Origin of the sequence: Vreelandella maris (assembly GCF_013371085.1) — a bacterium.
GTDB classification, from domain to species: domain Bacteria; phylum Pseudomonadota; class Gammaproteobacteria; order Pseudomonadales; family Halomonadaceae; genus Vreelandella; species Vreelandella maris.
In genome coordinates this window covers 57,527-115,197 of record NZ_JABWCV010000001.1, presented here as the reverse complement: position 1 = coordinate 115,197, position 57,671 = coordinate 57,527, and the positions used below count along the sequence as shown (strand labels likewise).

Genomic DNA, 57,671 nt, shown 5'->3' with positions numbered 1-57,671 from the left:
GTCGCCAAAGCTATCGTTCTGGGTAAAAAAGGCAATTTCCTCGGGCAGAACACCCGCTTCCAGCAGCCCATCCACCATCGCGGCGGTTTCCTGCACATAGCTGGCCCGATAATTGATCACATAGCGGTCGGGCGGTGTTTTGCGCAATACGCCAGCGCCTGTAAACGCGCCATAAAGCAGCGTTTCATACTCGTTATAGATGGGAATAGTAACGGTAGCCGTTGGTGTACCGACATTGCCGATTGCCGCCAACACGTCATCTTCTTGGATCAGCTGGCGAGTGTTGCTGGCGGCTTTAAGCGGTTGATATTGATCATCGCGTGCAATCAAGGATAGCGTTTGACCATTCACCCCGCCTGCTGCATTAACCTCTGCAAAATAGGTCTCAATACCTTTTTGCATACCTAGCCCTAAAGGCGCAGCGCTACCGCTGGAAGGGGCGACAATCCCAAACGTAAGCTCTGCCTGAGCCAGTGGTGAAACCAGTAGCCCAGCGAATAACGTCAGCTTCAACAGCCTCATATTAATCAGTTGTTTTTTAAAACATTTTTTTAATAACAATAGCGTTCCCAATCGTCGCATTGATCTGCTCCTTGCTAGCTAGATCACTTCTTTACCCTATAAATGGCAAGTTGAAAAACAGACAATGGGAACCATCGCATGCCTCCTACATTACCGATCTGTTACCCCTTACTATCGGCAGAAGAATATACGACTAAAGGTTAATTATCGTTAATCGCTGAGTAATTATTATTGTCTATCGTGTAACTGAATTGAAATACTGAATGTATGTATAAAATACACTTACTAATCAAATATTTATAAGGATTAAGCGGCTGCTAATCAGGACGTTCTATCGCAAAACGATCGCTAATGCGGATGTAATCACTGCCCGCTAGGCGACCTACAGGTTTGAGAAGGTCCATATCCACATGGCGACCGTCCCATAGCGCGTCATCAATATGAATGGAAACCACTTGCGCCAGTACTAACGTACCTGCCAAGGGTTGGTCACCGAACCGAATCATATCGAACAATTTGCAGCCAAACGCCACAGGCGCATTAGCAATCCGCGGAACGCTCACGCCCGGCATAGCAGCCTTTTCAAGCCCGGCCAGGGTAAACTCATCCTCTCCTGGCGGCAGACTGGCACTAGTAGTATTGAGCGCTTCAATTAATGCTTCGCTACCCACATGCACAACGCATTCTGCAACATCATTTAAATTACGCACCGTATCTTTAAGCTCACCGCTGCCATTGAGCAGTGGCGAAAACGCCAGCACCGGCGGGTTGACACTAGCGACATTGAAGAAGGAGAACGGTGCTAAATTAGTATTTCCCTGCTTATCCTGGGTAGACACCCAGGCAATGGGCCTTGGGCAAACAACGCCAGATAACAAGCGGTAAATAACACCGGGGCTTAGGGGGGAATCATCTAACAGATAGTTACTCATTTTTGGCTCGCTCTTAAGTCGCTGAAAGAGCGGCAAGCCTCTAGATGTTGCCGCTTATTCATAATAGTCGAGTTTATACCTGACGCGCTTTAAGGTGATTGATCACGCCACCTACCCGCAACAATTCACGCTGACGCTCACTCACTCCATGATGTAAACGAAGTGTTCCTTTGCCTGCTACTTCCGCTTCCAATGTAGGGCTAGTTGCCACTTGGGCATGAAGGTTTTCTATAATAATAGTGTCGCCTTGAGCAAACTTATCCGCATCGCTGTCCTCTATAAACGTTAGTGGTAAAGCGCCAAAGCAGATTAAGTTTTGCCAATGGATTCGCGCAAAGCTTTTTGCTATCACCACCTGCAACCCCAGGTAACGGGGCACCAGGGCGGCGTTTTCACGGCTAGAACCTTGGCCGTAGTTATGACCACCTACAATAATATGCCCTCCTAAATTACGCGAGGCATCAGCACGACGTGCATATTCAGCATCAACGGCTTCAAAGGTGAAAGGAGCGGAAGCGTATATGCTGCTCCAGTAGGGCATCACACGCTGACCCGCAGGCATAATGTCATCGGTGGAGATATTATCTCCCGTGATTAATAATACAGGTATCTCCAAACGATTAGGCAGCGGCCTTAGTGTCGGCAACGCAGGCGTATTATCCGTTTTCTGCAGGGGCTTTAACCGCGCTTGATCAATCGGTAGCGGTGCTGCAAAGACATCCCGATTAACCACTATGGCCTCAGGTTCATTAATACGCGGGTAGTCCATTTGCATGCTACGTGGATCACTAATAACTCCAGCCAAAGCCGAAGCTGCGGCCGTTTCAGGACTGCATAGGAATACGCTGTCTTCTCGCGTGCCAGACCGGCCAGGAAAGTTACGTGGAACAGTACGTAAACTGTTTCGTCCTACGGCAGGCGCCTGCCCCATTCCAATACAGCCGTTGCAGCCCGCTTGGTGTAAGCGTGCACCACTAGCCACTAACTCACCTAAATAACCTTCTTGAATCAATGTAGAAAGCACTTGGCGCGACGAGGGGTTAATATCCAGCGATATACCATCTGCCACTGAGCGCCCTTTTACCATGCTCGACACGATGGCAAAGTCACGATAACCAGGATTACCCGACGAACCAATATAGGCTTGGTGCAACGGCTGCCCGACGACTTCACTCACAGGCACGACCTTATCGGGGCTAGAAGGCAGGGCGATAAGCGGCACCAGCATTGATAAATCAATCACTTCTTCCACATCGTAATGGCAACCAGGATCTGCTGCTAACGGCTGCCAATCGCCTTCGCGTCCCCGGGCTGACATAAAGCGTCGCGTACTTTCATCACTAGGGAAAACACTTGTCGTGGCACCCATTTCGGTACCCATATTAGCGATCACTAGTCGATCCATTGCCGAAAGCTCATCAAGCCCCGGGCCATAGAATTCAAGAATGCTATTTTTGCCACCCGACACGCCATGACGACGAAGTAGCTCCAAAACCACATCTTTAGCCGACACCCAGTCCGGCAAACGCCCTTCTAGGCGAACACCCCAAATCCGCGGCATGGTGATATAAAGAGGCTCTCCGGCCATTGCCATAGCGACTTCAATACCGCCTGCGCCGATGGCCAGCATTCCCAACGCACCCGCCGAGGTAGTATGGCTGTCGCAACCTACCAGCGACTGACCAGGCACACCAAAATTTTCCATATGCACGGGGTGGCTAATGCCATTACCAGGGCCTGAGTACCAAACACCAAAACGTTCACAGGCACTCTTTAGAAATAGATAGGTCTCGGCATTGAGGTTATCGGCTTGAACAAGACCGTGATCGATATATTGAACGCTCGGCTGAGTATGCACCCTGTCAATGCCCATGGCTTCAAGCTCAAGCATCACTAAAGTGCCAAGCACGTCCTGCAACAACGCTTGGTCGATGCGCAGGGCAATTTCACTACCAGGAAGCATGTCACCACTGACCAGATGATCACTGATCAACTTTTGAGCTAAGTTAAGGGGTGTTACAGGGGAGGCTTGAGAAGTCATAGATGAAGTCCTAATGTTTTTTATTATCATTAAAGAGAAAGGCGGCTAACCGCATTGTTTTTAAAAGTTATTTTTAATTATTAACATTACTAAATATTTAAGAATTCCTTACTACACTGATGCTCTACTTCAGCTTTAGTGAGGGGCTGTTTTTGGCGCATTTGTGCGGTTCGTGCCGCTAATATATGCGCACGCATAATGGCAGCCGCCCATTCACCATCGCGGTGTTGCAAGGCACGAATAATTTCTCGATGGTGCTGCATACTGCCCAGCAGCTCCTCACGGGTGTAATGGTGAAAACTGCGCCGAGAGACCGGCACTTGCACAATCGTTTCTAATAACCGTTGGAGGCGGGGGCTATCCGCTGCCGCCACCAGTTCAGCGTGAAACTGATTATTAAGCACGGCGATTTCATCCACTGCACGCTCATCATCCTGCTGGCACAGTAATTCCATTTGCTCGGAGAAACGGCTCAATGCGGAAAGTTGGGCTTCACCAATACGTTTAGCGGCCCGTCTCACCACCTGGGGCTCTAGCAAGACTCTCAATTCAAACACTTCTTCCACGTCGTGCTGTGTCCAGCCCACCACACGAGCGCCATGGTGGGGTATGGCTTCCACCCAGCCATCGGATACCAAGCGGCGCAATGCTTCGCGAATGGGCGTCCGGCTGTAATCAAGCTCCTCACTAATAGCCGCTTCACGAACATAGCTACCCGCCGCATAGCCACCATTTAGGATGCGTTGTTTGATGATGTGGTAAACACGGTCGGCTGCGGTCATAACAACACTCCAGAACGTTTCAGCGACTTCTTTTAAATCCGTTATTTTGCGCGCTTAAATTTATATTCACGACTAAGGTCGCAGATCTAATTGTGTGCAATTTATTGCATCAAAGACCAATATAAGCCTACATTTATCAAAAATCGAGCATAGTTGCATACAACTTTTTCATAAAGCTTTTTGCTAATAGTAGTCATGTCATACAAATGGAGTCCAAAATGAAACTCGACCCCACGTCTTTGCGGCTGTTTGTGCGGGTAGCAGAAATGGGCACCATCACCGGTGCGGCTGATGCTGAGTTCATTGCAACTTCTGCGGTTAGCAAGCGCTTAAGTGAGCTTGAAGCGCATTTCAGTACGCCGCTGTTACACCGCAATAACCGAGGCGTAGAGCTAACACCCGCAGGTAACGCGTTGCTGCACTTGTCCCGAGGGGTGCTACATAACCTGGAAGACTTGGATCTACAGATGCGCGATTACACTAGCGGTGAGCGCGGCATTATTCGCATTATTGCCAATATGTCCGCCATCACTCAGTACTTGCCCGGTGAGACACAAGCTTTTTTCGAAAAACATCCCGATATTGGTGTGCAGCTCGAAGAAAAAGTTAGCCCAGTGATTACCCGGGAAATTATGGCGAACGGTGCGGATATTGGTATATGCGCCAAGCTCCCCCATGGCTATGACTTAGCTGAGCTGCCTTATCACACCGATGAGCTGGTGCTTGTCACGCCGTTAAACCACCCTCTTGCCAACCGCGATGCCATCGATTTTCGCGACAGCCTAGAACACGCCTATGTCGGGCTACACTCTTCAAGCGCTATCAATCTTCAGCTCTTAAAGGCCGCCAGCTTAGCCAACAGACCATTAAGGCTGCGCATTCAAGTCACTAGCTACGACGCGCTGTGCTTGATGGTGCAAGCAGGATTAGGGATCGGGGTGGTTCCGAGAGGCGCCATCCGCCAATACGTGGGGGGATTACAAGTGCGTGTACTGCCTATTCGAGATGACTGGGCAAAACGACCGCTATGTATTTACGTCAACAACATAGACCGAATTTCGATGGCAGCCAGGCTATTTGTAGATCATCTCATTGAATCTTCAAATAATTCGAAACAACAGTTAGCGATAGAAAAGAGTGAAAAAGCTTTTAAATCTTCATTGATGTAGCGTTGATTTCATACCTGCCTTCTCGATTCACGAAAGCAGGCTCATCAATCACTAATACCCAAAAGCGGAGACAACGGGTATTTATAGTCTGGAGGTGGGTATGTAATACACCGCTTGTTCACAAAAACAAACCGTCCATGACAATCATGACAATAAAAGCATTCCAATGCTTGAGGTAATAATAATGAAATCCTTTGCTCAAAAATCACGTCTGCTTATTCCTGCTTCCATCCTGGCATTCGGTACGCTTACCAGCGCCGTTGTGCATGCCCAGGAAGATGCTTTGAATATTGGCGCCGTACCGACAGGTACTGGTTGGTTCTTTGGTATTTCAGAAGGTGCGCGGGTTATTAGCGCTAACACACCTTACGAAATTACCGTACGCGAGACTGGTGGCACCCGTGAAAATGCTATTCGTTTAGGTCGCGACGAACTGGATCTTGCCTTCACTGAAGCTCTAGTGGGCTATGAGCAATACAACGGTATAGGCCGCTTTGAAGACACGCCTAACGAAAACGTACGCTTAGTGTACTGGATTGCGCCTTCCACAATGCACTGGGCAGTACGTCAAGATGCTGAGATCAGTAACTTTGAAGAACTAGCTGGTGAGCGCTTTAATCCCAGCAGCATTGGCGGCGGCGGTGAGTACATCACCGAACTAGTGTTTGATATTCTGGGGGTTGAGCCCGACTTTCAGCGCATGCGCATCGATGATGCGGCAGAAGGTGTGATCGACGGTCGTTTAGTCGGCTTCAGCTATAATGGCATACCGCCTATTCCTGCGTTCACTGAAGTCCACTCTTCTCGCCCTCTACAGCTTCTGTCACTTTCAGAAGAGCAGATTGAGACTGTCACCGCAGAGCTTCCCTTCTTATCACCATCCATCATCCCCGCGGACACTTACCGCGGCATGGATGAAGCAACGTCATTAGGTATCTATATGGGCGTGTCAGCCAATAGCACGCTAGATAACGATATTGTTTATGACATCACCCAAGCCTATTGGGAAAATCATGATCAGGTCTCGGCTTCTTTTGCGCCTGCTAAAGGCATGACCCCACAAGACGTCATTGATAATGCCACCTTCCCGATCCACGCGGGTGCGTTGCGCTATTACCAAGAGCTGGGTCTTGAGATTCCTGAAGACGTTATTCCTCCCGAAGCACGCTAATACCTGCTTGCACCCGCAGACGCTTAAGCGTCTGCGGGTGTTTCACTGCATGCCTCTTTAACACCTCTTTTTAGACGCGCCTGTAATTGTTGCTAACAGCAAAATGGCGTGGGAGCCATCCGATGGACACCCCAGAAAGCAATAAAATTGTTGAAAAATATTCAGAAGACTCGGGTAAGCGTCAGCTTACGGGTTTCTGGTTTTTAGTGATGCGGCTAATCGCGGTAGCGATGGCGGTGTTCCATCTTTACGCCGCTATCACAGGGGCAGTAAATACCCAAAACGCCATTCACCTGCTGTTTGCTCTTCCCTTGATTTTCTTGGGCTACTCCTGCCGGGCAAAAGACAACCAGCGCTTACCCTGGTTTGATGTCATTCCAGTGGTGTTAGCAGTTGCGGTGAGTGGCTACTACATCATGCAGTTTGACCGCATCATTTATGGGCTTGGTTATCTAATGCCAACCACCTATGACCTGGTATTTGGCTTATTGGCAATTCTGCTTCTCCTTGAAGCCTGCCGCCGCGCCATTGGTCTAGCGTTCCCTATTTTGGTACTTATCGCCCTCTCCTACGCCTATTTTGGTAATCACCTGCCTGGTGTTTGGGGTCATGGGGGATTTGGCTGGGCAGACCTGGTGGCCACATTCTATATGAGTCCGACAGGTATCTACGGCAGCTTGATGCGTACCTCCTCGACGGTGATTGTGGTGTTCATTATGTTTGGCGCGCTACTGGTAACCACGGGCGGTGGCGATACGTTTATGCGCTTATCTAATTCTGTGACGGGCGGTATGGCGGGTGGTCCTGCTAAAGCCGCCACACTATGTAGCGCGCTTTTTGGCAGCATCAGCGGCAGTACCGCTGCCAATGTGGCCACGACGGGCGTGTTCACCATTCCATTGATGAAAAAAAGCGGCTATAGCCCTCGCTTTGCGGCAGCCACGGAAGCCTCAGCTTCGACCGGTGGACAAATTTTGCCGCCTATTATGGGCGCAGCCGCGTTTGTGATGGCCGACGTTATTTCCGTGAGCTATCTGGAAATCATTGGTGCTGCCCTTATTCCCGCGCTGCTTTTCTATCTCGCCATCTGGATGAGCGTTCACTTTGAAGCGAAGCGTCTGGGGCTCAACCCGATACCTAAAGATCAGCGCCCAACGTTACGCGAGGGCCTGTTCAATATTGAAACGCTGCTGCTACCAATTATCGTACTTATCACCATGCTGGTGCTGCGTTACACACCAACCACTGCTGCCGTGGCCGCTTATTTCACCGCGCTGCTGATCTATCTCTTCTCCTGGCGTAGCCCAGGTAGCTTTATGGATCGTTTGAAGTCGATTCCTGCTGCCTTAGAAGCAGGTGCCATGACCGCAGCAATGATCGCCGTTATCATCGGTAGCGTTGCGATTATTGCCTCGGTCATTAGCCTCACCGGTTTAGGCCTGAAAGTCTCATCGGTGATTCTTGTCGTCAGTGGCGGTGATGTACTGGTTACCCTCCTGCTGGCCATGGTCGTCGCGATTATTCTAGGCATGGGCCTGCCGACAGTAGCGGCCTATATGCTAGCGGCGTCTGTGGTGGCCGCTGCGTTTATTGAAGCCGGATTACCTAGCCTTTCAGCGCACTTGTTTATTCTCTACTTTGCGATTCTTTCAGGGGTGACACCACCCGTTGCGTTAGCAGCTTATATCGGTGGTGCCATTGCTGGCTCGCACTGGTTCAAAACCGCCCTTACGGCGACGAAAATCTCTCTTGGCGGGTTCTTGATCCCCTTTATGTTTATCTACCACCCTCCGCTGTTAGGCAATGGCACTCCGCTTGAAATTGCGCTTGCCGTGGCCTCTGGTGTGGTAGGCATAGTGGCACTGGCGGCATCGACAATCGGCTTCTTCTTACGTCCGTGCAGTTGGCTGGAGCGTGGACTGTTACTTGCGGCAGCGCTGATGTTGATTAACGGCATGGTGATAACCGATGTAGTAGGCATTGCTCTTATCGCGGGACTGTTTGCATGGCAATATCGCTTGAATCGTACTACTGATTCAGGCGCCTCTCTGCCTAGCAAGGAACCGACTCCATGAAGATTGTTATCCCCGATGACTACCAGGACTGCGTGCGCAGTTTAGATGCCTTCAAGCAGCTAGAAGGCCACGATGTAACGATCTATCACGACACCCTTACCAACCTGGACGCGCTAAGTGCGCGTTTTCAGGACGCCGAGGCGTTAGTGCTGATTCGTGAACGCACGCCTATCACGGCTGCCCTACTGGAGCGCTTACCCAACCTGAAAGTCATTTGCCAAACGGGTGGTGGTGCAGCGCATGTGGATATGGCGGCCTGTCGCCGCCATGGCGTCACTGTCATGGCGGGCACTGGATCGCCTTATGCAGCGGCAGAATTAAACTGGGGTTTAGTGCTTGCCGCCATGCGTCATATACCGGCAGAAGTTGAGAACCTGAAAGCGGGCCGCTGGCAGCGCACGTTAGGTACCGGCCTTAAAGGACGCACGCTAGGCATTTTTGGCTACGGAAAAATCGGCAGTTTAGTGGCACGCTATGGTCAGGCGTTTGAAATGAACGTGTTGGTGTGGGGTCGGGAAGGCACCCGCCAACGCGCCGCAGAAGCCGGGTTAGAAGTGGCCGAAAGCCAAGCTGCGTTGTTTCAGCGCTCAGATGTGCTGAGCCTGCACCTTCGCTTGAACGACGAAACCCGCGGTATCGTCACTGCTGAATCACTCGCCCAGATGAAACCTACATCTCTGCTGGTAAATACCAGTCGTTCACAGTTAGTGGTGCCCGGCGCGCTTGAGCAGGCGCTTATAGCTGGGCGCCCTGGTCAGGCAGCGGTGGATGTCTTCGATGCGGAACCGGTCATTGAAAACTCGTTGCTGGCATTGCCTAATCTAGTTGCCACGCCTCACCTTGGCTATGTAGAAAAAGATAGCTATGAGCTCTATTTTGGCGATGCCTTTAGCAACCTGCTGGCTTACATGGATGGTCAACCGATTAACAATTTAGCGGACTAACAGTGCGCGCTAAGTAGGCTAGCCATCCCCGTCTCTGTGCCAATTGTGCTAGCCTTATGGGTTCACAAGTAACACAGGGGCCATTAATGCTCACCATTTCTAATAACGTTACCCTGGCTGATTGGGAGATTGATATCAGCCAAATTCGCGCCCAAGGTGCTGGCGGCCAGAACGTCAATAAAGTCGCTTCAGCAGTACATCTACGCTTTGATATTCTGAGCTCTACGCTGCCGCCTCTGTATAAAGAGCGCTTAATGGCGTTATCGGATCAGCGCATTAGCAAAGAGGGCGTGGTAATTATTAAAGCCCAGAGCCATCGAAAGCTTGAACTCAATAAAGAAGATGCGCTGGCACGTTTAAAAGAGCTGATTCAGAGTGCCACCAAGCAGCAAAAAGTACGCCGCCCCACCAAGCCCACCAAAGGCTCGCAGCGCCGTCGTGTTGATCACAAAACCCGTAAGGGGAAAATTAAGTCATTGCGCGGTAAAGTGTCGGCGTCATAATGCGCCAGTCAGTTCTTCAGAGCCTATCTTAATGAGCACATCTTCTACCGTCCGCCCACTCTCGCCGTGCGTGCAGATCTGCCAGATCGAGCCATCCACTTCATTGTGCAATGGCTGCGGCCGTACGCTAGATGAAATTGCTGTCTGGGGCGCCATGACCGAGGCCGAAAAAGCCCCGGTATGGGAACGCTTGGAAAGCGAAGGCTATGTCTCTGATGACCATGTTTCTAAAGACCACGTTTCCAAAGACTAAGTTTTCACAGACTACGACTCTAAAGACAATGCCGCAGGCTGATGACGGTCACTCAAGATATGGTGCAACTCACCGCACGCCACCATCGGGTCGTCACAGTTGATCACAATATCCGAGCGCGACAACACGTAACTGCGGCCGGTAATGGTATTTTCCACTACTTGGTAAGCGCCTTCCTGATGAGTGCCAATGAAGGTGCCGATAAACCCCGTTTCACGCAGTGAAACCGTCTCCAGTTTATCGCCTATACTCAATCTTCCTTCATAGTTCATCAATGCCAGGCGTGCCGAGGTACCAGTACCCGTTGTACTACGGCAAATAACGCCAGGATGAACATAGGTGGTTGAGCGTGAACGTATATAACCTTCCGTTACCTTCTCTTCAGGCCCCATAAAGTGCAAAAACGGCAGTGGCCCTACGTCACCCAGCGTGTAGTGGGAAAAGCCTCGCTGCGCTTTAATCGCTTCGACGATTTTATAGGCACACTCGGATAGCGCACGCTCTTCATCACGCGTCAGCTTAAAGCCCAATTCAGTGGCATCCACTAACGCATAAAAGCCACCGCTGTAGGCGATGGAGTATGTGACATCACCAATACCCGGCACATCAATCGTATCGCGATAGGTGTCGATATAGCTGGGCAAGCCGCCACAGGTAACTGATTCCACCACGCCGTTATGCACTTTGGCTTCGATTTGCACCAAGCCTGCCGGCGCTTCCAGCTTAAAGCGCTGTATCCCTTCCTGCTTGGGCACAATACCGCTTTCTAGCACAGCTGTCGCGGTACACAAGGTGTTAGAGCCAGAGTAAATGGGATAGCCCATTACTTCCATAATGATATAGCCCGCGACCGCTTCCGGGTGGCTGGGAGGCACTAACAAATCGACTGACATTTCTGGAATGCCGTAGGGCTCTTCAAGCAGCAAGCGACGTAAACCGTCGGCGTCATCGCGCAGGTACTCCATCTGCTCGCGCACAGTGGCGCCTGGCAAAATATCGATGCCACCGGTGACAATACGGCTAACATCGCCACCGGCGTGAGTGTCCATTAACTGGATGGTATGGAGATTAGGCACTAGTGGCGCTCCTGAGCGTCAGAAGAAGAATTTTCGAGGGCGAACGGAGCACCATGAGAGGCCCACTGGGCGTCGGGAACAAGTACAATTTTACCCAGATAGTTGCTGTCTCGATTAACAAAATAGCGCTCGGCCGCATGCAGGTCGGAAAGCTTAAATGCCGCATGAAGCACGGGCTTTAATTCACCGCTGCGTATCCATGCCACAAGCTGTTCGGCCTCTTCACGGGTGCCGTGGGAAACGCCAAAAATCTGCACTTGATACAGATAAACGCGCGTCCACATCATTTCGCTCAGATTGCCACCGCTGGCACCCGCAATGGAAAGGCGCGGGTAACTCTTACGCCCCTGCATATCGACAATCATGGTATCGATAAATAGATTGGTCATTTCACCGCCGACCAGATCCATCACCGCATCGATCGGTTTACCGCTGGTCTTTTCCAGCACGCGATCCACAAATGTCGGCAAGTCGCCACGGTCAATCACCGCTTCTGCGCCTAGTGCTTTGAGTGCGTCAGCTTTGTCTAGCTGGCTTACCGCATAGGGAATAGCGCCCACAACACGGCAGAGCTGAATCAATGCGGTCCCCACGCCGCCGCTGGCACCACTGACCAACACGCGCTCACCAGCACTTACCTTGGCGGCGGTCATCATGTGGTAAGCAGTTTGATACGAACACATGCCCATTGAGGCAAGTTCTGCATCGTGCAGCTCAGGGTTGGGCACGTGATAGAACTGATCAGCAGGGACAGCGATATACTCAGCAAAACCGCCGTTGGCGCCATGGCCGTAGTAATCAGGAGTGAGGTTAATATCACGGCGCTCGTCGGCGTAGATATTAAAATCGAGCAGCCCTCGCTGACCAATGCGCTCGGCGTCGACACCCTCTCCGACCGCCACGATACGGCCTGCCACATCGGCCCCTTGAATACGCGGGAAGGTAAGCGTCGGGGTGCCGCCCATGGCAAAGGAAGTTACATCACCTTTATCTTTGGTGGGGTAAAGGCCTTCACGCGCTTTTCGGTCAGTATTGTTCTTTGCCGTAGCAGTCACCTGTACCAGCACTTCCCCCGACTTGGGCTGAGGTGTAGCGACATCCTGATGGTATTCCAATTTGTCGATATCGCCATGTCCAATCAATAGCATGGCAGCCATCGTCGGCGGCACCGTGTGTTCAGTTTCGGCCATGAGCTGACTCCTTAATATGGGTGTATTGGCGCTCAAACGACAATAACAAACTCTTGCCGAGACTCAAAAGCCATATAAGCGGCAATGGCGGCAACGCGTGGTTGCGAGGCCGCCAGAAGAACAAAGCACTACTATTAATATTAGTCAATTCAAATCTTAATTAAACATAAGCATTAGCTAAAGACAGGGACACCAATCAACACAGTGTGCAAGTAAAAAGCAAAGACAACATACGCCACCAGCCCGATGAGTACGGTAGCAATGGTAGCCATTTTCGTAGCTTTAACTGGCGCAGCTGGCGTCAAACGACCACGCTTTTTGGCAGCTTTAAACGCCAGGATGGCCCAGATAAGAAAGGCTGCAAAAAAGATAATATCGCCTAAGCGGCCGTTGGCTAACAGGTGAGCAAACGCCCATATTTTCACTGACAGCATCATCGGGTGGCCAAGCTTGGCCTTAATAGCATTATGGGGAACATACGCCGCCACTAGCATAATAAAGGCAGGCAGCATGAGCAGCGCGACCGCATGGCGCATTCCCATGGGTGGTTGCCACACATAAATAGGGTCAAGGCGCATCTGGCCAAACCCATAAATGGCAACCGCCAAGCCGATCACGGACACTGCCGAGTAGGCTATTTTCCACGTGGTTTCGCCGAATTTGGCAATTTGCTGCTGACGCCAATTTTCAGCGAAGATACGTACAGAGTGGCTGCCTAAAAAAATCAGCAGCCCGATGATCATTATGGTCATGAAAAATGCTCCCAGTGAAAACGCTAGTCGACGGCTTGATGCCTTATAGTCTTGGTCGCTGCAGAGAATGCCACACTCACCCCTCAACCACCTATGCATGCGTCAACTTTTCGTTTCCTGGCGAATCGTTCACTGACGAGCTTAGAACCAGTGTTTGCGTTTAAATAACCAAATCAATATGCCGCCGATGCCCAGCATTGCTCCCAAGACAAAAAAGTAGCCGTACTCATAGCGCAGCTCGGGCATATTTTCGAAGTTCATGCCGTAAATTCCAGCAATAAATGTCAGGGGTACAAAAATTGCGGTAATAACGGTGAGAACACGCATGGTGATATTTAGCTGATGAGAAGAAATAGAGATATAGCCATCGACTAAGTCACCACAAATGTCATAGTACATCTGGGTCAAGGTGTAGAGGCGTTCAAAGCGGTCCGCCACATCGTTAATAGCGTGCAGGGTTTCGCTCTCTTCTCGGGGCAGATGCTCGTAGTCATAAGCCGTCAGTTCTTGAGTAATGCCTTTGTGGTAACTAAAAATGCGGCGCATTTTGACCAATCGAGAGCGATAAGTAATGATTTTGCGCATCAAGACATCGTTGCCGTCTTCTAACAGTTCATCCTCTAGATCGCTTAATTCAGTTTCAAACTCAAGCAGGCTATCGATATAAAATCCGGCTGAGATATACATAACGCGCAGCGCGACCTGCTCCGGCGAATGCGCCAAAAGTGCTCTTCCGTGCTCGTTAAATAGCCGCTCAATGCTTAACGCTTCACCAGGATGGAGCGTAACCAAAAACCGTTCGCCCACAAAAAAACAGACCTGTTGAGGCAAATAGTTCAGCTCGGCATCGAAGGAGGAAATGCCGCGATAAATAATCAGCGTATGGTTATCAAACTCTTCTATTTTAGGCGGATGACGCTCTTTATGGGCATCTTGAATCGCCATCGGGTGAAATTCGAATGCCTCTAAAATCGACCGTTCGCTCTGCTGGGTCTCCCCCTGCATGTCAATCCAAATATGGCTTCCCGGCGTAGCCCGCCACACAGCTATCAGGCTTTCACCGCCCTCTTGGGTCTCGCCTTCAGGCGTGGTCAGAATAGTTCGAATCATGATCGTCCTTGAATATTTCCGGCCTTTCTTAAGAAACACTACCCAAAGGCTGCACTATGCGAACTTGGGCTTTTCCCAAACGCTTGGCATCATACATGGCAACATCGGCTCGCCTTAATAGCTCGTTGCCCGTTTCAGCACTAGTCGGCATATACATGGCAATACCTATGCTTGCACTGATATTCAGCACTGCCTTGCCAGCAGCAAACGGCTCTTCAATCACCTGTATTAATTTATTAGCCAACGGCTCAATTGCTATAGACTCACTGCCTTCTAATAGCAAGACAAACTCATCTCCGGCCCACCGCGCTATATAGTCGGTTTCACGGACGGTCTCCACCAATCGTTTAGCCATCACTCGCAGCAACTCATCCCCCATAGCATGACCATGAGTGTCATTAATCGCTTTAAAACCGTCCAGGTCCATGAATAAAACTGCTAAGGGCTTTTGAGTACGCCGAGCGCGGGCCATCGCGTCAGGCAAGCGTTCATCTAGGGCGCGCCTGTTAGGCAGTTTGGTTAATACGTCTTCACGGGCCTGTTGATCGCGCAAGCGCTCTAGCTGCTGTCGTTCGGTAATATCATGGATAAAAAGACTGCGTCGCTCGCGACCATCAATGAACAACTTCTTGATGCGTACCTCGACGGGCAGTTCCCTGCCATCATGGCACTGCGCTGTATAGGTGATAGGGGCTTGATCACTCTCAGTTGGCAAGCCATTAGGAAAGAGTAGTTGTGTGATTGGCCTTGCCAGCACCGCCTTACGTGGCCAACCAAACATTAGCTCAGCCGCTCGGTTCCAATCGAGAATGGCGCCCTGTGAATCAACACTGATATAGGCGTCATAGGCGGATTCAATGACCAGATTGAGCTCGTTGGTGCGCCTTTCAATTTGGCACTCCATGCTGTAATGAAGCTCGCTCAACGCTCGCTGAGATTCCTGTGCTTTTTTTCTCTCTCGGATCAGCCGCTCACGCAGGCGAATTTCGTCAGTCACAATCGCCGCTAAATCTTTCAAAGCCGCCAGTTCCTGCTCACTAAGAGTACGAGGTTTAATATCAATCGCGCAGAGGGAGCCCAACGCAAGACCATTGGAGGTGCACAGCGGAATACCCGCATAAAAGCGAATCCCATTCGGGGCAGTCACATGGGGATTTTGCGCAAAGCGAGGGTCCTTTCGTGCATCTTCAACAATTAACGGCTCTGAGGCCGTCACTGTATAAGCGCAAAAAGCCACATCTCGCGTTGTCTCGCGGGTTTCCACGCCCACGCGCGACTTAATCCACTGACGCTCAGCATCAATCAACGTGATCATTGAGATAGGCACATTCAGTAACTGGGTAACCAACCTGGTGACGCGGTCAAACGCCGGTTCATCCGGGGTGTCTAACAGCTCAAGCTCATAAAGAGCGGCTAACCGCGCCTCTTCATTAGATGCTATGGGGTAGCTCATTGTTATGTCACCCATTCAGGGAGGTGTAGGTCTACCAGCATATCGCGACCAGCACTTTCCTGCTTACTGCTTATTATTTTTACTCATACTCGCGAGCAACACACTAACCAGCGTAGAGGCGACTATCGCGCCGACAAACGGCCCCAGCGTAGGAATGCTGCCCGGAAAACTGGCAGCTACCACTCCCGCGATGAGACTGCCCTGACCGAACCACCCTGGAATAATGGCACCCAGCAATCCTGCAACGCCTCCCGCGATAGCCGCGAAAGGGGTCATGCGCTGCCACAGACCTAGCAGCACAGGCACCACAATGGCAGCACACAGTAAGTCAGCAATCAGGAATAGCCGCAGTACCGACAACCCCTGCAAAGCAATCACTACCACCGGTATCATCAATGCAATCGTGACCCAACGGGCAGCGGTAATGGAAACACCCCGCTGTTCGCTGCGCGACACCACCAGGGAAGCGATACCATTTTGTAACGTATCCACACTGGAGGCCACCAAGGTGACTGCCAGCACTAAGGCAGGTAGCGTCAGCCAAGCTGGGGCCTTCGTTAGCAGGGCGAAAAACGGCATCGGCGGCTCGCCAAGGGGAACCCCACTCATTGTCGCCAGCATGCCCAAACCACCAATTAGCATCACGACGACGACGGTCATACCGCCGCCTAGCCAAGCGCCACGGCCCAGGCTTTGATCATCCCTCGCCGCCCAAACGCGCTGCCAATACCCTTGATGGAAAAGGTTCGCTGCGGTGACGGCGATGACCAGCGTTAACGCAACGCTTAGCGCGCTGGTAACGGGGATGGAAGGCAGCGTTGCCTCGCTAGGCATTGTGGGTAGGCGCCATAACGTAACGCTACCCACCGCCAACAGAAGCGCTAGCAACAGCCATGCCTGCCATCGGTCTGTGGCAAGGCTGGCACGCAACCCGCCAACCGCGGTATACACCAGGGTGGTGAGGGCAACGCCAATAATCACCAGCGCGGGCGGCACATCTGACAATAGCGCGGTGATTGCCCCAATGGCGGTGAGCTCCGCTGCTAGAAAGCAAGCCATATAGCCCACCGACACCAACGTTACCCAGCGCCGCACGCCTGGGCCATAGCACGCCTCTGCAAACTCGGCGATACTGCGCCCTTCCGGCAACGCACGGCGAATTTTTGGCCCGTAGAGTCCTAATACAATAAACGGCAGTGCCGACCCGAGCGCATAACCTGCTAATGCGAGGGGGCCAACAAAGGCGCCAATTTCAGGCGGGGCAAAGAGTATCCACGCCCCCATGCCGGAGGCAAGAAAGGAGAGGCCCAGGGTTGAAGCCGTTTGTGAGTTGCGGGCCGTCACATAGTCATCAACGGGACCATCCACCCAGCGAGCCCGTAGGCCTAAAAAAGCAAAGCAGCACAGCGCCGCGCCAAGCACGGCTGACGTCAGATATAGCATGTCGCACTTCCTCCGCCGGTACGAACCGGATCAGGTTCCAGGGTCTGCGCAGCGCGCATTCTCAGCCCTTGCAAGCAGGGCTCCCCTGGCGACAGTGAATGAAGACGGTATCGTCAACCAAAAACGCGCCTTAGTAAAGTTTCGCGTCTTGGTAAGATTTAAGGTGTGTTGACAGTCTCAGCGCGGGGCACTCGCCCCATCAGATAGAACTCCTCATTGGGCGGCGTACCCGCCAGGGTGACCAGTCGATTCGACAAACCAAAAAATGCCGCGATAGCGCCTATATCCCAGCAGTCCTCTTGGCTAAAGCCTTCTTGCCGCAGGCGCGTGCGCCACTCATCGGTCATTTCACCGACATCAATGGCACAGTGCATGGCAAAGTCGAGCATGACGCGGTGGCGCTCACTAATCGGCGCCACGCGATGGTTGATGGCGACCTGATCCGCAAGCAGCGGGTCTTTGCTGTAGATGCGCACCAGTGCCCCATGCGCCACCACGCAATACAAGCAGCGATTCCGCGCACTGGTAGCGACCACAATCATCTCTTTCTCGGCTTTAGTGAGCGAGTCAGATTCACGCTCCATGAGCGCATCGTGGTAGGCAAAGAAAGCACGAAATTCAGCAGGACGATGGGCCAACATTAAAAATACATTAGGCACAAACCCTGCCTTTTCCTGGACGGCCAAAATAGCGTGGCGAATATCGTCGGGCAGATCATCTAACGTTTCTGGTACATTAAAACGGCTTAATGAAGCAGACATAATCACCTCTTTATTGTTAAGTTTAACCATCTCATAAAAACGGCTTAGCCTTTACGTAACAAAACGCTAACTTAAGTGACTTTTAATTAGCGGCCCTGCTCGCCATACTGACGTAACGACCTGCAATAGCTGGCATAAAAGAACCGCGCGCCTAACGCTTAATAATCAGTTCGTTCAAAGGGACACTGACATGAGCCATAACGAAGCAAAAGAACACATCTCCGGTCGTCTAAACGAACTGTTTGCTGACCCCTACCAAGCGTTTGAAAATGATACGGATGAACGCCAGCTACATATTCGGATCATGCTGCATATGTTACTTGCCCGCCCAATGACGCGGGGCCAAATGACCTTGAGAGTCATTCATGGCTGGGAAAATGGTGGGTTTGAGCCCGACGACCTGCAGCATGTCGACTACACCCTCAGTGACGTTTCAGACTTCAAACGAGCAGTGCAGGATTTTGAAGACGCCTCCAAGCACAACACGCCTTTACCTGCTGACCAAACCGCCATTCTTGCTGCCCCGCTAGCCGATGCGATTGCAGAGGCGAAAGCCGAGGGCCAAGACCTCACCAACGGCATTCGTCATACCCCAGCGCGCTGGCCAGCGTTTGAGGGCGGCTTGGCACTCTATACGCTGTTTAAAATGTACCACCGCCTGATTTATGGCGAAGATGACACCTACCGCTGCTCGCAATGCATGACGCCGCTTGGTTTGCGCGAAATACATGAGTTTCACCTCGAAGAAGGTGAGTTCGCGCTGCTGGTGCCGCCTGCCCAGGACTTCATGAACGAACACTCCCTGCTGGTGCTGCATGAAAGCCAACTTGGCCCCATTGAACAACTGTTGGAAGAAAGCTTGCCGTTGTTTGATAACTTTTAAATCCCGATATGTCGGTTCATCGGCTTGGCTTTGGCCTCGCCTGCTATCAATTGACCCCGCTTAATGCGGGGCCAGCAACAGGCATTTAATAGCGCTTCATTTAGCCAAGCGAAATCGTACTATTAATGCCACTAGAAACATTCTCTGGTTCAAACCAACGCGCTGTGACGGTTTTGGTTTGCGTCCAGAAGGCAATCGCCTGTTTGCCGTTAGGCCCTAAATCCCCCAGCTTTGATGCCCGCGAGCCAGTGAAGCTGAAGTAGGCAACCGGTACGGGGATGGGCACGTTAATACCAATCTGACCCACATCGATATCGGTTTCAAAACGGCGAGCAATCCAACCAGAGTTAGTAAAGATAGAAGTGCCATTGCCGTTGGGGTTGGCGTTGATAAATTCGATCGCTTCATCGAGGGTTTCAACACTGACCACACACAGTACAGGCCCAAAAATCTCTTCGCGGTAAATGGTCATATCCGCGGTCACATCCGCAAACAGAGTGGGGCCCACGAAGTTACCGTTGGGGTAGCCGTCCACTTGAACATTGCGACCATCGACCATCAGTTTGGCGCCCTCTTTTTCGCCTGCATCGATTAAACGCAGCACACGATCACGAGCAGCCGGCGATACCAGGGGTCCTAAATCTGCATCTAGCTGGGTACCAGGGCCGACTTTCATTGCCCGCGCCGCCTCAACAATGTCGCTTAGCCATTCGCGTGCTTCACCGACTAGCACCACCACCGAGTTGGCCATGCAGCGCTGGCCAGCCGCACCAAAGGCTGAGCCCAACAGGTTGTTAATCGCCTGACTGCGGTTAGCATCCGGCATCACCACGCAGTGGTTCTTGGCCCCCATCATCGCCTGCATCCGCTTGCCCGCTGCGGCGGCGCGGTTATACAACAGCGAACCCACGTGGGTAGAGCCAATGAACGAGAGCGCTTTGATATCCTGATGATCAGCAATTTGATTAGCCACATCCGGACCACCGTGTACCACATTGAGCACGCCGGGCGGGATACCGGCTTCGTGGGCCAGCTCGACTAAGCGCATAGTGGAGCTAGGATCTTGCTCTGAGGGTTTGAGAACAAAGGTATTGCCGGTGGCAATCGCCAGCGGAAACATAAAGCACGGCAACATAATGGGGAAGTTGAACGCGGTAATCCCTGCGCCCACACCCAATGGCTGATGCATGGTGTAAACATCCACCTCGTTGGCAGCGTTTTCAGCCAGCTCTCCCAGTTGCAGCGAGGTAATCGAGCAAGCGTGCTCCACCACTTCCAGGCCACGGCCTACTTCACCTTCCGCATCCGGCAGGGTTTTGCCGTGCTCTTCGGTAATCAGTGCCGCCAGCTCTGCAGTATTGTCACGAATCAACGCCTGAAGCTTAAGCATGATGCGCATTCGCTTGCCAAGCGGCACTTTTCGCCACTCCTTGAAAGCCTCCTTGGCATTACTGATGGCATGCTCAACTTCGTCAGCGGTGCAAAACGGCACCCGCGCAACGACCTCTTGTGTAGCGGGGTTAACCACATCGCGCCATTCCTGACTTTGCGACGGTACGGGCTGACCATTGATATACATGGGTATTTCGCGAACGGACATAACGTTGCTCCTGTTTATAGTTTTGGTTGTGGTGGCTGTGATGGTTGTGGCTATGGCTGTAATTGTTATGGCTGCGATTGCTGTCATAAAGCAGTGATTGCCTGCGCATCGCGGTAAGCAAGAACACAGGGTATAGCAGCAAGTTGACGTTAACGTCAACCAAGTATCCTACGAGTAAACAAAATCTGCCGTATGGCGTCAATTAGCCTTTCCATTGTTATGCCGTGCTGGCTATGCTTCGGCTAATCAGGGGCGCCGTGGCTTTTCAAACCGTTCACGGCAAACGCTACGCATAACGTGTTTAAGCACAGGGAATTAACGATGCAGACCTTCAGCTGCCGCTGTGGCAATCCACTTTTCTATGAAAACACCCACTGCCTTACCTGCCAGGCAGACGTCGGCTGGTGCCCCGCCTGTAGCAATATTGTCGCGATTGAGCCGCTGGATAGCGGTGGGTATCGCTGCACTCATCCAGGTTGCGATACAGCACTGATGAAATGCCACAACTACGCCGTTGAGAACGTCTGTAACCGTATGGTGGTGATGGCACATGGCCAAGCGGATGCACTCTGCGACTGCTGTCGTTATAACGAGGTAATTCCCGACCTCAATATTGAAGGTCATCGTGAACGCTGGGCGGCGCTTGAAGCAGCGAAGCGGCGGCTATTTCATACCCTCGATCTACTCAAGCTGCCACACGGCACCAAAGACGATGCTATTAACGTGCCGCTAAGCTTTTCATTTATGGCCGACGCCCTCCCCGACCAGGGGTTATGGCGCTCTACCGCGAAGCAAGAGAAGGTTTATACCGGCCATGCCTCGGGCCATATCACTATTAACGTCAAAGAAGCCGATGACGTTGAGCGTGAACGCTTGCGCGTCGATATGAACGAATCACACCGCACGCTCATCGGTCACTTCCGTCATGAAATTGGCCACTATTATTGGGATGTACTGGTAAAGGATCGCGATGAAGAGGCGTGTCGTGCGGTGTTTGGCAACCACCATCGGCCAAGCTATGCCGAAGCGTTAGAGCGCTACTACCAACAGGGCGCCCCCAGCGACTGGCCTGAGCGTTTTATCTCTGCCTACGCCACCATGCACCCCTGGGAGGATTTCGCCGAAACCTTTGCCTATTACTTGGATATGGTGGCTGTGCTGGATACCGCACTGCACATGGGCATTACCCATGTCGAATACGACGGCAGCCTGGACAGCATGCTGATGGCTTTTCATCAGGTCGGCTTGGCGGTGAACGAACTCAACCGGGATATGGGGCTGCTCGACCTTTCGCCAGCGGTGCTCGCCCCCGCCGTGCGCGATAAGCTGGCGTACCTGCATCAACTGATCCAAGCCGCCAGCCCTGTTGAGCGCTAGCCCGTCAATCGTTGTCGTTGTCCCCCGCGTGGCTTTGGCTTTGCGTCTGACTCTGCGTTTGTGCCACTCGGGGAACCGTGTCGTCATTCACAAAGTAGGTCGCACTCAGCGTATCGTGAATGGCGGCAAAACCAATTTGCAGCTCGTCAATAAAAGCATGCAACTTGCTCGGCGAATGGGCGAGCGCTTGGATATCGGCATCGACTACGTCCGCGCGAACCAGCGAAACCGTCGCCGCGGGGCGGTCTTGGCGGGGAAGCAAGGTAAGCTCATGGCCTAGTGTTTCGAGGCTGCAGGCAATCGAACGTGGCAGGTTGGGGTCTTGGAGCAAAAAACGCAGCACATCCGGCCCCCGCACTCGTAAACGCACCTGCTGACGGTACATTTGATACGCAGTGAGTGATTTAAGCACACTCATCCACTGCAGGTTTTCAAACGGCAGTAGCTCCTCAGGGTTTTGCGGCAGCAAGCTGGCAGAGCGCACGTCCACAATGCGCGTCGTCATATCCGCCCGCTCCAACTGGCGCCCTAATTCAATAAACGTACGCGCCGGGCCATGACTCAAGGTGCCCTCAATGAGCCCCGTTAACGCTTGGCAACCACGAATCACGCTTTTGAGAAAGCTATCGCGGCGGCGCGGGCTAACGCCATGTTCAGCATGGTCGACGACGCTCAGATAGAGCTGATTAACCTCCTCCCAAATCTCCCGAGGCACCACATCCCGGGTGGTTCTGAGGTTCTCGCGAGCACTGGCGAGGGCGGAGATAATCGAAATATCATTCTCGGTATCGGCACATAAAAAATGTACGACATTGCGCTCATCGAAGTCTGTATGGCGTGCGGTGAAGGCTTCCAGGCTGCCGGTCATTTCGATAAGTGGGGCCCAACCTAACGGCAAGCGTCCCGGCAAATCCAGCATAAGGTGGCTGTTAACGCTCAATAGGCGCGCGGTATCTTCCGCTCGTTCAATATAACGCGCCATCCAGTAAAGATTCTCAGCAACGCGTGACAGCATGGCGTTAGGCTCCTTTCACCGCGGCCGCTGCCGCCTTATCGTCGGTTTCTACAATCCAGGTATCTTTACTGCCGCCGCCTTGTGAAGAGTTCACCACCAGCGATCCTTCTATCAAAGCCACCCGCGTCAAACCACCGGTCGTGACATGAATTTCAGGCCCTGAGAGTATGAAAGGGCGTAAATCCACATGGCGCGGCTGTGGCAACCCATTCGCTAGCGTAGGCGTAGTAGAAAGCGCCAGGGTGGGCTGGGCCATATAATTGCGTGGATTTGCCTTGATCAACTGCGCAAACTCATCGCGGGTCTCTTTGGTTGAGCGCGGGCCAATCAACATGCCGTAGCCGCCCGACTCATTGGCGGGCTTGACTACCAATTCATCCAGGTGGTCGAGCACATAGCGGCGGTCGTCTTCAAACATGCACAGGTAGCTCGGCACGTTGGGCAACAGCGGCTCTTGATCGAGGTAATAACGAATCAGCGCAGGTACGAAAGCGTAAACCACCTTGTCATCCGCCACCCCAGCGCCCGGCGCGTTGGCCAGCGCGACTTTACCCGCCCGCCAAGCGCGCATCAGGCCCGCAACACCCAGCATTGACTCAGGATTAAACGCTTCCGGGTCTAGAAACTCATCATCAACACGGCGGTAAATAACATCCACGCGGCGCATACCCTCGACGGTGCGCATATACACCACATCATCGTCATCCACTAACAGGTCACTTCCCTGCACCAGTTCTACACCCATTTGCTGGGCAAGATAGGCGTGCTCGAAGTAGGCAGAGTTATAAATCCCTGGGGTCAGCACCACAATTTGCGGGTCATCGCCAGGGCGCGGCGACATCGACGCTAGCATGTCGTAAAGCTGAGCCACGTAATCATCAACAGGCAAAATCTTGCCTGAGGCGAATAACTCCGGCAGCACTCGCTTAGTGACATTGCGATTTTCAAGCATGTAAGAAACGCCGGAAGGAATGCGCAGGTTATCTTCCAGCACATAAAGCGTACCGTCGCCATCGCGCACCAGGTCTGACCCGCAAACATGCGCCCACACGCCGTGAGGGGGATTAATGCCTACACACTGAGGGCGAAAATTAACCGACTGCGCCAATACCTCAGCGGGTAACACTTTGTTCTTAATCACCTTTTGGTCGTGGTAGAGATCATCAATAAATAAGTTTAGCGCCTGCACGCGCTGCTTGAGCCCCGCCTCGGTTTTACGCCACTCATTGGCGGGAATAATGCGCGGCACAATATCAAACGGCCAGGCACGGTCGATCATTGCCCCTTCTGAATAAACGGTGAAAGTAATTCCCATGGTACGGATAGCGATCTCCGCCGCCGTTTTCCGCTCTGCTAACTCTTCTGCGCTAAACCTTGCCAACATGTTGCACAATTCACCCGCTGACTCGCGTGGCTGACCGGGCGCGGCCATCAGCTCATCGTAAAAATCACGACACGCATAGTTATTCCAATTCACTTGGCTCATGGGCGCTCTCCTGGCGCTGGGGTGGAAGCGGCAACTTCCTCAATGCTCAGTGTAGGCCTGCCGCGTGCAAAACAATCAAACAATTGAGAGCAAAATGCGTACCATCTTTTGCGATATTTCAACGTTCGCTTACTTAAACACTACTCAAACATTACTTGGCAGAGCATCAGCGCCCAACAAAACCCTTTTATGCTTTCTTTTGGTGCGGCCAGTTGGCTTCAAGTTGGTGCATAACGCCATTTCCACTTTAGTTAAACGCCTTACTTAATATAGCGGCTGCAAAAAAGTAAAAGTGGAACGATACTTGCGAAACGTTCGGTTATTCCCTAACCCAGCCGACTATCCGGTTGATAACGGTTCTCTTGAGGGTGGCCCATGACCATTCGCGTTGCCTTGTACCATCGTACGACTTACCACTTTGACCGCCCGGTGCGTCTATCACCCCATGTTATTCGGCTACGTCCGGCGCCCCACTGCCGCACCCATATTGAGTCGTACTCGCTCAAGCTCTCCGGCGAAGACCACTTTTTAAATTGGCAACAGGACCCGTTTGGCAACTTCAACGCCCGCGTGGTGTTCCCAGAACCGCGTAAAGAGCTAACCATCGCCGTCGAGCTGATCGCCCCGATGACGGTGATTAATCCGTTCGATTTCTTCCTGGACGACATTGCGCAACAGATTCCCTTCGATTACCCGGAAGCGCTGCGCCAGGAACTGGGCCCTTATCTTGAAATCACCGAGTCCGGGCCGCGCTTGATGGAGTGGCTCAAGGGCGTGCCCCGCGAACCGACCACCACCGTCGATTTCCTGGTCGCACTTAACCAGCGCCTACAAGACGATATCGGTTACCTGGTGCGCTTGGAGCCCGGTGTACAAAGCTGTGAGGAGACCCTGTCCCTGGCCAGTGGCTCGTGCCGCGATAGCGCCTGGTTGCTGGTACAGATTTTTCGCTATCTAGGCCTCGCGGCACGCTTTGTATCGGGCTATTTGATTCAGCTTAAATCCGATGTCAAGGCACTCGATGGCCCCAGCGGTACAGAAGTAGATTTCACCGATTTACACGCCTGGACCGAAGTGTTTCTACCTGGTGCAGGCTGGGTAGGCCTTGACCCCACCTCGGGCCTGTTTGCAGGCGAAGGCCATATCCCGTTGGCCGCAACCCCCACCACGGGTAGCGCGGCGGCCATTACCGGTTTTTCGGATAAGTGCGAAGTCACATTCGATGTGACCATGGAAGTGGAGCGTATCCACGAAGACCCACGGGTCACCAAGCCGTATAGCGATGAGCAGTGGCAGCGTATCTGCAACCTCGGCGACGACGTGGATGCCGAGCTTCTTCAGCAAGATGTGCGCCTGACCATGGGTGGCGAACCTACCTTTGTATCGGTCGATGATATGGAGAGCCCGCAGTGGAATACCGAAGCGCTCGGTGAGCACAAGCGGGAACGTGCCGAAGCACTACTGACGCGCCTTCAGGCCGCCTATGCCCCCAGCAGCGCCATTCAGCAGCAGCAGGGCAAGTGGTACCCCGGCGAACCGCTGCCCCGTTGGGCGCTGGCTTGCTACTGGCGTAAAGATGGAGTGCCGCTATGGCGCGACCCACAGTGGCTGGCCTGCCTGGAGGCTGCCCCGAAAGTGAACGTGGATAACACCATGGCGCAACGCTTTACCAAGGCACTCAGCGAGCGGCTGGGTGTGGCCGAACGTTACTGGATTCCGGCGTTTGAGGATGCCTACTACTACCTTTGGAAAGAGCAGTCGCTGCCAGTTAACGTTGACCCACGCGAAGCCAACCTTAAAGATGATGCCGAGCGCCACCGTTTAGCCCGCCTATTGGAACAAGGCCTGGACGAAGTCGTTGGTTACGCTCTGCCACTGCGCCACTCGATCAGCCAAGCTCACCGCTGGGAAAGCGGCCGCTGGCCGCTCAAGCGCGACCACCTTTTTCTGGTTCCCGGCGATTCCCCCATGGGGCTGCGCTTACCGCTTTCGGCGTTGCCCTGGGCTGACCCGGAAGAGCAGCCCCAGCCCGAATCGCTATTCGCTCCCCGCCCGGCACTGGGCGACATTCACGGCGAAGTCGCCCGCCGCAACGCTGAACAACTGCATATCAGCGATGCCGAACGCCTGGGGCGATCCAGCCACCCCAGCCCATCGCACCCTGAAGGCGAAGATGTCCAGCAGCAGCCACGGGCAGAAAACGACCGCGAGAGTGGCATTATTCACACCAGTCTATGTGTGGAGCCTCGAGAGGGCCGTTTGCATGTTTTCCTGCCGCCGCTCACCAGCTTAGAGCACTACCTTGACCTGCTCAGTACCGTTGAAGAGTGTGCTAAAGAGCTCGCTTGCCCGGTGATGGTAGAGGGCGACTCACCACCCAGAGACCCGCGCCTGGAAAACTTTATGATCACCCCCGACCCAGGCGTGATCGAAGTGAATATTATGCCTGCGGCCAGCTGGCAAACCCTGGTCGCGCAAACCGAACGGCTCTACGCTGAGGCACGAGAAACTCGCCTGGGCACCGAAAAATTCATGCTCGACGGACGCCACACCGGCACCGGCGGTGGCAACCACGTCACGCTAGGCGGCCTGACGCCTGACGATTCGCCGTTTTTACGCCGCCCGGATCTGCTCGCCAGCTTAGTGACTTATTGGCAGCATCACCCTAGCCTCTCTTATCTGTTTTCGGGTCTATTTATTGGCCCGACCAGCCAAGCGCCGCGGGTGGATGAAGCACGTCACGAAGCACTTTACGAGCTGGAAATTGCGTTACAGCAAATGCCCGAAGGTGACGTAGTACAACCCTGGCTGGTCGATCGCTTACTCCGCCACCTGTTAACTGACCTAACCGGCAACACCCACCGCGCCGAGTTCTGTATCGACAAACTCTACTCACCGGATAGCGACAGCGGCCGACTCGGTTTATTGGAGCTACGTGGCTTTGAGATGCCGCCCCATGCGCGCATGAGCCTTATGCAGATGCTGCTGATTCGCGCCCTTGTCGCGCGCTGCTGGAAAACACCCTATCGGGCCAAACCGGTGCGCTGGGGTAGCGCCTTGCAGGATCGCTGGATGCTGCCCCACTACTTGTGGAACGATCTTGACGATGTGCTCAGTGATCTACGCCACCACGGCTTCGATTTTGATCTTGAGTGGTTCGCTCCCTTCCTGGAGTTTCGCTTTCCGCTGCACGGTCGGTTGCATACGCCCATGCTAGATATCGAGCTACGCCAAGCCATCGAGCCCTGGCATGTGCTGGGTGAAGAGGCCGCCGCGGGCGGTACAGCCCGCTACGTGGATTCCTCGGTGGAGCGCCTGGAAGTCAAAGTCAGCGGTATGAGCGGTGACCGCTACCTGGTGACCTGCAACGGGCGCCGGGTGCCGCTTTCAGCCACCGGCAGAAACGGGGAAGCAGTCGCCGGGGTGCGCTACCGCGCCTGGCAGCCGCCCTCGGCACTGCATCCGCAGATTCCTATTCATGCACCGCTGGTGTTTGATGTGATTGATACCTGGAACCAGCGCTCTGTGGCGGGTTGTACCTATTACGTGGTGCATCCGACCGGGCGTAATTTCGATACCTTCCCGGTCAATGCGTTTGAAGCCGAAGCCCGAAGACTGGGGCGTTTTAGTGACAGTGGCCATAGTCATGGCCATCAAGCTCCCAAGCTGGAAACCCCCAGCCTGGAACTGCCACAAACGCTCGATCTGCGCTGGACGCCTAGCTAATGTTTTTAACTAAGGAGCCCCTGATTAACGTAATGAGCGAAGGCCAGACAAGGCAAAAATTAACGAAAAAGCGGAGTTTACTGGGTGTAAATGAGCATTTTGAGGCGATTTTTAACGCCGTATGGCCAAGCGCAATAGTTAATCAGCGGGTTTCTAAGCTAATGCTTTTCTCTTAGTAGCCAGTGCTAGATAATCCGCCCCCTTACCTCTCAGGATTACAAGGATAATGACGGCCCCTGTCTCACCCTCACTTCTCGCGCCCATGGCTAATGGGCTCGTTGAGGATTACTTGAACCAGCTAGGCAAGGGACAGCCCGGCACGTATGACGCCATGCTCGATGGTCAAGGGCAGTTACGCCCGGGCTGGGAAAGCTTACTGGGCTCGCTGGAGAGCATGGGCCCCACGGGGCGTTTGCAGCAGCATGAAGAGATTCAGCGCCTGCTGGCCGAAAACGGCGTCATCTTCAATATGCACGATGAAACCCAAGGGCGTTCTTGGCGGCTCGACCCACTGCCCTGGGTGATTGATGAAGTGCAGTGGCAAGCGCTGGAGGCAGGGCTTACCCAGCGTAGCCGCCTGCTGACCGCCCTTTATAACGACATATACGGGCCCAAAACACTCTTTGACCTAGGCCTGTTGCCGACTCAGGAACTGCTTGCATCACCGCTTCTCTTGCTGCCCTGCCATCGTTCGCTACCCAACGACCGTGCACCGATAGGCTTTCACGGCGTGGATATTATTCAGGACACCCAAGGGCAATGGCGGGTTATGTCCGACCGGCTACAGGCGCCGTCCGGTACGGGCTTTGCGCTTGAAAATCGCATATTGATGGCCCGTGCCCTACCCGGCATGTACCGTAACGCGCCTTTGAAGCGGTTGGCGGGTTTCCTGGATTTGCATCACCGAACGCTCATCGCCATGGCCTATCAGCACCGCGATAATCCCACTCTGATTCTATTAACGCCGGGGCCGGCGAGCCCGCGCTATTTTGAGCACGCCTATCTGGCTAATTACCTCAATATCGCGTTGGTAGAAGGGCAGGACTTGGTGGTGCGTGATACGCAGGTTTGGCTGCGCACCCTGGGCGGCTTGCAGCCGGTCGATGTGATATTACGCCATTGCGACGACGCTTACTGCGACCCGCTGGAGCTGCGCGGCGATTCGCAGCTCGGGGTGCCGGGGCTGTTACAAGCTATGCGTTCAGGCGGTGTAGCGTTATCGAACGCACTGGGGGTAGGCATTTTAGAAGCCCCAGTATTAGCTGACTACCTGCCAGCACTGTGCGAACACTTACTGGGTGAGACACTGTTGCTACCCAACGCCGATGCCTCTACGCAACCGGCCAGCGCACCGATATTTGACAGTCACCTGCAGCGGCTGGAGCCCACTACGTTAAACCTGCGCTGCTTTGTGACCCGCACCCCGACCACCGTCAACCGTAACACGGAGGACGAATACCAGGTGATGCCTGGCGGTTTAGCCTGGGTCGGTGCGCCTGGCTTGCCCTCACTGAGCACCAGCATTGTCAAAGATGTGTGGGTCACCGCAGCCTCACCCCAGCCGCATGTCAGCCAGCTGCGCCAGGCCCGCGGCCCGGTGGTGGCCACGCGGGATGGGACGGATCTACCCAGCCGGGTGGCTGAAAGCCTGTTTTGGCTAGGCCGCTACGGTGAGCGATTAGACACGCGCGCCCGCTTGCTGCGTGAAGCACTGCTAAGGCTGATGGAGTACGACCAGGACGCGATCGCCGACCAGTTGCTGGATGAGCTACTGCTAGCCCTGGATATCACCACGCTCAACAAAGACGACGAGCACCGCTTACAAGCGCCACTGACCGGTTTTGAACAAAAGCGGGCGGCGCTACTGGCGCAGTTCGATGACGTGGAACCCCAAGCGCTGCAGCCACTATTCTCGCAATTAATGCGTAATGCACGCAGCGTGCGCGACCATTTAGGCGACGACTCCTGGAGGGTCGTGCACCAGTTGCGCCAACGCATGGCCACCTTCAACCCCAGCTTGGGAGCCAGCGCGGCGCGGCGCGCTTGTGAAGGGCTATCGGCCCAGCTGGCTGCGTTTTTCGGACTCTGCAACGAGACCATGCCGCACCACTATGGCTGGCGGTTCATGGATATTGGCCGCTTCCTGGATCGCGTGCTGGGCTTGCTCTCGCTACTCAAACTTACCCTTAATGCGCCGCATTCGCCGGGCTTGGCACTGTGGGAAGTCGTGCTTGCCACCACCGATAACTTTACCGCTTATCGACGCCGCTACCGCAGCGAGCTACACCCAGCGGCCATTCTTGACCTACTGCTGTTCGACGAGACTAACCCTCGCTCGGTGGGTTATATGCTCAAGCGCATTGAGCGTCAGATGGATCGCCTGCCCGGCACTACATCCCCCTACCGTAACGCCGAACGCAGGCTGTTGATTCAGGCGAATGCAGCGCTCCATCTTGCGGATATTGATCGTTTGAGCCATTTAGCGGATACCCCCGAGGCGCAAGAGGCGTTAGAACAACTGCTGGACGCCCTGATTGAGCCCCTGAGTGCGCTTTCTGAAGCCATTAGCCAGAGCCATTTCAGCCATGTGGAACGACCTCGCCAGCTAGTTAGTATGGAGCCCGATGCATGAACTATACGTTGCGGCATACCACCCGCTACCACTACAGCGCTCCGGTAACGTTGTGCCATAGTGAAGCACGGGTGCTTCCACGCAAAACGCCCCATCAGCAGTGTGGCGCTTCGGAATTACATATTAGCCCTGCGCCGCAGGTACAAAAGGAGCGCTGCGATATATTCGGTAACCGGGTGCTCTATTTCGCCATGGAAGAGGTTCATCAAACGCTGGATGTCACCGTGGTAACACCACTGAATACTCAACCGCTCACCGCCCTGCCAACTGTTTCACCAGCATGGGAAAACGTTGCCCAGCTACTTAACCAGGACAACAGCTTTGACGTTCAACTCTACCGGTTGGACTCACCGTTTATCCGTCGTAACGACGAGCTAGCGGCCTTTGCCCGCAGCTGCTTCACCCCGGGCAGGCCACTTATTGAAGCGGCGCTAGCGCTAAATGAGTTGATTTATAGCACCTTTGAATACGACCCCAGCTTTACTACGCTGGCGACACCGTTAAGCGAGGTGCTCGCCAACCGGCGCGGGGTTTGTCAGGACTTTGCTCACCTGGCGATTGGCGCACTGCGTTCGGTAGGGCTCGCCGCGCGCTACGTCAGCGGTTATCTGGAAACCCAGCCACCGCCCGGGCATCCGCGCCTGATCGGCGCGGATGCTTCCCATGCGTGGCTGGCGACCTGGATCCCTGAATGGGGCTGGCTGGCGCTTGACCCCACCAATGGCTCAGTGGCTGGTGAACAGCATCCCGTACTGGCTTGGGGGCGTGATTATGCAGATGTCGCGCCGCTCAAAGGGGTTATGAACGGCGGCGGCGAACACCATCTTGAAGTTGAAGTCGATGTCATGCCGCTGGCGAGCTAAAACATTAATAATTATTAATATCTGATAGCCATCAGGCTGATTCGTAAGCGGCTTTAAGCCGATAAAACTCTTCAACAATAGCGGCCATTTCATCGGCGTCATAATCGCACAGGCCGCTCACCACGAGCTTTTTGGAGCCCACCCCTACCGCTTCACCGGCGGACTCTATCGAGAATTCCAGCCGTGCATCGGCACGTTTGCCGTTAACTTCTAACGAAGAGTGATTCAGCGTTAAGCCCGGTGAAAAGCCATCTAAGCGCTTGAGTGAAAAACCCATGCTATCGTAGATCACCAGTGGGCGCTTAGGGTTAAACATAACCCCATGTTGCTCCATGAGTGGTTTGAGATAGTGGGGGAAATTCTTGCCTGAAAACGCTACATAACAGCGTGCAAAGGCTTCCACCACAGCGGGATCATGGGTAATGTCACCCCTGCGCACCACCTGCAAGTAACCTTTACCGCTCTCATCGCAGACATGCAGTGTGCCGTCGTCTGCTTCGCTGAATTTAAGCGGCGTATCCGCGCCCACCATGTTGGTGAAGCGAAATTCCATTTGCCGCGACAACCCAAACTTTGTGAGCACCAATACAAACAGCAGATCGCCGGGCACGCAAAAGCGGCGTGCATCCGGATTATGAATAGGGTTGTAGTCACCCGCCACGCCTTTGGCGAAGCGACTGGCCTGCTCTGCGGAGATCACCACATACTCTCCGCGCTGCGTATAAAAATCCTTGAACATGGCGTTTGTTGCCTGCCTAGCGTTGAAATCGAAAACCCATCACTGCCCAACGCCGCGCATAATGCCATAAAACACGCCCCAACAGGAGTAATCTGCCAGGGAAGCCACTATGTCTGACGCGAACACTCGTAAAAATCGCCTACCCCGCTTGCTTTTCAGGGTGTTGATTGGCGTGCTGTTTATCATCCTGATCTGGGTAGCGGGCAGCTATTGGCTGCTTAATAGTCAGTGGCTACCCAAACGCATTTCCCAATTTGAAGGCATCGACATCCGCTGGGAGCAAGGCGCCAGCCGACACCCCGGGCGTTGGGAGGTCGAGGGGCTGTATCTCGCTCGTGAAGATGAAGCCTTGCCGATCTCCATTGAGGCCGAACGCGCTACCCTTTCGCTCTCTTTGCTGGCCCTGCTGCGCGGCGAGCTGCATATTAACGCGCTCGATGCTGAGGGCATTCGCCGCCTGACCGTCGGTGATATCGCGCTGGAAGCGGAGGGCCAGCTACACGTAGCAGAGACCACACTAAGCCGCGACACCCTAGCCATTCCTACTGTTTCGCTCGCCATTACTAATGGTCGTTTAGTTCGCCTGAGTGATCAAGCAACCTTAGTTCGTAATATCAATCTTAACGCCGAGGCAACGCTCGATTCGATAACCCCTGTCAACGTCGCCAGTGGCGAACTTAACTCCCGCCTGCTGTCAGCACTTTCTGCCCAGCTTCAGCTAGCTGCCCAAGCGGATGCCTGGGATGTCTTTATGCCCTATTTAGATGCCCTGCCCTGGCTAACCCTGGAGGGGCGCGGCGCATTAACAGGAGAACTTAAGCTAACCGCGGGTAAGTTACAGCCCGGTAGCGAATTAATGCTGGCTGCGCCAGTGTTGCGCTTAGCCGTTGATGAGCAACGCCTGCGCACGCCCGATGATTCACCCCGCTGGCTAATCGCTGACAACCCGCCTCCACGTCAAACAGCCACCGGTAAAGGCCAAGTTCGCTTGGCGGTTGAGAACGACCAACTGCATTTTTCGACCCAGCTCAGTGATGTAGAGCTGGCAGAAGTAGAACTGGCCGAGAAGCGCCCCTATGCAGAGCATCCTGAACTTCGCCTTGCGACCCAAATTCCCAATCAACGCCTGGATCAGCTCGACCTTCCCACAGCGGCTACCCTGGCATTAAAGGGCAATATCATTCGTTTGGATATGCTTGACCGTTATCTTACTGCGTATGCTGACGAACAGAGCATCCGCCTTTCTGGCCATGGCCAAATGGATGCCTCAGCCAGCATTCGCGAGTCGCGCCCATACGATGCTCAACTGAACATTCAAGCACCGGAACTGGCAGCCGATACGCTCGGCTTTATCGCCCAAGGCAGCGGTTCACTCAATGCCCGGTTAACGCCGCAAGAGATAATGGAAGCCACGCTCAACTTTAACGATGCCACGCTGCATCACCAAGAGCGCCTGCTACTTGACGACGCTGACATCAACCTTATCGCCACAAGCCCTATTAATCCGCAAAAAGCGCCTGATGAAGCCACCGCCATGCTCAGCTGGCAAGCGGCTCGCCTGCCCAATGTTAGCGTGTTACAGAGCTATTTAGCGGCCATTTTACCCACCCCTGCACCTCTGCAGTTGCTTAGCGGCCAAGCCACGAGTCACGGCCAGCTCACTATGACGTCAGAGCAACTCAGCGGTGAGGTGCATTTAGCTGGAAACGGGCTAACGACTCGCTGGCAGCACGGCGAACAGGCGGGCACGTTAACCAGTGATATGCAGCTATTCCTGCCACTCCAGCAAGTAGCGATGGATGGTTCAGAGTTGAACATCAGCGGCACCCGGCTGAGCTGGCAAGTGGCCGATATCGACCGACCTAGCGAGCGCCTAGAGAGCGTATTAGTGTTAACCGATGGACGTTTTCAGCGCCGCAATAGCGTGCCTAGTGGTCAGTTTGCACTTGAAGGTAGTGTGCAACGGCTAGGCTTTTTAAACGCGTTTTTGCCTGACGCCCATGGCTTGGCCATTGCTGGCGAAGGCCAGCTCTTTGCTCAGGGCGCCTTTCGCGATAACCGCCTGTTAGCACCGACTCGATTGCGGGTCAACGCCGACCAGTTAGAAGTCACTTTTTTAGACTATCTCGCCACCGGACGCGGCGAACTCACCGCCCAGTTGGATAGCACCGAGCAGGCCCAGCTCTCGCTTGGCATTCCCCGCTTTGACTTAAAGCGCCAAGACGATGACAGCCCACACGTGCAGGGGCGCCACTTTGCCCTCACCACGCAAACTAAGCAGTTTAGCGAAGTGCTTGAATCGCCCCAACCCGAGCACTTCACGACGCGTATTGCGCTACCGATTACCGAGGTGCCCGACTTCACTCGTTACAACCGCTACCTGCCAGAAGGGGCGGGTATCACCTTGCTTGATGGGCAAGCCAGCCTAGCCAGCGAATGGCTGCTGGAAGGATTGAACGCCCAAGGAGAAATAACGCTGCGCGCCTTTGGTGCCGAGCTGGCGCTACTGGATCAGCGCCTACGGGGCGATGTGCACTTGTATTTGCACCTCACCGACGGCGATCTGAATACACGCCGCTTTACTGCTAATGACTCTTTCCTACGCCTGGAAAACGTTAACCTTCAGAATGAAAACGGCTCATCGGATGCGGGTTGGTGGGTGCAACTTTCAATGTTTGATGCGCAGTTAGCGTGGGAAGACCCTGTTCGCCTAGCCAGCCAACTACGTTTGGAGATGCGCGACACGGGATTACTCGCCCGGTTATTTCTCGCCCGCGCCAGGGATAGCGACTGGCTCGGGCGCCTGCTGAATGTTCACGATATCGAGGGCACGGCGCAACTAGAGATCAACGGCGAGCTTATTAGCCTTAGCGACTTGACGCTCACCGGTGGCCCGCTGCTACTGCTTTCGGACATCGCTCTGGCAGACCGCAGTGCCAACGGCGCGCTCTATGCGCACCTTGGAGTGGTTGGAATAGGCGTTGAGCTTGAAGATAGCGAACCAACCTTGCACGTTATTCAACCGCGCCGCTGGTTTGACCGCTGGCGGGAAGCCAATGGCAGGTAATACACATAAACGTTGCCTAATGTTTTTTGCGCTCACGGCGAATCATCCTCACCCGCTCTTTGGCTTTTTGCGGCGTAGAGAGTGGCGTCGCCGCCTCATCGTGGTTTTTGGGGGGCACCGTGACCCAGGCAAAAACCGGCAATGCCAAGTGCCAATGAATGGCCGCCAAACGAAGGCCAAGCGTGACGCTGATTGATGCGGCAATCGCCAACGTAAGCGGTGCCTCTAGTGCATGCAGCGCCACATAAACGACCCCGCCGGCCATGGCTGCTGTGGCGTACACCTCTTCACGCAGCACCATGGGCACTCGTTGAGCCAGCACATCACGAATCATGCCGCCCGCCACGCCCGTCATCATGCCCATTAACACTGCCACCATGCCAGACGTGCCCAGCAGTAGCGCTTTATGGGCACCAATCACGGTGAACAGCGCCAGCCCAAACGCATCGGCGATGGGCAGAAAGCCCCGCGACAGGCGATGGATATAGTGTAACCCCATCAACGACACACCCACGGTGGCCAAAATGACCCAGAGATAGGTTGGGTCTGTCACCCAAAACACCGGTCTGACGCCCAACACCAGATCACGCAGTGTGCCCCCACCAATCCCGGTCACCGACGCCAGCACCAGCATACCAATCGGGTCCATGCGTGACCGGCATGCCAAAATCACGCCCGACAGCGCGAACACGATGACACCCGCCATATCCAGCCAATAAACCACGCCTGACACGCGCTTCTCCTTAATGCTCGCTATCGATAAAGGCGCCAAGAATAACACTCTTCCCTACAACACTGGCTCCGGCGCTCAATACTCAGTTGGGATAAATACTCGTGATTAGGTTACGCTGGCCTCATTAGGTTAACTGTGGAGTTGGAGCGTTTATGGACTGGAACCCGGCTTACAGCTGGCTCGTACTCGCCTTACTATTAAGTTTGGCAGAGTTAACGTCTGGCGCGATGGTACTCCTTGCACTGGGCATTGCCGCAGCGCTCACGGCAGCCGTGACGGCGCTGGGGTTAACGCTTCCTTGGCAACTGCTTAGCATGGCTATTTTTACCGGCGTACTGCTACCACTATGCATTATGGTCATTCGTCCGCGATTCTCCCCTCGGGGCGTTGCTTATGGCACTACCGGCACGGGCGTCGAGAAAGGCAATCACTACACCACGCTGCGGCGTGACTTCGATGATGCTACGGGCATAAAAGTGAATGGCGATTTCTATCGCATCAGGGTGCTTGAGAGCAGCGAAACCGAGTTACCCAGCGGGACGGCGGTAGTGTTTATACGCTTTGAAGGCACCACTGCGCTGGTCAAGCTACATCAGCCCACCGATATTGACCCTCAAGAAGATAATTCCCCACGCAAGGAGCCCTAACGATGGATTTACCCATTAGCCCCGGTTTAATAATAAGCCTGATTATTGTTTTGATCGCCGTCGTGATCATCTCAAAAGGTTTGATCATTATTCGCCAATCGGAAGTGATGGTGGTTGAGCGCCTCGGTTCGTTCCACCGCGTGTTAGAAAGCGGTATTAACATCATCATTCCGTTTATCGAGCAGCCCCGCGCAATCACCATGCTGCGCTATCGCAAAATGGGCGAGGAGTACACCGCTATTACTACCGACGAAACCCGAATTGATCGCCGCGAAACGGTCATGGATTTCCCAGGCCAGCCGGTCGTCACCACCGACAACGTCACGGTGCGCATTAACGGCGCGCTCTACTACCAAATCATTGATCCAAAGCGGGCCGTATACGAAGTGGTGAATATGAGCCAAGCGGTGGAAGTATTGGCGAAAACCACGCTGCGCTCTGTGGTCGGTAAAATGGAGCTGGATAAGCTGTTTGAGTCCCGTGCGGAAGTGAATAATGAGATCCAGGCGGCGATGGAAGAGCCTGCTTCCAAATGGGGAGTCAAAATCTCCCGTGTCGAGGTGCAGGATATCGCTATGCCGGAAGAGGTGGAAACCGCGATGCGCCTCCAAATGGCCGCCGAGCGTAAGCGCCGAGCCACCGTCACTGAAGCAGAGGGTGAAAAATCAGCGGCGATTGCCATGGCCCAGGGCCAGCGAGAGTCTTCGATTCTTAACGCGCAAGGCGATAAAGAGTCCGCCATCCTGCGCGCCCAAGGTGAGCAGGAGTCTATCAAGCTGGTGCTAAGCGCCATCGGCGATAGTGAAGAGAACAAGCGCACGGTGGTGGGTTATCTGCTCGGCCAGAGCTACATCAAAGTATTACCCAATATGGCGAAAGATGGCGAACGGGTTTTCGTGCCTTATGAATCCTCGGCTTTGTTAGGCTCAATGGGCATGTTTCGCGAGATGGCAGGATCACCGGAAGATACGGTGGCCAATCATCTTAAAAACCGTAGCGATGGTGATAGCGATTTTCGTAGTGGAATCGTTGGCGGTGCGGTCAGCGGCCACTAATAGCCCTATGACAGCGTACAGATAAGGAGTGAACCGGATTCAGAGGGATCCGGTTTTTTTGTGTCCAAGGTGACTAAATAACCGGTACTCAAGCGTTGAATTAACCATCATCACCTAGGCTAATTTTTTCGCTAAACTAGCTATCACCGCTCAGAAAGTTGTGCACCATGCTGCATAAGCCATCAGTGTGTCATCGGTTGATGCAAACATCGTAGTAGGCGATCTTGCTGTAAATCAGGATATTTACCATGTTGCTTCGTGGTTACCCTCAATGCCGTGACACTCTGCTCATGATGGCCTTTACCATCCTGATGTTAATCTCTTGCTCGCTTCAAGCTAGCACGTCGCCCCAACCACTTAATCAGTGGGAGTATCGCTGGGGCGATTCACCACTCAATGCCCAAGGCGCTCCCCAGTGGCTGCAGGACGAATCGCCAGACTGGAACGCGATTGCTTTTCCTGCCGACCCGCCCGGCCGGGAGGGCCAACAAAACGTCTGGTTTCGTGTCGTGTTGCCTGAGGGCGATTGGAATGATCCAGTGCTCTATATCACCAGCATTGACCTAGTCGCTCAAGCCTACCTGGATGATAGGCTGATTTATCAATATGGCGAATTCGATACCCAAGGGCGGGGGCAGTTTGCGGGTTGGCCATGGCATATGCTCGACCTGCCTGGAGACGCGGCGGGCAAATCTCTTTACCTGCGCGTGTTTTCTTATTACACCAACATCGGGCTATGGGGCGAAGTCCAGGTGATGGAGCGCATAGATGTGCTCAAGCACGTTATTCATAATTCGGCTCAGGATCTGGGCGTAAGTGCACTGGTTCTGGTACTGGCGATTCTAGCCACCATTTTCGCGCTGATTGGCCCGGAACGAAGGGGGTTTGGCGCTATCGCCCTTTTTGCCTACGCCTCGGGACTCATGTTGATTGCGGAAGCTCCAGCTCGACAGCTGATCGCCAGCAACGCCCTTGCCTGGGATACCCTGCGGGCGGGGAGCTACTATATGCTGCCTGTTGCGCTGGGGTTACTCCTTAGCCATTGGCTCGAAGGGTCGGCCAAACGCTGGCTAAATATTCTTTGGCGTCTTCATCTTGCTTATCTAATAGGTGCCATTGGCTTGGTTCAGGTCGGCATCATTAGCCTGTCCATGACGTTTCCGCTATTCGATGCGTTACTGGCAGTGACGCTTCCGGTCATGTTAATGCTAGCACTGTTCCGATTCCCCAGACTGAGCCTTGAGCAGCGCTTACTGGTAGTAAGCTTCACTGTTTTCGCGCCTCTGCTGGTAACCGATATGCTGGTAGCACACGGTATTATTCCATGGCGCCCTATTCCGCTAAGTTATGGCACACTCGCCTTTTCACTGGCTAATGCCGCCATTTTTCTATGGCACTATCGCCGTACTCAGCAGGAGCTAGCGATATCAAACGAAACGCTTGAGCTAAAAGTGGCCGCTCGTACAGCAGAACTGGATCGCCTAGTGCATGAACTGGAAGGCCTCTCCTTTGAGGATCCCCTCACGGGTCTTCATAATCGTCGCCATTTCAATACTGTGTTCGATCATGAATGTTGTCGCGCCCAACAAAACAGTAGCCATTTATCACTGCTGATGCTGGACGTAGATCATTTTAAAAAGATTAACGACCATTTTGGCCACGATGCTGGTGACAGCGTACTGGTAGATATCGCATCGCGACTCCGGCAACACTTCCAGGGGCTGGGCGTAACCTGCCGATTCGGGGGCGAAGAGTTTGTGGCGCTGTTGCCAGCCACAACCGTTGAGCAAGCCGCAGGGCACGCCAATGCCCTGCTTAGCGCGATTTCGCATCAGGCGTTGATCTATCAGGGGGAACCGCTGGGGCGTATCACGCTTTCTTGCGGGGTAGCCACTTACCCAGTTCACACACACGAGCCGCAGAAACTGCTGCGACTCGCGGACGAAGCGCTTTACCAAGCCAAGCACAGCGGCCGTAACCGCTGCGTAGTATGGGCTGAATCGCATCACGCTCAACAGTTCATGCTGACCCCAGCGAGTGTTGCCAGCGGTCTATCGGCTAGGGTGAATCGGTCGCCAGAAACTGATCAATAAACACGGCGTAATCTTGCTCAGTACAGTCGGCGTAAGCGACTGCCAGTGTCGAAACGACCTCGACAAACTGAGTTTCCCTTCCTTTCAGGCGTTGGCAAACGGCTTTGGCAAAGCGTGTCGCGTCGCCCTGATTCAGCGCCTGGGCACCTCGCAAATGCTCACGTGCGAGAATTTCTCCCCACTGCTTCGCCAGCTTGCGGTATGACTTCCCACCCGAGAGTTTATGCGTAGGGATATCTTTCTTGAAAGGCGACCGTTCACGAACCGAAAACACCTTGTCATTCATGGTCAACCAACCCAAATAGGCATCCGGGTGCTCAGCAATGGCATGAAATGCCGCGGCATGGCGGATACCTTCATTGGGAAACAGCTTCCGCCACGCCTGCTGCTGCGGCTTGTCCATCAGGCGAAATGCTTCTGGCGGCACCTGCTCTTTGATATCCAGAATAATATCGTCGTGCTCGTGCTCAACACCTCCCTCAATCAATACGTAGTAACGCTCAACGCCCAGCGAACCGGTACCCGCATCCAGACGGCGGGCCGTATCCTTCACGCGAAAATGGTGAGGGTCACTCTCCTTGATGGAATGTTGCAGCGTTTGCTGATAATCCTGCTCAATCAGACGGCGTAGCTGGCTAGCGACATCCGCCGGTAAATTGGCGAGCTTACCGGGCCGTTCGGCGAATTGACGGCCTTTCTGGTCATCAACTGTCGACCACTTTTCGAGCATCCGCGCACGGCTTTGCTTATCCGCCACCTTATTCATGAACGGCTTCAGCGGGCCTTTGGCGGTGTCGAGCGTCACGGCGTGAATGAGTTTATCATCGACGTGATCCGCCAGCGTTTGGTAATAGCCTTCTATTAGCTTTTTAAGCGCTTTATTAATCGCCTTGGTATCCAGCTCCGCATTCTCGCGACCATCCAGTACCACGCTAATAGCTAGTCGCCACACGTCGTATTGGTAATCGCCAATCAACGCATCGTCGAAGTCATCCATGCCATAACGCACCTGATCATCGTGATGACCGTAAGCGCCAAAGTTATAGACGTGAGCATCGCCTTGCAGCCACGTTTGGGTTTCCGGCCAGCCGCCAAACAGCGCAAAGCGCCAATCGTGCCAAACGTCTTGCCAGAAAAGATGATTGCTCCCCCGGTAAAACCGGTAAGGCGATGCAGCCATTTTGGCGTACTTGGCTTGCCGCGTGGCCGTTGCCAAGCTTTTATTGGCCAGGTGGATTGCCTCAATCACCTGCTGAGGGCGGTTGTGTCCAGTCAGTGCATGACTCATCGCGTTGCCTTTGTCGGTGCAAGTGTCGTTGCATAAAAGCGCATTGCTACAAATGTAGTTGAGAAAGATGAACAAATTAAGTCAGTCGCCAACGACTGCCTATTGCCCTATGCGCGTCAACCCACGGGGAGCAGCAATGCGAAAGAAGCGCTCAACTACTTCTGCGTTGGTAGCGGGTGTCATTAATGAAATAGCAATAAATATAGGCAGATTGAGCATCAGTCCCCAAAACCCCGCATGAATACCCATTGGGTGGGGCCAAAGGGTAGTCAATGCCGTGGTAATCAAAAACCCCACCACGATACCGGCCATCACGCCCAAGCGAGAAGCTCGCGGCCAGAAGAACATGCCGATAAACGCAGGCAAAACCTGAGAAGCAAAGCCCAGCCCCACCAGCAGAATCATCACCAAGCTACCGGGCTCGGCAATCGCCAGTGGCGCTATCACCAGGAACATGATGGGCAGAATTAACAGCCGTGCCAACTTGCCAGTGACAGCGTCGGATAGCTTCAACACGGGCTGAAGCACATCTTTGCTAAATGACAGTGATACAGAGTGAATAAAGGGTTCACTCGAGGACATAGAGGCCGCCAGAGTGCCCGCCCCCAGCAGGCCGACCAGTACGACAGGCAAGTGCTGCATGGCGTATTCCAGTACTACGGTATCCGCCCGCGACAGCTCCGGCAGGGTGAAAATACCGATGAAGCCCACCACGACCATGGGCAGGATGACAACATAATAAGTAGGCAACCACGTCGCGCTGCGACGTATGGTGCGCGCGGAAGAAGCACTCATCCACTGCGTCCATACTGGCGGCATAAACGAGAACATCGAGACGATAATCGAGGTTGTCCAAAAGCTAAAGCTCATATCCCCACCGGCGCCTGGCAGAGTGAGAAACTCGCTATGCTCGGCTTGAACGCGTTCAAATACGCCCGCAAAACTCAGCCCACCGGTCGCACTGTGCACGGCCCAAAGGCCAACCGCCCAGGCGACAATCAGCATTAACACACCTTGAAACGCGTTGGTGCGACCAATCGCACGCTGTCCGCTGGCGTAGAGATACACCGCAATACAGGCCAACACCAGCACGACGCCCAGCCAAATCGGTATCAAGCCGCCGCTCATCACAAACAAAATATACGCTGAGCCAATGGTTTGCAGAACAGCATACGCAATGGAGCCAATCGCCATCACGAGCGCGGCCAGCGCCCCCAGCGCGGGGCTCTGGTAACGGTCAGATATAGCGCTTGCTTGGGTTACATGACCAAACTGTTCGCCGAATTGCCATACCTTAGGGCCGAAGTACCAGGCGACCAACGCGAGATAGGCAAGGTAAATCGCTACATAAAATACCGCGATGCCTTTGGAATAAGCCCAACCGGGTGCTCCCATAAAGGTGTAAGCGCTCACGCTACCGGCGGCGATCAGCAGGTAAAGCGTCACCGGCCCCATGCTGCGCCCTGCCACGCCCCACTCTTCCAGGCTATTCATGGAACGTCCTGCCCTGGCGCGTAGGCCAATCAACATCGCAATGGCAACATAGACCAAGGTTATCAGTAGTGGCCATGGGCTATTCATGGTCGTCTCGCTCCACAATGCGATTGCCGATCAGCATGACCACCACGCAGGCAAAAATAACCAGATAACTCCAGACCACCATCAACGGAAGCCCCAACACCAGCGTTGCCCGGTTCACCAGGCCAATCACTGGCCAGGTACCCGCCATCACCAGCGCTACAAAAGCTATTAATAATCCCCACCCCGCACGAGAAGTGGGCAGAACGATCAAACGTCGCACGAGTACTCTCCTTTATTTAACCGCAACTTTATTAAGAGCAGCTAGCGGCTGCCCCCACTGATCGCCATGCACCAGTTCGCTTAATGGCAGCCGACCGCGCCAACCTTTGGCTTCAAGCTCCGGCTGATCTAAGAAATCGCTCACATAGCCAAGGCAGAGATACGCCAGCGGATAAACATGCCCAGGCAGGTTCAGCGCAGTGCTTAGCTGCTCTTGATCGAGAATACTCACCCAGCCCACGCCAATGCCCTCCGCCCGCGCCGCCAGCCAGAGGTTTTGCACGGCTAAACAAGTGCTGAAAAGGTCGGTATCCACAATGCTATTGCGCCCTAACACGTGGGGGCCGCCCCGGCTTCGATCACAGGTAATACAGAGATTGAGTGGGCTTTCCAGAATGCCTTGTAGTTTAAGGCTGCGGTAATGCTCCTTGCGCTCGCCCTCAAAGCGCTCGGCGGCCTTCTGGTTTTCCTCCTCGAACGTCGCCAGCACCGCGTCCCTGACGCTGCGGCTCTCAATCACGATGAAATCCCAGGGCTGCATAAACCCCACCGACGGCGCATGATGCGCTGCTTCCAAAAGACGGGCCAGCACCTCAGGTGGAATCCGGTCGGGCAGGAATTGAGAGCGCACATCGCGCCGCTCATGTATGGCGCGGTACAGCCCACGGCGCTCAGCATCGGTAAAACGGTGGTTCGAGGAGGTCATGGCGCTTGTCGGACCTTTTGCTGATCTGGTTTATAGACGAATGCAGAGTCTACACGAGCTCAGCCCAACCTCCATCGCAGCGGTGTTGTTTGGCGTAATACGCTCTCCTGAATTCCGGGGCGCTAGTACGTCAAAGCCAACGTAGTACAGTGATGAATGAATCGGCCAAAGACAGTGACCCATGTTGCCGGCACAGGCTCAGCGAGCCGATTGACGCGCTGACGATAGTCTCCGGATCTTCATATGGAGCTACCGGTTCACATGGCCACATTGAGCAGGTCTATTGTCTATATTTGGAGTCACGTTTAGCTAGAGCTAGCGTCCCTATTCATAGTTATCCCCTCATCGGAGCAGAACAACATGAGCGAGCATTTATATCGCCTAGCGGCATTTTCTACAGATCCAGCCAAGGGCAACCCTGCTGGCGTCTGGATGGGCGATGAGCTACCAGATACTAAGACGATGCAGCGTATCGCCGCAGAGGTGGGGTACTCGGAAACCGCTTTTATGGCCCCCGCTAGCGGAACGATTAGGGCCATTCGTTACTATAGCCCGCTAGCAGAGGTCAACTTCTGTGGTCACGCAACGATTGCCAGTGGCGTAATGCTAGGCCGACTAAACGGTACCGGGACTTATCAGTTAGATGCCGCAGTAGGCCGCGTAACGGTGAAGGTTGACACAATGGATGGTCAGATTCAGGCGGCACTGACCTCGGTTGAACCCACCCAAAAACCTGTCACTGCAGAACTGGTCGATGAAGTGTTGGCGCTACTTAAATGGTCACCTAATGAACTGGATCCGGCTATTCCCCCCGTCTTCGCCTATGGGGGTGTATGGCATCTTGTATTAGCTGTTAGTTCCCGAGACCGATTGAGCCAACTTGATTACGACTTTGAAAAACTAAAGGCTTTAATGTCGAGAGAGGGGCTGACAACACTGCAGCTAGTATTTCGTGAGCACAGCGCTCTATTTCATTCACGCAATCCATTCCCTATAGGTGGCGTAGTGGAAGATCCTGCTACTGGTGCTGCTGCAGCAGCACTGGGTGGTTATTTACGGGATGCGAAGTTGATCAATGTGCCAGCGCAGTTTCTGATTAAACAGGGGGAAGATATGGGACGTTTAAGCCTGTTAACAGTTGAAGTACCTGAGCGTGGAGGAGTCTTGGTGGCTGGAACAGCCGCAGAGATTCCAAACTGAATAGCTCCAAACAGGCCCCTTCGCTACTCGACTCCTTTTAATTTAATACGTGGATTAAATATTGGCTGGCTTATCGGTACGAGAAAGATCACTCCTGCTCAACCCCCGCCAGGAATTGCCTCAGCAACGCATCCAGTTGCTGACGTTGTTCGTCAGTCAACCCGCTCACCAGCTGCGCCTGTGTCTCCACATGCGCAGCCACCGCTTCGTCGATCAAATCAAACCCGCGCTGGGAAAGAGAGATTAGAAAACCACGCCCGTCCTCTGGGTTTTTGACTCGTTCGATCAACCCTGCCTTTTCCAGCAGATTGATGCGGTGCGTCATGGTGCCAGACGTCACCATGGTGGATGCCATCAGATCGCTCGGAGATAGCGCATAGGGCGCTCCCTCTCGGCGCAGCGTTGCCAGTACGTCAAAGCTGGCATCCGTCAGACCATATTTCGCCCAAGTCTTTTCCATTGCGCGCATTAAAGCGTGGTTAAGCCGTTTGACTCGCCCGATGGTACCCATCGGGTCTACGTCGAGGTCGGGCCGCTCCTGCCGCCACTGTTTGAGTATGTGGTCTACATGATCCATAAGCGTATTTTGCGCCTAATTAGCTTGACGTCAAGGTTAATCACACATACCTTGATATCAAGATATAATCTTTGAAGGCTGCTAATGACGTTACCCAACACACCCAAGCGACACTCCTCAAAAAGAGCCTGGCTTGCCCCGCTGCTGTATCTGCTCGCCGGTGGCGCCTTGCTGGGCCTATCGACTAATTTGGCAAAGCTCGCGGGTGAAATGCAGCTATCTGCGCTCGCCTTTCTATTTTGGTCCATTTTGGGAGCGGCCATTATTCTGTTGGCGCTCGCCGCCTACCGCCGCCATCTTCCACCCGTCACTCTTCGCACTGTTGAGTATTATGCTGTCTCCGCACTGCTGGGCGTGGCGGGCGCCAATCTGCTATTCTTCTCGGCGATTCCTCATGTCGGCGCCGGGTTTGTGGCATTGATCATCACGCTGCCACCGCTGCTCACCTACATCGGTGCTTTAACGTTAAAAATGGAGCGCTTTCAGCTCTTGCGGGCGGCTGGGGTTATGTCAGCCCTTGCGGGCGCCTTCACGCTGGCTTTTCATAAGCTTTCCGCCCCTGATGCTAACTACCTCTGGATTTTTCTCGCCTTGATTGGCCCTGTTCTGCTAGCAATAGGCAACCTCTACCGAACCCTTCGCTGGCCAGTGGGGGTATCCAGTGATGCGCTGGCGCCGGGGATGCTGATAGCCGCCTCCCTCCTTTTACTAGGGGTGGGCCTACTGCCAGGCTTCTCACTTCACGTCCCCATGGATCGCTCTCTGCCGATGTTCCTGATTGCCGTCCAGGCGGTGGTTTTCGCTGGACAGTTTTTACTGCTCTTCCTGCTACAGAAAAGCGGCGGCCCGGTGTTTCTGAGCCTATTAGGCTCTGTCGGCGCCGTGGTGGGTGTGCCGGTCGCCATCTTGTTACAGGGAGAAACCGCCCCTGAGGGCTTGCTGCCTGGCATCCTACTGATTGGTGCCGGTATTGCCCTGCTGAACATTGGTAAAGCGAAGCAGATGCCTGATAGAGCAGCCTAAACGGTAGGGAGATAAACATGGCAAGTCGCCACGGAGAGGGGGAAAAGAACTGTTATACGAGCCTGCTTACTGCTACAGAATGCGACGCTCCATGGCGTGCATTCCCTCTGCGGTTTTCAATATCCTAAACCCCATGCGCTCGTACAAAGCGATGGCTGGGTTGATACAAAACACGCGCAGCCGAAGTAGGCGAATGCCCGCTTGCTGGGCAGTTTCAGCCGTGAAGCGGATAGCCGCTGTCCCCAAGCCTTGGCGCTGCCACGGAGGGGCAATTTGCAGCTCCCGAATATAATAGGCATCTTCATCGTGATTGATGCATAGCAGCCCCACGCGTGAAGCGTTGATGACTAACGCGTAGCTGTCCAACTCGTCCCACTGTCTATCAAATAGATCGGTATCCCAGCGCATATTCAGCTGTGTGTAGTAGCCGGACATATTTTGGCGAATTAATTCTTCCGCGAACGCCTTGTCGTTAGTCGGCTGAATAATAGGCGTCATATCTCGATTCCTAGTGCTGCTTTAGGTCTAGTCTTGCATCACATAGACACTATCAATATTGCATTCCTATATGTGAATACAAAACGGCAAGGCTAAGCCTTGCCGTTTAGAACACGCTAATATTACCCTACCCCAACTGAAATGGGTAAACAGGCCCGATCTTAAGCAACTGGGTGAGTTCATCCAGTGCCACAAGCGACTCCTCGGCCAGCTGCGGGTCGGCGAGATCGTCTGGGGCTAGGCGGTCGCGGTAGTGGCGATTCACCCAGGCAGTAAGGTCGTCATAAAGTACATCGTTGAGCAGCACGCGGCCAGAGAGCGCGGCACGTTCGGCTTCCGTTAGCACCACGCGCAAACGCAGGCAAGCGGGGCCGCCACCGTTGCGCATGCTCTGCTTGACGTCTTTGACGATTACTTCGCCGATGGGATTATTGCCCGCTAGGATGAGATCCTGGATCGTCCGCCAGACCGCTTCCCGCTCCTGACATTCGCCGGGTACCACCAGCGTCATGGTCCCGTCTGGGTTGGAGAGCAGTTGGGAGTTGAAGAGATACGAGGCGACCGCGTCTTCCATACTCACCGCCTCAACCGGCACGCGCACGGGAATCAGCGGCGTGTTCATTTTGGCACGCAATTCATCGAGTGTGCCCTCTTCATCCAGAAAGGCCATTGCGTGGTAAAGCAGCACAGGGCCGTTGCCCACGGCAATGACATCGTTATGGAACACGCCAGCATCAATGGCATCCGGATGCTGTTGTGCGAAGACGGTTTGCGCTTCGGTAAGCCCGTGTTGGCGGGCTACCGCCTGACTGGCTTCCAGGGTTTGCCGGGCGGGATAGCGCTGGGGTTCACGCTCGCCGCTACGCACCTCACCAAACGCTTGGCGGCCATAGACAAACAGGTGAACGCCTGGCTCACCGTATTCGCCGCAAAGGCGGGTGTGATTGGCCGCCCCTTCATCGGAAAAGGCTGGGGTAGCGGGCAGAACCGGGTGGTGAGCAAAATATTGCTCATCGTGGAAAATAGCTTGTAGTACCCTCCCGGTGGTTTGCGGCTCCAGGTAGCGATGAAAGCTCGACTGCAGATTGGCTGGCGTGAAGTGCACCCGGCCATCCGGTGCGTCGACGCTGGGGGTAATCGTGCCTGCATTAGCGGTCCACATGCTGGACGCCGAACATACCGCCCGCAGTAGCTGCGGTGCCTCGACAGCGGCGCGAGCCAGCACGTTGCTATTGCTACCACTAAAACCTAAATCGCGCAGGGCGCCAATATCGGGGCGCTGTTGAGGTGGCAGCACGCCCTGGGCGTAGCCTGCGTCCATCAGTGACTTCATCTTGGCCAGCCCCTGTAGCGCGCCCTCCTTGGGATTGGAGAGCAGGCCACCGTGGCTCATCGAAGCGACGTTACCGACGGCCAGCCCCGAGTAATTATGGGTAGGGCCGACCAAACCGTCGAAATTGACTTCCCTGATACGACTGAAGGCACTGCCGTTCATAGACTCACTCCTGGTGGCAAGGTTTCAGGCATCTCCAGGGTGTCGGCTTCCATGGAAGCAACCGGATAAGCGCAGTAGTCTGCCGCGTAATAAGCGCTGGGGCGGTGGTTGCCGCTGTCACCTACGCCGCCGAAGGGCGCATCACCGGAAGCGCCGGTGGTCTGGCGGTTCCAGTTGACGATGCCGGCGCGAATGCGCAGCAGGAAGTCGTCCCAATCGGGCTGATCGCCGCCAATCAACCCGGCGGAGAGTCCGTAGCGGGTGTTGTTGGCAAGCGAGAGCGCTTCATCCCAATCGCGATAGCGATGGATTTTCAGCAGCGGCCCAAAGTGCTCCTCGTCGGGAACGTCCAGGCCCGTCACATCAATTAGCGCGGGGCTTAGCAGGCTGGTGTTGTCTTGCAGGCGCTGCATGCGATTGATCACCGTGCCCCCCATGGACTCCAGTTCCTCTTGCGCCTTGAGCAGACCATCTGCGGCGGCCACGCTCACCAAACCGCCATAGAATGGCGCAGGGTTCTCTTCGAACTGGCCCGCCACGTGCAGCTTAGCGATCGCCTCGGAAAGTGCATCAATCAATCGGTCGCCCACGGCGCCTTCCGGCACCATCAAGCGGCGAGCGCAGGTGCAGCGTTGGCCGCCAGATAAAAACGCCGATTGTAGAATGGTAAGCACCGCCGCCCGCTCGTCATCAATATCCTTCACTGCCAGCGGGTTATTGCCACCCAGCTCGAGCGCCAGCACTTTATCCATTTGCCCAGCAAACTGCTGGTGCAGCATGCCGCCCACCTTGGCGCTGCCGGTAAACAGCAGGCCATCGATATCGGGGTTACCTGCCAGCGCCTGGCCCACGGCAACGCCGCCCTGCACCAGATTGATTACCCCGGCAGGTAGCCCGGCTTCCAACCAGCACTGCAGGGTTAAGTCGGCGGTCAGCGGGGTCTGGTCGCTGGGTTTGAAGACCACAGTGTTGCCCGCCAATAGCGCGGGCAACATATGGCCGTTGGGCAGGTGGCCTGGGAAGTTATAGGGGCCGAATACTGCCATCGCGCCGTGGGGGCGATGGCGCAATACGGCTTTTGCATTGCCAACGACTTTTTCCCGCTCACCGGTTCTTTCGTTATACGCCTTGACCGATAGCGCCACCTTGCCCACCATCGCCCCCGCTTCAGTGCGCGCTTCCCAGAGGGGCTTGCCGGTTTCAGAGGCAATTGCCACCGCCAGCGCTTCCCCACGGGATTTCAGCACCTCGGCAAAACGCTCGACAAGGGCCTGGCGCTCGGCAAAGGGGGTACGCGCCCACCCAGGAAAGGCGCTGCGGGCGGCTTTCACAGCGGTCGCGACTTGATCCTCGCTGGCCGTGGCGGCCTCCCAGAGCCGTTGCCCGGAAACAGGATCGTGCTTGCTCAACGACGCGGCGTCGCCTGCCAGCCAAGCGCCATTGATCAGTTGCTGTTGTTGAGCGTGCATAAAATTCTCCTGTGAACGTTGCCTAGGTTTCGAGTAGCCGCAGGTAATCACCGGTAGTGACACCCAAGCGGCTCGCTTCCTGATCGCTAAGCACGATGGTGTTGTCTTCAGAAGGCGCACGGCCTACCCAACTGGCGGTAAAGTTCAGCATCTGGGTGGTAGCCGCCAGCCAGCGGCTGATGCTCTCTTCACGGGCAGCAGCAGACACTTCCACCTGGCAAAGCCGTGAATTACGGATAGCGCGCACATCATCAATGTAGGCTTCCACGGTGGGGCCGCCGTCGAAAATGTCGATATAGCCTTCCCAGCGCAGCCCCTCTTTCTTCAACATTTCCAGTGCTGGGCGGGTATGGCGATGCACTTGGCCAATGCAGGCGCGCGCCTCTTCGGCCATAAAGGTGGTGTAGATCGGAAACTTGGGCATCAGCTCACCGATAAAGCTCTTCTGCCCCAAGCCGGTGAGTCGGTCCGCTTCGCTGAAATCCATGGGGAAGAAGTGTTTGCCCAGGCTCTCCCAGAAAGGGCTGGTGTTGTTCTCATCGAACACACCTCGCATTTCCGCCAACACTTTATTGGGGAATCGGTCACGAAACTGGGCGATAAACAACCAGCGCGCTTTGGAAAGCAGCGCGCCGTTGCGTAAGTGGCGATTTGCTTCACCACGATACTCTGGGCGCAGGAACAGCGAGCACACCTCGGCATCGCCGGTGTGGTCGGAGCTTAAAAACAGCGTGTCGATGGTGCGGTGAAGATCCAATTGAATGGAGGAGTGCGCCAAAGTACCCAGCCGATAGTTATAAAACGGCACTTCGCGCCCTACCTGGCCTTCAATGGCACAACAGCCAGCAAGTTCGCCGCTCTCTTCATCTTCAAGAACAAAAAAGTAGAGCCGGTCATCCACCGGAGTGCGCTCTTCAAAGGCACTGGCGGCGGCTTCTATCTTGCCGGCCAGAAACTCGCGGTTATCCGGCAGCGAGGTAAACCCTACCCCGGCCTGCTGCGCAAGCGCCTGCAGCCCATCCAGGTCATTGCGGGCAATGGGTCGAATGCGCATTACATTTCTCCTTCATCGAGCGCGTCCACCGCGGCGGGTAAGGTAAGCGGTGCGGCCAGCACGGCGCGCCCTTCCGAAACGCCTAGCCGCTCGGCGTGCTCCGACGAGAGCATCAACTGGCCCGTGGGCGACAACGCATAACGCGCAACGATACAGCGGAAATCCACCAGCTTCTGGTTGGCAATCATCGCCGGTTCGGCGTCGGGCAAGGCGTGTTCAGGTCGAATGCGCACCGGGTGCCAGGCGGCGCGGCGAAAGGTTTCCAGCCGGTCACGCTCGGCTTTAACAATCGGCCCGGCGTCGAAAATATCCACATGGCGAGAACGCACAAAGCCTTCCGCCAGCATCTCTTCCAGGGCCTCTTCATGGGCGGGGTGTTCACGCCCAATCGCGGCCCTCGCCTGGGGCGTCAAGAGCGGCAGGTAGAGCGGGAATTGGGGCATCACTTCGGCGATAAAGCTTTTCGAGCGTACGCCTGCAATGTGGTTGATGTCCTGGAAGCTGCGGGCAAAGAAGTGCCTGCCGACGCTTTCCCAAAACGGCGATTCACCGCGAGTATCCAGGTAGCCGGGGAACGCGACTGCCAGGATGCGCGAAAAGCGCTCAGGATACTGGGCAATAAACATCAACCGCGCCCGACGCAGCAGATTCTCGGCACTGGTGCCCTTATAGCGGGGATTCAGCGAAAAAGCGCACAGCAGGGTGGCATCGGAGACTTCGTGGGAAAGTGCCAGTGTCTGAACTTCACGACGCACATTCAACTGCTGCGAGGCGTGAATCAGCGTTTCCTGACGATAGGTGTAGTAAGCCTCATTGGCACCTGCCTGGGCACGGATAGTGGCCGTTCCCAACACTTCCTCACGACTATCGTCAGCGAGCACAAAGGTATAGTGCTCGTTTTCTGGAAACTCGACCTCGCCATTGAAAGCCTCCTGGGAGCGCGCGATGCGCTCCTGAAGCCGCTCGCGATTGGCAGGCAAGTTGGTCAACCTGGGCACTGCATGCTCAGCCAACTGTTCGAGCGCCGGGAGATCCGACGCTTTAACGGGTCGCACTACCAGCATCTTCGACGCCCCCTCTGTTAACCCAGTAGGCTGCTCACTCATGCTGAGGCAACTAGCCGCTCAATGGCACGCTCTAGCCGAGCCATGCCCTCGGCGATATCCGCTTCGGGAATCACCAGCGAAGGTGCCATGCGCAGTACATTGGGTCCTGCAATCAGGGCCATCAAGCCCTCTTCGATAGCCAGCGGCAGAATGTCCTTGGCGCGGCCTTCATAGGCATCCGACATCTGGGCACCTATTAACAGTCCCATACCACGAATTTCTTTAAACACGCCGTGCTTGCGGTTGATGGTTTCCAGGTGCTCGCGGAACAGGTCGTGGCGCTTTTTCACCCCTTCCAGCACGTCTGGGGTGTCGATGAACTCGACGGCTGCCAGTGCCACGGCAGACGCCAACGCGTTACCGCCGTAGGTAGAGCCGTGAGTGCCAATGACCAGTGACTTGGCGACGTCATCGGTGGCCAGCATGGCGCCAATGGGGAAACCGCCGCCCAGCGACTTGGCGCTGGTCAGGATATCCGGCGTAATGCCGTAGTTCTTGTAAGCGTAGAGTTCACCGCTGCGACCCACGCCAGTTTGCACCTCGTCAAAAATCAACAGCGCGTTATGTTCGTCACACAGATCGCGCAGGCCCTGGAGAAATGCTTGTGTTGCGGGCACGATGCCGCCCTCGCCCTGCATGGGCTCAACCATGATCGCGCAGGTGTCGTCGCCCATTAGTGCACGAACGCTTTCCAGGTCGTTGTAGTTGGCGTGATGAATGCCGCCCGGCACCGGGCCGAAACCCTGAGAGTATTTAGGCTGACCACCGACACTCACGGTGAAAAAGGTGCGGCCGTGAAAGGATTGATAAAACGAGATGATCTTATCTTTCTGTTCACCGTGGTTATCAACCGCCCAGCGGCGTGCCAACTTCAGCGCGGCTTCATTGGCTTCACCACCGGAAGAGCATAAAAACACTTTGTCAGCGAAGGTGCGTTCGACCAGCGTTTTGGCCAGGTTCAACGCGGGCTCGTTGGTAAATACATTAGAGAGATGCCACAGCTTTTCGCCCTGCTCTTTTAGCGCATTAACGAGCACCGGGTGACAGTGGCCCAGTGAGTTGACAGCGATGCCACCGGCGAAATCGATATATTCCCGCCCCTGCTGATCCCACAAGCGGCTACCTTCGCCGCGCACGGGAATAACCTGCTGCGGTGAGTAGTTCGGCGTCATGTAGTGGTCGTAATCTTGACGGCTCGGGGTATGGCTCATGGGACGCTATCTCCGCTGGAGGAAAGGAATGAAAACAGTATAAGCGGCCAACGTGGTTAACCGCTTTCAGTAATGGGACGGCAAATTATGAATAGCGGCGCCTGCTCAGCCGCGTTAACGCCTTGAAGTACGCTATAAGCCCCCCATACTTATTGGCAAGCGATAACGTCATAGCTGGATCGAGCGTCTCGTATAGAGCGTCTTGAATAGATAGCTATCGCGACGTACTGACACTCAGGAAGAGAGGAGTACACCCTATGAAAATTGATCTAAGCGGTAAGCACGCCATCATTACCGGCTCGACGGCGGGTATCGGTTTTGCGATTGCCCAAGGGCTTGCCAACGCTGGCGCTAAGGTTGTCGTCACAGGCCGTTCGCAGGCACGGGTGGATGAGGCAATAGCCAGCATTAAACAGGATGCCCCAAATGCTCAGGTAGAAGGCGTGGCCGCCGATCTCGGCACCGCTGAAGGCTGCCAAACATTGATCCAGCAGCAACCCAGCGCAGATATCCTTATCAATAATGTGGGTATTTTTGGCCCGCAAGATTTCTTCGAGGTTGATGACGCCACTTGGCAGCAATTTTTCGATATTAATATCATGAGTGCGGTGCGCCTTTCGCGCCACTATGCCCAGGGCATGCGCGACCGCGACTGGGGCCGCATCCAGTTTATCTCCAGTGAATCGGGCATCAACATCCCCACAGAGATGGTGCATTACGGCATGACCAAATCGGCGCTTTTATCGGTTTCGCGCGGGCTGGCCAAAGTGCTCAGCGGCACGCAGGTAACCGTCAACGCTATCTTGCCTGGGCCAACGCGCTCTGAAGGCGTGCTCACGATGATTGGTGAAATGGCAGAGAAAGAAGGCATTTCTCAGCAGGAGATGGAAGCGCGTTTTGTCAAAGAGAACCGCCCTTCTTCCATCATCCAGCGCTTAGCAACACCTGAGGAAGTGGCCAGCATGAGCGTCTATGCCGCATCGACCCAAGCGAGCGCCACCACGGGCGCGGCGCTGCGCGTGGAAGGCGGCATTGTCGATACGTTAACCTGAGCCTTATAATCTTATCTTTCTAATCATACCTTTCTAATTTAGGCGCTCTTCTCTTGGTGTCATGCCAAAATGATTTCGGTAGGCGGTGGAAAAATGCGCGCCGGAGGAAAAACCGGTAGCGAAAGCGATATCGCCTACCGGCCGGTCACTCTCTCGCAGTTGTTTGCGCGCTTCCTGCAGGCGTAAATCGAGATAGTACCGGCTTGGTACCGCCTGTAGATACTTCTTGAATAGCCGCTCCAGCTGGCGCCGGGAAATTCCCAGGTGCTCGGCCAGCTCAAGGGTCGAGAGCGGCTCCTCGATATTGGCTTCCATCAGCGTCACGGCATCTATCAGGCTTTTGGGCGCATGGCCCAGTCGGGTGCGTAGCGGCACATGCTGACGCTCGTCCGCCAGCCGAATGCGATCACACACGAACTGTTCCGAGACCTGCTCTGCCAAGCGTGCGCCGTGGTGCTGACCTATCAGCGTCAGCATCAGATCCATCGCCGCCGTACCACCGGCGCAGGTAAGTCGGTCGCGGTCAATTTCAAACAACTGCTGGGAAAGGGTAACTTGCGGGTAGGCTTGCGCAAACGCCTCAAAGCGCTGCCATGGCAGCGTGGCACGATAGCCTTCCAACAACCCACAGCGAGCCAACACTTCCGTCCCCCCGGCCAAACCGCCAAGCGCCACACCGCGCCCCTGGTGGCCGCGCAACCACTCATTGAGCTTTGCTGGCAACGTATAGGGAAGCGGCGTGGGCGCGCATATCAGTAACAAATCAAGCGGCCCCAGCGCTGTACCCAGCTCATGCTGTGCGATCAGAGAAAGCTGTGCACCGCTGCGTACTGGTTCGTCGTTCAAGCTTAACGTAACGGTGTGATAAAGCATCTGCCCGCTCAACTGGTTCGCCATTTGCAGCGGCTCCAGCGCGCTGGCATGGGTCAACAACGAGAACCCCGGCAGTAGCATAAACGCTACCCGCCGACGGGCTATCACTGCTTTTGACGCTAAGTGATTGGACTGCATAATTATTGAGGAAACTGCATGAAAACCGCCATCGGCTTGGATAAATAACCATCTTACCCAATTGCGCAAATGAAGGCAGCGCTTGTTACTCATACATAAAAAAAGATGTCGCTGCGTTAATAGCGTCAGGTCAGCCACCAAAAAGGGCAAGGCGTATCCGCCTTGCCCTCATCATTAGTCACTAAAGATCGGCTGAGTCAAACAGCGCCTCTGTTAGTGTTGCTGCGTTACTGTTGCTGCGCCTCAGATAGCGTCATGTTGCCATCCACTTCGCTGTACTCATCTTCTTGGTAATTATTAGATGAAGCTTCGATTTCATCTTCGCCATAGTTTGTGTTTACAACAAGCTGATCATTTTCAAGCTGCATGTCATTGATAGGCAGCGCAATGTCCGTTGCGCCAAAGCCCCAAATACCACCTACCGAAACGATAGCAAACAAATCGCCAGACTCATCGTGCTTTGCAATATGCTGTACTCCACCGATCTCTTCGTCTTCCTGATTCATCACTGTCATCCCTTCCAAGTCACTGACCTGACGTGACATCAGTGAGTTGGACTGGTCATTTTGATCGGCCTGATCATTTTGATCAGTTTGGTTTTGAGCAGCTTGGTCGCTCTGCTGATCATTCTGCTGGCGCTCTTGCTCGTCTTCATTGACATTGACCTGGGCGTCTTCCGCTTGCTCAACTGTCACCTCAGGCTCGCCAGTTTGCTCAACGGTGACATTTGGTTCGGCTTCTTCCACGGTCACATTGGGCTCAGGTTGCTCAATAGTAACTTTAGGTTGAGACTGCTCCACCGTGATATCAGGTTTCTCTTGCTCTACTTCTACTTCAGCTGGCTTTTGTTCAACGTTGATGTCCCTAGTTTCATCGTTGCTACCCTGCTCTTGTGCATTTGTGTCTTGTTGCTGGGTCGTTTGATTGCTTCGATCAGTGTCATTCTGGTTCTCTTCCTGAGCAAGAACGCCAGCTGATAAGCCTGCGCAAACCGCACCGATGGCAATTGCTAATGCTGTCCGTTTCATACAATCTCTCCTTGTGTTGGTTTACACATAAGAAGCTAGTACACCGAAGAGTACTAAATCAAAGTCAAAACGAATTTCTTATAAAAGATTAATAAATATTAATCACTTGCCAACAACAACTATAATTTATTTAGATAAAGCATTTACTACCACTTTTACTATTTAGCTCTTAGCTAATTAGCAATGCAATTACCCAGGAAAGCGCTTACCCGCCTGTTCGTCCGACGCATCATAATCTTGAGTATCATCAGGATCGGAGCCAAGCTCCTCGGCTGTTTTGGCTTCAAAACGACGAGCAGCTTCAATGGCTTGGGGTTCAGTTTCATGTTGAGAGATTTCCTGAGGCTCACCAGGATCAGTTACATCTATCACTCGCCAACCCGAAATAATAAGCTTATTGTCTCGCTTTTTACTGATAGGCTCCACGCGTGCTACTCGTGTCATATATCCTCCCGCTTGAAAGGTATTAACTTATTATAACCTCTTCCTTTCTTAGCAGAGCTTTCACCCTTTGACGAATTTATAGGCGAAATTTAACAACGGTTGAAAGTAATAAGCCTTCTTCTAAACATTAAGCGCCCTTGCCAAAACAAAATTGCCGGGCGCTCGGCCCGGCAATACGTCAGCGTGGTGACTGGCTAGTTACCCCGATTAATAATACCTAACACAATAATGCTCACCACGATCACACCAAGAATGATAATCACCAGCGGGAGTAACTTATACATCCCGCCGGGGCGCTTCTTGGCTTCAGGCTGAAGATGTGGCTTGGAAGATTCAAGATCCTCAGGCACCCGCTCACCAATGATGTGCTCTTTCTGTTCTTCCGGGGTTTTGCTTTCCTTAGTATCCATAAACACCTCCCGCGTTCCGGTCGAATAGGCGTCACTAACGCCTAGGTGAATGACTTACAGATTGACGACATCGAACGTAACCTCTGGATTGACGTCAGCATCGTAATCTACGTCGTCACGCTCGAAACCAAACAGCTTCAAGAATTCGTGCTTATAACCAGCATAGTCGGTAATGTCGAACAAGTTCTCGGTGGTCACCTCTGGCC

50 protein-coding genes and 1 riboswitch (2 of these 51 running past the window's edge) are annotated in these 57,671 nt (G+C 54.3%); of the genes, 18 read left to right on the top strand and 32 right to left on the bottom strand.

Translation table 11 applies throughout. From position 1 onward, the window contains the following. The 4 genes from HUO07_RS00505 to HUO07_RS00490 form a co-directional block, all read right to left on the bottom strand. On the bottom strand, positions 1 to 582 hold the start of the coding sequence (locus HUO07_RS00505; protein ID WP_246286379.1) for an ABC transporter substrate-binding protein. Its footprint begins 633 nt before the window's first position; only the first 582 of its 1,215 coding nucleotides appear in the window; its start codon is at positions 580 to 582; its stop codon lies beyond the left edge, outside the window. A gap of 257 nt (positions 583 to 839) precedes the next feature. Then, positions 840 to 1,454: a flavin reductase family protein gene (locus HUO07_RS00500; RefSeq protein ID WP_008957365.1), complete on the bottom strand. Its 615-nt coding sequence runs from the start codon at positions 1,452 to 1,454 to the stop codon at positions 840 to 842. Positions 1,455 to 1,527: 73 nt separating this feature from the next. After that, positions 1,528 to 3,495 (bottom strand): aconitate hydratase, encoded by a 1,968-nt coding sequence (locus HUO07_RS00495; protein ID WP_176301928.1) that lies wholly within the window; start codon positions 3,493 to 3,495, stop codon positions 1,528 to 1,530. Positions 3,496 to 3,584: 89 nt separating this feature from the next. Beyond that, a complete protein-coding gene (locus HUO07_RS00490; protein ID WP_176301927.1) occupies positions 3,585 to 4,277 on the bottom strand; it encodes a GntR family transcriptional regulator in 693 nt (230 codons plus the stop codon). Positions 4,278 to 4,495: 218 nt separating this feature from the next. Between HUO07_RS00490 and HUO07_RS00485 the strand changes: the two genes are divergently transcribed. The 6 genes from HUO07_RS00485 to HUO07_RS00460 all read left to right on the top strand — a co-directional run bounded on the left by HUO07_RS00485 (position 4,496) and on the right by HUO07_RS00460 (position 10,392). Next, entirely contained in the window at positions 4,496 to 5,446 is a 951-nt protein-coding gene (locus HUO07_RS00485) for a LysR family transcriptional regulator (RefSeq protein ID WP_176301926.1), read from the top strand. A gap of 184 nt (positions 5,447 to 5,630) precedes the next feature. Then, a complete protein-coding gene (locus HUO07_RS00480; RefSeq protein WP_176301925.1) occupies positions 5,631 to 6,617 on the top strand; it encodes a TAXI family TRAP transporter solute-binding subunit in 987 nt (328 codons plus the stop codon). Between the two features lie 122 nt (positions 6,618 to 6,739). Further along, positions 6,740 to 8,692 (top strand): TRAP transporter permease, encoded by a 1,953-nt coding sequence (locus HUO07_RS00475; protein ID WP_176301924.1) that lies wholly within the window; start codon positions 6,740 to 6,742, stop codon positions 8,690 to 8,692. Beyond that, complete coding sequence (locus HUO07_RS00470; protein ID WP_176301923.1) at positions 8,689 to 9,636, top strand: D-2-hydroxyacid dehydrogenase family protein; 948 nt, start codon at positions 8,689 to 8,691, stop codon at positions 9,634 to 9,636. The genes HUO07_RS00475 and HUO07_RS00470 overlap by 4 nt, the downstream gene beginning before the upstream one ends. Before the next feature lie 86 nt (positions 9,637 to 9,722). Further along, on the top strand, positions 9,723 to 10,139 hold the full coding sequence (arfB, locus tag HUO07_RS00465; RefSeq protein WP_101145656.1) for an alternative ribosome rescue aminoacyl-tRNA hydrolase ArfB: 417 nt from the start codon (positions 9,723 to 9,725) through the stop codon (positions 10,137 to 10,139). Between the two features lie 31 nt (positions 10,140 to 10,170). Then, complete coding sequence (locus HUO07_RS00460; protein ID WP_176301922.1) at positions 10,171 to 10,392, top strand: DUF1289 domain-containing protein; 222 nt, start codon at positions 10,171 to 10,173, stop codon at positions 10,390 to 10,392. Positions 10,393 to 10,403: 11 nt separating this feature from the next. On the opposite strand, the gene HUO07_RS00455 is transcribed toward HUO07_RS00460, so the two are convergent. The 7 genes from HUO07_RS00455 to HUO07_RS00425 all read right to left on the bottom strand — a co-directional run bounded on the left by HUO07_RS00455 (position 10,404) and on the right by HUO07_RS00425 (position 18,177). After that, complete coding sequence (locus HUO07_RS00455; RefSeq protein ID WP_176301921.1) at positions 10,404 to 11,468, bottom strand: proline racemase family protein; 1,065 nt, start codon at positions 11,466 to 11,468, stop codon at positions 10,404 to 10,406. Beyond that, complete coding sequence (locus HUO07_RS00450; protein WP_176301920.1) at positions 11,468 to 12,658, bottom strand: alcohol dehydrogenase catalytic domain-containing protein; 1,191 nt, start codon at positions 12,656 to 12,658, stop codon at positions 11,468 to 11,470. The genes HUO07_RS00455 and HUO07_RS00450 overlap by 1 nt, the downstream gene beginning before the upstream one ends. 173 nt (positions 12,659 to 12,831) lie before the next feature. Further along, complete coding sequence (locus HUO07_RS00445) at positions 12,832 to 13,410, bottom strand: NnrU family protein (RefSeq protein WP_176301919.1); 579 nt, start codon at positions 13,408 to 13,410, stop codon at positions 12,832 to 12,834. Between the two features lie 141 nt (positions 13,411 to 13,551). After that, positions 13,552 to 14,520 (bottom strand): magnesium transporter CorA family protein, encoded by a 969-nt coding sequence (locus tag HUO07_RS00440; RefSeq protein ID WP_176301918.1) that lies wholly within the window; start codon positions 14,518 to 14,520, stop codon positions 13,552 to 13,554. A gap of 28 nt (positions 14,521 to 14,548) precedes the next feature. Further along, complete coding sequence (locus HUO07_RS00435; protein WP_176301917.1) at positions 14,549 to 15,973, bottom strand: sensor domain-containing diguanylate cyclase; 1,425 nt, start codon at positions 15,971 to 15,973, stop codon at positions 14,549 to 14,551. Positions 15,974 to 16,036: 63 nt separating this feature from the next. Further along, complete coding sequence (locus HUO07_RS00430; RefSeq protein WP_176301916.1) at positions 16,037 to 17,416, bottom strand: SLC5/6 family protein; 1,380 nt, start codon at positions 17,414 to 17,416, stop codon at positions 16,037 to 16,039. Next, positions 17,406 to 17,513, bottom strand: a riboswitch (TPP riboswitch). Its footprint overlaps the gene before it by 11 nt. 61 nt (positions 17,514 to 17,574) lie before the next feature. Next, positions 17,575 to 18,177: a peroxidase-related enzyme gene (locus HUO07_RS00425; RefSeq protein WP_176301915.1), complete on the bottom strand. Its 603-nt coding sequence runs from the start codon at positions 18,175 to 18,177 to the stop codon at positions 17,575 to 17,577. 190 nt (positions 18,178 to 18,367) lie between these two features. Between HUO07_RS00425 and HUO07_RS00420 the strand changes: the two genes are divergently transcribed. Further along, positions 18,368 to 19,060: a hypothetical protein gene (locus tag HUO07_RS00420; protein WP_176301914.1), complete on the top strand. Its 693-nt coding sequence runs from the start codon at positions 18,368 to 18,370 to the stop codon at positions 19,058 to 19,060. 100 nt (positions 19,061 to 19,160) lie between these two features. Here the strand turns inward: HUO07_RS00420 and HUO07_RS00415 are convergent, their stop codons facing one another. Next, a complete protein-coding gene (locus HUO07_RS00415; protein ID WP_176301913.1) occupies positions 19,161 to 20,660 on the bottom strand; it encodes a CoA-acylating methylmalonate-semialdehyde dehydrogenase in 1,500 nt (499 codons plus the stop codon). A 321-nt stretch (positions 20,661 to 20,981) separates the two neighbouring features. On the opposite strand from HUO07_RS00415, the gene HUO07_RS00410 reads away from it, so the two are divergent. After that, the gene (locus tag HUO07_RS00410; protein WP_176301912.1) at positions 20,982 to 22,037 is read left to right on the top strand and encodes a zinc-binding metallopeptidase family protein; all 1,056 of its coding nucleotides are present in this window, start codon (positions 20,982 to 20,984) and stop codon (positions 22,035 to 22,037) included. Positions 22,038 to 22,041: 4 nt separating this feature from the next. Here the strand turns inward: HUO07_RS00410 and HUO07_RS00405 are convergent, their stop codons facing one another. Both HUO07_RS00405 and HUO07_RS00400 read right to left on the bottom strand, forming a co-directional pair. Then, positions 22,042 to 23,052, bottom strand: a complete 1,011-nt coding sequence (locus tag HUO07_RS00405; RefSeq protein WP_008957379.1) for an alpha-E domain-containing protein — start codon at positions 23,050 to 23,052, stop codon at positions 22,042 to 22,044. A gap of 4 nt (positions 23,053 to 23,056) precedes the next feature. Further along, on the bottom strand, positions 23,057 to 24,538 hold the full coding sequence (locus tag HUO07_RS00400; RefSeq protein ID WP_176301911.1) for a circularly permuted type 2 ATP-grasp protein: 1,482 nt from the start codon (positions 24,536 to 24,538) through the stop codon (positions 23,057 to 23,059). 375 nt (positions 24,539 to 24,913) lie between these two features. Here HUO07_RS00400 and HUO07_RS00395 point away from each other — a divergent pair, with 375 nt between their 5' ends. From HUO07_RS00395 to HUO07_RS00385, 3 genes are all read left to right on the top strand, one after another. Continuing rightward, the gene (locus HUO07_RS00395) at positions 24,914 to 28,264 is read left to right on the top strand and encodes a transglutaminase family protein (protein WP_176301910.1); all 3,351 of its coding nucleotides are present in this window, start codon (positions 24,914 to 24,916) and stop codon (positions 28,262 to 28,264) included. Positions 28,265 to 28,490: 226 nt separating this feature from the next. Then, on the top strand, positions 28,491 to 30,896 hold the full coding sequence (locus tag HUO07_RS00390) for a circularly permuted type 2 ATP-grasp protein (protein ID WP_176301909.1): 2,406 nt from the start codon (positions 28,491 to 28,493) through the stop codon (positions 30,894 to 30,896). Then, positions 30,893 to 31,759 carry a transglutaminase family protein gene (locus HUO07_RS00385; protein WP_176301908.1) on the top strand — a complete coding sequence of 289 codons (867 nt, stop codon included), beginning with the start codon at positions 30,893 to 30,895 and terminating at the stop codon, positions 31,757 to 31,759. Before HUO07_RS00390 ends, HUO07_RS00385 begins: the two co-directional genes overlap by 4 nt. 31 nt (positions 31,760 to 31,790) lie before the next feature. Here HUO07_RS00385 and HUO07_RS00380 read toward each other — a convergent pair whose 3' ends face one another. Further along, a complete protein-coding gene (locus tag HUO07_RS00380; RefSeq protein ID WP_176301907.1) occupies positions 31,791 to 32,498 on the bottom strand; it encodes a DUF3581 family protein in 708 nt (235 codons plus the stop codon). 109 nt (positions 32,499 to 32,607) lie between these two features. Here HUO07_RS00380 and HUO07_RS00375 point away from each other — a divergent pair, with 109 nt between their 5' ends. Then, positions 32,608 to 35,565: a translocation/assembly module TamB domain-containing protein gene (locus tag HUO07_RS00375; protein WP_176301906.1), complete on the top strand. Its 2,958-nt coding sequence runs from the start codon at positions 32,608 to 32,610 to the stop codon at positions 35,563 to 35,565. A 16-nt stretch (positions 35,566 to 35,581) separates the two neighbouring features. Here the strand turns inward: HUO07_RS00375 and HUO07_RS00370 are convergent, their stop codons facing one another. Further along, positions 35,582 to 36,298 carry a TRIC cation channel family protein gene (locus HUO07_RS00370; RefSeq protein WP_176301905.1) on the bottom strand — a complete coding sequence of 239 codons (717 nt, stop codon included), beginning with the start codon at positions 36,296 to 36,298 and terminating at the stop codon, positions 35,582 to 35,584. A 152-nt stretch (positions 36,299 to 36,450) separates the two neighbouring features. Between HUO07_RS00370 and HUO07_RS00365 the strand changes: the two genes are divergently transcribed. The 3 genes from HUO07_RS00365 (at position 36,451) to HUO07_RS00355 (ending at position 40,093) form a co-directional block, all read left to right on the top strand. Next, a complete protein-coding gene (locus tag HUO07_RS00365; protein ID WP_176301904.1) occupies positions 36,451 to 36,945 on the top strand; it encodes an NfeD family protein in 495 nt (164 codons plus the stop codon). Between the two features lie 2 nt (positions 36,946 to 36,947). After that, positions 36,948 to 38,000, top strand: coding sequence for an SPFH domain-containing protein (locus tag HUO07_RS00360; RefSeq protein WP_176301903.1), 1,053 nt, complete (start codon positions 36,948 to 36,950; stop codon positions 37,998 to 38,000). Between the two features lie 248 nt (positions 38,001 to 38,248). Continuing rightward, positions 38,249 to 40,093 (top strand): GGDEF domain-containing protein, encoded by a 1,845-nt coding sequence (locus HUO07_RS00355; RefSeq protein WP_176301902.1) that lies wholly within the window; start codon positions 38,249 to 38,251, stop codon positions 40,091 to 40,093. Here the strand turns inward: HUO07_RS00355 and HUO07_RS00350 are convergent. The 4 genes from HUO07_RS00350 to bluB all read right to left on the bottom strand — a co-directional run bounded on the left by HUO07_RS00350 (position 40,059) and on the right by bluB (position 43,887). Continuing rightward, positions 40,059 to 41,381 (bottom strand): DUF2252 domain-containing protein, encoded by a 1,323-nt coding sequence (locus tag HUO07_RS00350; RefSeq protein WP_176301901.1) that lies wholly within the window; start codon positions 41,379 to 41,381, stop codon positions 40,059 to 40,061. The two genes, HUO07_RS00355 and HUO07_RS00350, sit on opposite strands and share 35 nt — an antisense overlap. A gap of 99 nt (positions 41,382 to 41,480) precedes the next feature. Continuing rightward, complete coding sequence (locus tag HUO07_RS00345; RefSeq protein WP_176301900.1) at positions 41,481 to 42,962, bottom strand: sodium:solute symporter family protein; 1,482 nt, start codon at positions 42,960 to 42,962, stop codon at positions 41,481 to 41,483. Next, positions 42,955 to 43,182: a hypothetical protein gene (locus tag HUO07_RS00340; RefSeq protein WP_176301899.1), complete on the bottom strand. Its 228-nt coding sequence runs from the start codon at positions 43,180 to 43,182 to the stop codon at positions 42,955 to 42,957. The genes HUO07_RS00345 and HUO07_RS00340 overlap by 8 nt, the downstream gene beginning before the upstream one ends. A 12-nt stretch (positions 43,183 to 43,194) precedes the next feature. Continuing rightward, positions 43,195 to 43,887, bottom strand: coding sequence for a 5,6-dimethylbenzimidazole synthase (bluB, locus tag HUO07_RS00335; protein ID WP_176301898.1), 693 nt, complete (start codon positions 43,885 to 43,887; stop codon positions 43,195 to 43,197). Positions 43,888 to 44,247: 360 nt separating this feature from the next. Between bluB and HUO07_RS00330 the strand changes: the two genes are divergently transcribed. Next, positions 44,248 to 45,087: a PhzF family phenazine biosynthesis protein gene (locus HUO07_RS00330; protein ID WP_176301897.1), complete on the top strand. Its 840-nt coding sequence runs from the start codon at positions 44,248 to 44,250 to the stop codon at positions 45,085 to 45,087. Between the two features lie 88 nt (positions 45,088 to 45,175). Here HUO07_RS00330 and HUO07_RS00325 read toward each other — a convergent pair whose 3' ends face one another. Continuing rightward, the gene (locus tag HUO07_RS00325) at positions 45,176 to 45,664 is read right to left on the bottom strand and encodes a MarR family winged helix-turn-helix transcriptional regulator (protein WP_176301896.1); all 489 of its coding nucleotides are present in this window, start codon (positions 45,662 to 45,664) and stop codon (positions 45,176 to 45,178) included. An 84-nt stretch (positions 45,665 to 45,748) separates the two neighbouring features. On the opposite strand from HUO07_RS00325, the gene HUO07_RS00320 reads away from it, so the two are divergent. Then, entirely contained in the window at positions 45,749 to 46,687 is a 939-nt protein-coding gene (locus HUO07_RS00320; protein WP_176301895.1) for a DMT family transporter, read from the top strand. Positions 46,688 to 46,759: 72 nt separating this feature from the next. Here HUO07_RS00320 and HUO07_RS00315 read toward each other — a convergent pair whose 3' ends face one another. The 6 genes from HUO07_RS00315 to HUO07_RS00290 all read right to left on the bottom strand — a co-directional run bounded on the left by HUO07_RS00315 (position 46,760) and on the right by HUO07_RS00290 (position 53,520). Continuing rightward, positions 46,760 to 47,185, bottom strand: coding sequence for a GNAT family N-acetyltransferase (locus HUO07_RS00315; RefSeq protein ID WP_176301894.1), 426 nt, complete (start codon positions 47,183 to 47,185; stop codon positions 46,760 to 46,762). A 127-nt stretch (positions 47,186 to 47,312) separates the two neighbouring features. Continuing rightward, a complete protein-coding gene (astB, locus tag HUO07_RS00310; protein WP_176301893.1) occupies positions 47,313 to 48,680 on the bottom strand; it encodes an N-succinylarginine dihydrolase in 1,368 nt (455 codons plus the stop codon). Beyond that, on the bottom strand, positions 48,677 to 50,149 hold the full coding sequence (gene astD, locus HUO07_RS00305) for a succinylglutamate-semialdehyde dehydrogenase (RefSeq protein ID WP_176301892.1): 1,473 nt from the start codon (positions 50,147 to 50,149) through the stop codon (positions 48,677 to 48,679). Before astD ends, astB begins: the two co-directional genes overlap by 4 nt. Before the next feature lie 22 nt (positions 50,150 to 50,171). Continuing rightward, positions 50,172 to 51,203: an arginine N-succinyltransferase gene (gene astA / locus HUO07_RS00300; RefSeq protein ID WP_176301891.1), complete on the bottom strand. Its 1,032-nt coding sequence runs from the start codon at positions 51,201 to 51,203 to the stop codon at positions 50,172 to 50,174. Further along, a complete protein-coding gene (locus HUO07_RS00295) occupies positions 51,203 to 52,267 on the bottom strand; it encodes an arginine N-succinyltransferase (RefSeq protein WP_176301890.1) in 1,065 nt (354 codons plus the stop codon). The genes astA and HUO07_RS00295 overlap by 1 nt, the downstream gene beginning before the upstream one ends. A gap of 38 nt (positions 52,268 to 52,305) precedes the next feature. Further along, positions 52,306 to 53,520 (bottom strand): aspartate aminotransferase family protein, encoded by a 1,215-nt coding sequence (locus HUO07_RS00290; RefSeq protein ID WP_176301889.1) that lies wholly within the window; start codon positions 53,518 to 53,520, stop codon positions 52,306 to 52,308. A 257-nt stretch (positions 53,521 to 53,777) separates the two neighbouring features. Here HUO07_RS00290 and HUO07_RS00285 point away from each other — a divergent pair, with 257 nt between their 5' ends. After that, positions 53,778 to 54,572, top strand: coding sequence for an SDR family NAD(P)-dependent oxidoreductase (locus tag HUO07_RS00285; protein ID WP_176301888.1), 795 nt, complete (start codon positions 53,778 to 53,780; stop codon positions 54,570 to 54,572). Positions 54,573 to 54,605: 33 nt separating this feature from the next. On the opposite strand, the gene HUO07_RS00280 is transcribed toward HUO07_RS00285, so the two are convergent. The 5 genes from HUO07_RS00280 to fabV form a co-directional block, all read right to left on the bottom strand. Beyond that, positions 54,606 to 55,583 carry a GlxA family transcriptional regulator gene (locus tag HUO07_RS00280; protein WP_422822676.1) on the bottom strand — a complete coding sequence of 326 codons (978 nt, stop codon included), beginning with the start codon at positions 55,581 to 55,583 and terminating at the stop codon, positions 54,606 to 54,608. A gap of 227 nt (positions 55,584 to 55,810) precedes the next feature. Then, positions 55,811 to 56,611, bottom strand: coding sequence for a PRC-barrel domain-containing protein (locus tag HUO07_RS00275; RefSeq protein ID WP_176301887.1), 801 nt, complete (start codon positions 56,609 to 56,611; stop codon positions 55,811 to 55,813). 189 nt (positions 56,612 to 56,800) lie between these two features. Further along, a complete protein-coding gene (locus HUO07_RS00270; RefSeq protein ID WP_176301886.1) occupies positions 56,801 to 57,055 on the bottom strand; it encodes a hypothetical protein in 255 nt (84 codons plus the stop codon). A 194-nt stretch (positions 57,056 to 57,249) separates the two neighbouring features. Beyond that, positions 57,250 to 57,465 (bottom strand): hypothetical protein, encoded by a 216-nt coding sequence (locus tag HUO07_RS00265; protein ID WP_176301885.1) that lies wholly within the window; start codon positions 57,463 to 57,465, stop codon positions 57,250 to 57,252. Positions 57,466 to 57,519: 54 nt separating this feature from the next. Continuing rightward, positions 57,520 to 57,671, bottom strand: the end of a protein-coding gene (gene fabV, locus HUO07_RS00260) for an enoyl-ACP reductase FabV (protein ID WP_176301884.1). 1,060 nt of this gene lie beyond the right edge of the window; the window shows 152 of its 1,212 coding nt (coding positions 1,061–1,212); its start codon lies beyond the right edge, outside the window; the stop codon is at positions 57,520 to 57,522.

Coding starts and splice junctions, on each gene's coding strand:
- HUO07_RS00380 (WP_176301907.1), bottom strand. CDS start 32,498: ATGTTCAAGGATTTTTATACGCAGCGCGGAGAGTATGTGGTGATCTCC.
- HUO07_RS00500 (WP_008957365.1), bottom strand. CDS start 1,454: ATGAGTAACTATCTGTTAGATGATTCCCCCCTAAGCCCCGGTGTTATT.
- bluB (WP_176301898.1), bottom strand. CDS start 43,887: ATGACCTCCTCGAACCACCGTTTTACCGATGCTGAGCGCCGTGGGCTG.
- astA (WP_176301891.1), bottom strand. CDS start 51,203: ATGCGCATTCGACCCATTGCCCGCAATGACCTGGATGGGCTGCAGGCG.
- HUO07_RS00385 (WP_176301908.1), top strand. CDS start 30,893: ATGAACTATACGTTGCGGCATACCACCCGCTACCACTACAGCGCTCCG.
- HUO07_RS00365 (WP_176301904.1), top strand. CDS start 36,451: ATGGACTGGAACCCGGCTTACAGCTGGCTCGTACTCGCCTTACTATTA.
- astD (WP_176301892.1), bottom strand. CDS start 50,149: ATGCACGCTCAACAACAGCAACTGATCAATGGCGCTTGGCTGGCAGGC.
- HUO07_RS00315 (WP_176301894.1), bottom strand. CDS start 47,185: ATGACGCCTATTATTCAGCCGACTAACGACAAGGCGTTCGCGGAAGAA.
- HUO07_RS00460 (WP_176301922.1), top strand. CDS start 10,171: ATGAGCACATCTTCTACCGTCCGCCCACTCTCGCCGTGCGTGCAGATC.
- HUO07_RS00285 (WP_176301888.1), top strand. CDS start 53,778: ATGAAAATTGATCTAAGCGGTAAGCACGCCATCATTACCGGCTCGACG.
- HUO07_RS00430 (WP_176301916.1), bottom strand. CDS start 17,416: ATGCTATATCTGACGTCAGCCGTGCTTGGCGCGGCGCTGTGCTGCTTT.
- HUO07_RS00495 (WP_176301928.1), bottom strand. CDS start 3,495: ATGACTTCTCAAGCCTCCCCTGTAACACCCCTTAACTTAGCTCAAAAG.
- HUO07_RS00330 (WP_176301897.1), top strand. CDS start 44,248: ATGAGCGAGCATTTATATCGCCTAGCGGCATTTTCTACAGATCCAGCC.
- HUO07_RS00420 (WP_176301914.1), top strand. CDS start 18,368: ATGAGCCATAACGAAGCAAAAGAACACATCTCCGGTCGTCTAAACGAA.
- HUO07_RS00400 (WP_176301911.1), bottom strand. CDS start 24,538: ATGAGCCAAGTGAATTGGAATAACTATGCGTGTCGTGATTTTTACGAT.
- astB (WP_176301893.1), bottom strand. CDS start 48,680: ATGAACGGCAGTGCCTTCAGTCGTATCAGGGAAGTCAATTTCGACGGT.
- HUO07_RS00280 (WP_422822676.1), bottom strand. CDS start 55,583: ATGCAGTCCAATCACTTAGCGTCAAAAGCAGTGATAGCCCGTCGGCGG.
- HUO07_RS00345 (WP_176301900.1), bottom strand. CDS start 42,962: ATGAATAGCCCATGGCCACTACTGATAACCTTGGTCTATGTTGCCATT.
- HUO07_RS00360 (WP_176301903.1), top strand. CDS start 36,948: ATGGATTTACCCATTAGCCCCGGTTTAATAATAAGCCTGATTATTGTT.
- HUO07_RS00405 (WP_008957379.1), bottom strand. CDS start 23,052: ATGCTGTCACGCGTTGCTGAGAATCTTTACTGGATGGCGCGTTATATT.
- HUO07_RS00375 (WP_176301906.1), top strand. CDS start 32,608: ATGTCTGACGCGAACACTCGTAAAAATCGCCTACCCCGCTTGCTTTTC.
- HUO07_RS00470 (WP_176301923.1), top strand. CDS start 8,689: ATGAAGATTGTTATCCCCGATGACTACCAGGACTGCGTGCGCAGTTTA.
- HUO07_RS00450 (WP_176301920.1), bottom strand. CDS start 12,658: ATGGCCGAAACTGAACACACGGTGCCGCCGACGATGGCTGCCATGCTA.
- HUO07_RS00480 (WP_176301925.1), top strand. CDS start 5,631: ATGAAATCCTTTGCTCAAAAATCACGTCTGCTTATTCCTGCTTCCATC.
- HUO07_RS00275 (WP_176301887.1), bottom strand. CDS start 56,611: ATGAAACGGACAGCATTAGCAATTGCCATCGGTGCGGTTTGCGCAGGC.
- HUO07_RS00295 (WP_176301890.1), bottom strand. CDS start 52,267: ATGCTGGTAGTGCGACCCGTTAAAGCGTCGGATCTCCCGGCGCTCGAA.
- HUO07_RS00445 (WP_176301919.1), bottom strand. CDS start 13,410: ATGACCATAATGATCATCGGGCTGCTGATTTTTTTAGGCAGCCACTCT.
- arfB (WP_101145656.1), top strand. CDS start 9,723: ATGCTCACCATTTCTAATAACGTTACCCTGGCTGATTGGGAGATTGAT.
- HUO07_RS00270 (WP_176301886.1), bottom strand. CDS start 57,055: ATGACACGAGTAGCACGCGTGGAGCCTATCAGTAAAAAGCGAGACAAT.
- HUO07_RS00355 (WP_176301902.1), top strand. CDS start 38,249: ATGTTGCTTCGTGGTTACCCTCAATGCCGTGACACTCTGCTCATGATG.
- HUO07_RS00320 (WP_176301895.1), top strand. CDS start 45,749: ATGACGTTACCCAACACACCCAAGCGACACTCCTCAAAAAGAGCCTGG.
- HUO07_RS00425 (WP_176301915.1), bottom strand. CDS start 18,177: ATGTCTGCTTCATTAAGCCGTTTTAATGTACCAGAAACGTTAGATGAT.
- HUO07_RS00325 (WP_176301896.1), bottom strand. CDS start 45,664: ATGGATCATGTAGACCACATACTCAAACAGTGGCGGCAGGAGCGGCCC.
- HUO07_RS00475 (WP_176301924.1), top strand. CDS start 6,740: ATGGACACCCCAGAAAGCAATAAAATTGTTGAAAAATATTCAGAAGAC.
- HUO07_RS00415 (WP_176301913.1), bottom strand. CDS start 20,660: ATGTCCGTTCGCGAAATACCCATGTATATCAATGGTCAGCCCGTACCG.
- HUO07_RS00410 (WP_176301912.1), top strand. CDS start 20,982: ATGCAGACCTTCAGCTGCCGCTGTGGCAATCCACTTTTCTATGAAAAC.
- HUO07_RS00440 (WP_176301918.1), bottom strand. CDS start 14,520: ATGATTCGAACTATTCTGACCACGCCTGAAGGCGAGACCCAAGAGGGC.
- HUO07_RS00350 (WP_176301901.1), bottom strand. CDS start 41,381: ATGAGTCATGCACTGACTGGACACAACCGCCCTCAGCAGGTGATTGAG.
- HUO07_RS00290 (WP_176301889.1), bottom strand. CDS start 53,520: ATGAGCCATACCCCGAGCCGTCAAGATTACGACCACTACATGACGCCG.
- HUO07_RS00395 (WP_176301910.1), top strand. CDS start 24,914: ATGACCATTCGCGTTGCCTTGTACCATCGTACGACTTACCACTTTGAC.
- HUO07_RS00265 (WP_176301885.1), bottom strand. CDS start 57,465: ATGGATACTAAGGAAAGCAAAACCCCGGAAGAACAGAAAGAGCACATC.
- HUO07_RS00485 (WP_176301926.1), top strand. CDS start 4,496: ATGAAACTCGACCCCACGTCTTTGCGGCTGTTTGTGCGGGTAGCAGAA.
- HUO07_RS00390 (WP_176301909.1), top strand. CDS start 28,491: ATGACGGCCCCTGTCTCACCCTCACTTCTCGCGCCCATGGCTAATGGG.
- HUO07_RS00435 (WP_176301917.1), bottom strand. CDS start 15,973: ATGAGCTACCCCATAGCATCTAATGAAGAGGCGCGGTTAGCCGCTCTT.
- HUO07_RS00490 (WP_176301927.1), bottom strand. CDS start 4,277: ATGACCGCAGCCGACCGTGTTTACCACATCATCAAACAACGCATCCTA.